General features: G+C 58.5%; 47 protein-coding genes (2 of these 47 running past the window's edge). 17 read left to right on the forward strand and 30 right to left on the reverse strand.

Going from position 1 to position 57,671, the window contains the following annotated elements; all coding sequences use genetic code 11:
• Window positions 1–1,425, forward strand: partial view of an alpha-amylase family glycosyl hydrolase gene (locus AC2CF9_RS14555; protein WP_484557317.1) — the 3' portion only. Its footprint begins 261 nt before the window's first position; the window shows 1,425 of its 1,686 coding nt (coding positions 262–1,686); its start codon lies beyond the left edge, outside the window; it ends in the stop codon at window positions 1,423–1,425.
• Here AC2CF9_RS14555 and bioH read toward each other — a convergent pair.
• Entirely contained in the window at window positions 1,406–2,179 is a 774-nt protein-coding gene (gene bioH, locus AC2CF9_RS14560) for a pimeloyl-ACP methyl ester esterase BioH (protein WP_484557318.1), read from the reverse strand. The genes AC2CF9_RS14555 and bioH overlap by 20 nt on opposite strands.
• Before the next feature lie 35 nt (window positions 2,180–2,214).
• On the opposite strand from bioH, the gene gntX reads away from it, so the two are divergent.
• On the forward strand, window positions 2,215–2,892 hold the full coding sequence (gene gntX / locus AC2CF9_RS14565) for a DNA utilization protein GntX (protein ID WP_484557319.1): 678 nt from the start codon (window positions 2,215–2,217) through the stop codon (window positions 2,890–2,892).
• 58 nt (window positions 2,893–2,950) lie between these two features.
• Complete coding sequence (nfuA, locus tag AC2CF9_RS14570; RefSeq protein WP_039380973.1) at window positions 2,951–3,526, forward strand: Fe-S biogenesis protein NfuA; 576 nt, start codon at window positions 2,951–2,953, stop codon at window positions 3,524–3,526.
• A 38-nt stretch (window positions 3,527–3,564) separates the two neighbouring features.
• Here the strand turns inward: nfuA and malQ are convergent, their stop codons facing one another.
• The 4 genes from malQ to glpE form a co-directional block, all read right to left on the reverse strand.
• A complete protein-coding gene (gene malQ / locus AC2CF9_RS14575) occupies window positions 3,565–5,619 on the reverse strand; it encodes a 4-alpha-glucanotransferase (RefSeq protein WP_484557320.1) in 2,055 nt (684 codons plus the stop codon).
• 132 nt (window positions 5,620–5,751) lie between these two features.
• Window positions 5,752–6,510, reverse strand: a complete 759-nt coding sequence (locus tag AC2CF9_RS14580; RefSeq protein WP_150018460.1) for a DeoR/GlpR family transcriptional regulator — start codon at window positions 6,508–6,510, stop codon at window positions 5,752–5,754.
• Between the two features lie 32 nt (window positions 6,511–6,542).
• Window positions 6,543–7,373, reverse strand: coding sequence for a rhomboid family intramembrane serine protease GlpG (gene glpG, locus AC2CF9_RS14585; protein ID WP_484557348.1), 831 nt, complete (start codon window positions 7,371–7,373; stop codon window positions 6,543–6,545).
• A 15-nt stretch (window positions 7,374–7,388) separates the two neighbouring features.
• Window positions 7,389–7,724: a thiosulfate sulfurtransferase GlpE gene (gene glpE, locus AC2CF9_RS14590; protein ID WP_484557321.1), complete on the reverse strand. Its 336-nt coding sequence runs from the start codon at window positions 7,722–7,724 to the stop codon at window positions 7,389–7,391.
• Between the two features lie 228 nt (window positions 7,725–7,952).
• Between glpE and glpD the strand changes: the two genes are divergently transcribed.
• Complete coding sequence (gene glpD, locus AC2CF9_RS14595) at window positions 7,953–9,461, forward strand: glycerol-3-phosphate dehydrogenase (protein ID WP_150018458.1); 1,509 nt, start codon at window positions 7,953–7,955, stop codon at window positions 9,459–9,461.
• A gap of 144 nt (window positions 9,462–9,605) precedes the next feature.
• On the opposite strand, the gene iolE is transcribed toward glpD, so the two are convergent.
• Genes iolE through iolD form a run of 3 tightly spaced genes read right to left on the reverse strand, consistent with a single transcriptional unit; the run spans window position 9,606 to window position 13,570 of the window.
• The gene (iolE, locus tag AC2CF9_RS14600; protein ID WP_094111187.1) at window positions 9,606–10,502 is read right to left on the reverse strand and encodes a myo-inosose-2 dehydratase; all 897 of its coding nucleotides are present in this window, start codon (window positions 10,500–10,502) and stop codon (window positions 9,606–9,608) included.
• A gap of 60 nt (window positions 10,503–10,562) precedes the next feature.
• A complete protein-coding gene (iolG, locus tag AC2CF9_RS14605) occupies window positions 10,563–11,576 on the reverse strand; it encodes a bifunctional inositol 2-dehydrogenase/D-chiro-inositol 1-dehydrogenase (RefSeq protein ID WP_039380988.1) in 1,014 nt (337 codons plus the stop codon).
• 59 nt (window positions 11,577–11,635) lie between these two features.
• Entirely contained in the window at window positions 11,636–13,570 is a 1,935-nt protein-coding gene (gene iolD, locus AC2CF9_RS14610) for a 3D-(3,5/4)-trihydroxycyclohexane-1,2-dione acylhydrolase (decyclizing) (protein ID WP_484557322.1), read from the reverse strand.
• Window positions 13,571–14,107: 537 nt separating this feature from the next.
• On the opposite strand from iolD, the gene AC2CF9_RS14615 reads away from it, so the two are divergent.
• Both AC2CF9_RS14615 and AC2CF9_RS14620 read left to right on the forward strand, forming a co-directional pair.
• Window positions 14,108–16,021, forward strand: a complete 1,914-nt coding sequence (locus AC2CF9_RS14615) for a bifunctional 5-dehydro-2-deoxygluconokinase/5-dehydro-2-deoxyphosphogluconate aldolase (protein WP_150018456.1) — start codon at window positions 14,108–14,110, stop codon at window positions 16,019–16,021.
• Between the two features lie 263 nt (window positions 16,022–16,284).
• Entirely contained in the window at window positions 16,285–17,130 is an 846-nt protein-coding gene (locus AC2CF9_RS14620; RefSeq protein WP_150018455.1) for a MurR/RpiR family transcriptional regulator, read from the forward strand.
• A 57-nt stretch (window positions 17,131–17,187) separates the two neighbouring features.
• Here the strand turns inward: AC2CF9_RS14620 and iolB are convergent, their stop codons facing one another.
• The 3 genes from iolB to AC2CF9_RS14635 all read right to left on the reverse strand — a co-directional run bounded on the left by iolB (window position 17,188) and on the right by AC2CF9_RS14635 (window position 21,147).
• Window positions 17,188–18,006, reverse strand: coding sequence for a 5-deoxy-glucuronate isomerase (gene iolB, locus AC2CF9_RS14625; protein WP_150018454.1), 819 nt, complete (start codon window positions 18,004–18,006; stop codon window positions 17,188–17,190).
• A gap of 21 nt (window positions 18,007–18,027) precedes the next feature.
• Complete coding sequence (locus AC2CF9_RS14630) at window positions 18,028–19,533, reverse strand: CoA-acylating methylmalonate-semialdehyde dehydrogenase (RefSeq protein WP_150018453.1); 1,506 nt, start codon at window positions 19,531–19,533, stop codon at window positions 18,028–18,030.
• A gap of 405 nt (window positions 19,534–19,938) precedes the next feature.
• On the reverse strand, window positions 19,939–21,147 hold the full coding sequence (locus AC2CF9_RS14635; protein ID WP_150018452.1) for an MFS transporter: 1,209 nt from the start codon (window positions 21,145–21,147) through the stop codon (window positions 19,939–19,941).
• Window positions 21,148–21,351: 204 nt separating this feature from the next.
• Here AC2CF9_RS14635 and AC2CF9_RS14640 point away from each other — a divergent pair, with 204 nt between their 5' ends.
• The 5 genes from AC2CF9_RS14640 to AC2CF9_RS14660 all read left to right on the forward strand — a co-directional run bounded on the left by AC2CF9_RS14640 (window position 21,352) and on the right by AC2CF9_RS14660 (window position 27,901).
• Complete coding sequence (locus AC2CF9_RS14640; RefSeq protein ID WP_039381005.1) at window positions 21,352–22,419, forward strand: AI-2E family transporter; 1,068 nt, start codon at window positions 21,352–21,354, stop codon at window positions 22,417–22,419.
• 251 nt (window positions 22,420–22,670) lie between these two features.
• The gene (locus tag AC2CF9_RS14645; protein ID WP_484557349.1) at window positions 22,671–24,260 is read left to right on the forward strand and encodes an EAL domain-containing protein; all 1,590 of its coding nucleotides are present in this window, start codon (window positions 22,671–22,673) and stop codon (window positions 24,258–24,260) included.
• A 314-nt stretch (window positions 24,261–24,574) separates the two neighbouring features.
• Window positions 24,575–26,080 (forward strand): glycine betaine/L-proline transporter ProP, encoded by a 1,506-nt coding sequence (gene proP, locus AC2CF9_RS14650; RefSeq protein WP_150018450.1) that lies wholly within the window; start codon window positions 24,575–24,577, stop codon window positions 26,078–26,080.
• Window positions 26,081–26,215: 135 nt separating this feature from the next.
• The gene (hemB, locus tag AC2CF9_RS14655; RefSeq protein WP_150018449.1) at window positions 26,216–27,193 is read left to right on the forward strand and encodes a porphobilinogen synthase; all 978 of its coding nucleotides are present in this window, start codon (window positions 26,216–26,218) and stop codon (window positions 27,191–27,193) included.
• Window positions 27,194–27,466: 273 nt separating this feature from the next.
• Complete coding sequence (locus AC2CF9_RS14660) at window positions 27,467–27,901, forward strand: helix-turn-helix domain-containing protein (protein ID WP_150018448.1); 435 nt, start codon at window positions 27,467–27,469, stop codon at window positions 27,899–27,901.
• Between the two features lie 48 nt (window positions 27,902–27,949).
• On the opposite strand, the gene AC2CF9_RS14665 is transcribed toward AC2CF9_RS14660, so the two are convergent.
• On the reverse strand, window positions 27,950–28,297 hold the full coding sequence (locus tag AC2CF9_RS14665) for a hypothetical protein (protein WP_150018447.1): 348 nt from the start codon (window positions 28,295–28,297) through the stop codon (window positions 27,950–27,952).
• Window positions 28,298–28,566: 269 nt separating this feature from the next.
• Between AC2CF9_RS14665 and AC2CF9_RS14670 the strand changes: the two genes are divergently transcribed.
• The gene (locus AC2CF9_RS14670) at window positions 28,567–29,511 is read left to right on the forward strand and encodes a glycosyltransferase family 32 protein (protein WP_484557323.1); all 945 of its coding nucleotides are present in this window, start codon (window positions 28,567–28,569) and stop codon (window positions 29,509–29,511) included.
• Window positions 29,512–29,514: 3 nt separating this feature from the next.
• On the opposite strand, the gene AC2CF9_RS14675 is transcribed toward AC2CF9_RS14670, so the two are convergent.
• Window positions 29,515–30,699, reverse strand: a complete 1,185-nt coding sequence (locus AC2CF9_RS14675; RefSeq protein WP_484557324.1) for a BaiN/RdsA family NAD(P)/FAD-dependent oxidoreductase — start codon at window positions 30,697–30,699, stop codon at window positions 29,515–29,517.
• A gap of 241 nt (window positions 30,700–30,940) precedes the next feature.
• On the opposite strand from AC2CF9_RS14675, the gene pitA reads away from it, so the two are divergent.
• Window positions 30,941–32,440 (forward strand): inorganic phosphate transporter PitA, encoded by a 1,500-nt coding sequence (gene pitA / locus AC2CF9_RS14680; protein ID WP_150018444.1) that lies wholly within the window; start codon window positions 30,941–30,943, stop codon window positions 32,438–32,440.
• Between the two features lie 77 nt (window positions 32,441–32,517).
• Here the strand turns inward: pitA and uspB are convergent, their stop codons facing one another.
• Entirely contained in the window at window positions 32,518–32,853 is a 336-nt protein-coding gene (gene uspB / locus AC2CF9_RS14685) for a universal stress protein UspB (RefSeq protein ID WP_039381017.1), read from the reverse strand.
• A 416-nt stretch (window positions 32,854–33,269) separates the two neighbouring features.
• Here uspB and uspA point away from each other — a divergent pair, with 416 nt between their 5' ends.
• Window positions 33,270–33,707, forward strand: a complete 438-nt coding sequence (gene uspA / locus AC2CF9_RS14690; protein WP_039381019.1) for a universal stress protein UspA — start codon at window positions 33,270–33,272, stop codon at window positions 33,705–33,707.
• 56 nt (window positions 33,708–33,763) lie between these two features.
• On the opposite strand, the gene rsmJ is transcribed toward uspA, so the two are convergent.
• Together rsmJ and prlC are read right to left on the reverse strand one after the other, a co-directional pair.
• Window positions 33,764–34,513, reverse strand: a complete 750-nt coding sequence (gene rsmJ, locus AC2CF9_RS14695) for a 16S rRNA (guanine(1516)-N(2))-methyltransferase RsmJ (RefSeq protein ID WP_484557325.1) — start codon at window positions 34,511–34,513, stop codon at window positions 33,764–33,766.
• An 8-nt stretch (window positions 34,514–34,521) separates the two neighbouring features.
• Window positions 34,522–36,564 (reverse strand): oligopeptidase A, encoded by a 2,043-nt coding sequence (gene prlC / locus AC2CF9_RS14700; RefSeq protein ID WP_150018442.1) that lies wholly within the window; start codon window positions 36,562–36,564, stop codon window positions 34,522–34,524.
• Window positions 36,565–36,921: 357 nt separating this feature from the next.
• On the opposite strand from prlC, the gene AC2CF9_RS14705 reads away from it, so the two are divergent.
• The gene (locus AC2CF9_RS14705; protein WP_150018441.1) at window positions 36,922–37,764 is read left to right on the forward strand and encodes a 23S rRNA (adenine(2030)-N(6))-methyltransferase RlmJ; all 843 of its coding nucleotides are present in this window, start codon (window positions 36,922–36,924) and stop codon (window positions 37,762–37,764) included.
• A gap of 12 nt (window positions 37,765–37,776) precedes the next feature.
• On the opposite strand, the gene rnz is transcribed toward AC2CF9_RS14705, so the two are convergent.
• The gene (gene rnz / locus AC2CF9_RS14710; RefSeq protein WP_484557326.1) at window positions 37,777–38,688 is read right to left on the reverse strand and encodes a ribonuclease Z; all 912 of its coding nucleotides are present in this window, start codon (window positions 38,686–38,688) and stop codon (window positions 37,777–37,779) included.
• Between the two features lie 125 nt (window positions 38,689–38,813).
• Between rnz and gorA the strand changes: the two genes are divergently transcribed.
• Window positions 38,814–40,166 (forward strand): glutathione-disulfide reductase, encoded by a 1,353-nt coding sequence (gene gorA / locus AC2CF9_RS14715; protein WP_484557327.1) that lies wholly within the window; start codon window positions 38,814–38,816, stop codon window positions 40,164–40,166.
• A 45-nt stretch (window positions 40,167–40,211) separates the two neighbouring features.
• Here the strand turns inward: gorA and AC2CF9_RS14720 are convergent, their stop codons facing one another.
• The 5 genes from AC2CF9_RS14720 to AC2CF9_RS14740 all read right to left on the reverse strand — a co-directional run bounded on the left by AC2CF9_RS14720 (window position 40,212) and on the right by AC2CF9_RS14740 (window position 45,393).
• The gene (locus AC2CF9_RS14720) at window positions 40,212–41,228 is read right to left on the reverse strand and encodes a zinc-dependent alcohol dehydrogenase family protein (protein WP_150018438.1); all 1,017 of its coding nucleotides are present in this window, start codon (window positions 41,226–41,228) and stop codon (window positions 40,212–40,214) included.
• Window positions 41,229–41,333: 105 nt separating this feature from the next.
• On the reverse strand, window positions 41,334–42,230 hold the full coding sequence (locus AC2CF9_RS14725) for an alpha/beta hydrolase (RefSeq protein ID WP_039381033.1): 897 nt from the start codon (window positions 42,228–42,230) through the stop codon (window positions 41,334–41,336).
• A 186-nt stretch (window positions 42,231–42,416) separates the two neighbouring features.
• Window positions 42,417–42,758 carry a hypothetical protein gene (locus tag AC2CF9_RS14730; RefSeq protein WP_108570170.1) on the reverse strand — a complete coding sequence of 114 codons (342 nt, stop codon included), beginning with the start codon at window positions 42,756–42,758 and terminating at the stop codon, window positions 42,417–42,419.
• A 25-nt stretch (window positions 42,759–42,783) separates the two neighbouring features.
• Window positions 42,784–44,133, reverse strand: coding sequence for a cation:proton antiporter (locus AC2CF9_RS14735; RefSeq protein WP_484557328.1), 1,350 nt, complete (start codon window positions 44,131–44,133; stop codon window positions 42,784–42,786).
• A gap of 54 nt (window positions 44,134–44,187) precedes the next feature.
• Complete coding sequence (locus tag AC2CF9_RS14740) at window positions 44,188–45,393, reverse strand: MFS transporter (RefSeq protein WP_484557329.1); 1,206 nt, start codon at window positions 45,391–45,393, stop codon at window positions 44,188–44,190.
• A 92-nt stretch (window positions 45,394–45,485) separates the two neighbouring features.
• On the opposite strand from AC2CF9_RS14740, the gene AC2CF9_RS14745 reads away from it, so the two are divergent.
• Window positions 45,486–46,418, forward strand: coding sequence for a LysR family transcriptional regulator (locus AC2CF9_RS14745; RefSeq protein WP_150018435.1), 933 nt, complete (start codon window positions 45,486–45,488; stop codon window positions 46,416–46,418).
• A 5-nt stretch (window positions 46,419–46,423) separates the two neighbouring features.
• Here the strand turns inward: AC2CF9_RS14745 and AC2CF9_RS14750 are convergent, their stop codons facing one another.
• The 8 genes from AC2CF9_RS14750 to AC2CF9_RS14785 form a co-directional block, all read right to left on the reverse strand.
• On the reverse strand, window positions 46,424–46,930 hold the full coding sequence (locus AC2CF9_RS14750) for a TIGR00645 family protein (protein WP_039381043.1): 507 nt from the start codon (window positions 46,928–46,930) through the stop codon (window positions 46,424–46,426).
• 54 nt (window positions 46,931–46,984) lie between these two features.
• Window positions 46,985–49,660, reverse strand: coding sequence for a two-component system sensor histidine kinase KdpD (kdpD, locus tag AC2CF9_RS14755; RefSeq protein ID WP_484557350.1), 2,676 nt, complete (start codon window positions 49,658–49,660; stop codon window positions 46,985–46,987).
• Between the two features lie 1,070 nt (window positions 49,661–50,730).
• On the reverse strand, window positions 50,731–51,303 hold the full coding sequence (gene kdpC / locus AC2CF9_RS14760) for a potassium-transporting ATPase subunit KdpC (protein ID WP_484557330.1): 573 nt from the start codon (window positions 51,301–51,303) through the stop codon (window positions 50,731–50,733).
• A gap of 11 nt (window positions 51,304–51,314) precedes the next feature.
• Window positions 51,315–53,363: a potassium-transporting ATPase subunit KdpB gene (gene kdpB, locus AC2CF9_RS14765; protein ID WP_484557331.1), complete on the reverse strand. Its 2,049-nt coding sequence runs from the start codon at window positions 53,361–53,363 to the stop codon at window positions 51,315–51,317.
• A gap of 7 nt (window positions 53,364–53,370) precedes the next feature.
• Window positions 53,371–55,050, reverse strand: coding sequence for a potassium-transporting ATPase subunit KdpA (gene kdpA, locus AC2CF9_RS14770; protein WP_484557332.1), 1,680 nt, complete (start codon window positions 55,048–55,050; stop codon window positions 53,371–53,373).
• On the reverse strand, window positions 55,050–55,139 hold the full coding sequence (gene kdpF / locus AC2CF9_RS14775) for a K(+)-transporting ATPase subunit F (protein WP_071669265.1): 90 nt from the start codon (window positions 55,137–55,139) through the stop codon (window positions 55,050–55,052). The genes kdpA and kdpF overlap by 1 nt, the downstream gene beginning before the upstream one ends.
• A gap of 108 nt (window positions 55,140–55,247) precedes the next feature.
• Window positions 55,248–56,411, reverse strand: a complete 1,164-nt coding sequence (locus AC2CF9_RS14780) for an HD-GYP domain-containing protein (protein WP_150018677.1) — start codon at window positions 56,409–56,411, stop codon at window positions 55,248–55,250.
• 146 nt (window positions 56,412–56,557) lie between these two features.
• Window positions 56,558–57,671: the 3' portion of an MFS transporter gene (locus AC2CF9_RS14785; protein ID WP_484557333.1), read on the reverse strand. The gene runs 281 nt beyond the window's last position; 1,114 of the gene's 1,395 nt are visible here — the last part of the coding sequence; the start codon falls outside the window, past its right edge; the stop codon is at window positions 56,558–56,560.

The following is a 57,671-nucleotide window of genomic DNA, read 5'->3' on the forward strand; positions in this document are numbered from 1 at the left end:
TTCTTTCCCTACTCGTCCGATGATGGCTTTTCGGTTATCGACTACCACAAAGTCAATCCGATCTGCGGTGACTGGCAGCAGATTGCGGCACTGCACAGTCAGACGCGACTGATGTTCGACTTTGTCTGCAACCATATTTCGGCACACAGCGCCTGGTTTCGTCACTATCTGGCGCAGGACCCGGGCTGGGATGATTTTTTTATCAGTATGCCACCGGCCACCGATCTCAGCGCCGTAACCCGCCCGCGCACTTCGCCGCTGCTCACGCCTTTTACCCTGGCCGACGGCAGCACGCGCTATATCTGGACCACCTTCAGCGCCGATCAGATCGATCTTAACTTCGCCAGCCCGGATGTGCTGATCCGTATGATCGGCGTGCTGCTCGACTACCTGAAAAAAGGTGCGGATTATGTGCGGCTGGATGCGGTGGGCTATATGTGGAAAACGCCGGGCACGCGCTGCATTCACCTGCATAAAACCCATTTGCTGGTGAAGCTGTTCCGCGCCGTCGCCGATGTTGTTGCGCCGGGCACGGTGATCATCACGGAAACCAACGTGCCGCACCAGGATAACATCAGCTACTTTGGCCGCGGGGATGATGAAGCGCAGATGGTGTATCAGTTTTCTCTGCCGCCGCTGGTGCTGCAGGCGATCCACGCCGGTTCAGCGCGCGCGCTGCGTCAGTGGGCCGCCTCGCTGACGCCTGGCAGCGGCAGCACCACCTTTTTTAACTTTCTCGCCTCGCACGACGGTATCGGCCTGAATCCGGCGCGTGGCATTCTGTCAGAGCCTGAAATTGTTGCCCTGGTGCGTGAGCTGGCGCTGGAAGGCGCGCTGGTGTCATATAAAAATAACCCCGACGGCACCACCAGCCCCTATGAAATCAACGTGACCTATCTCGATGCGCTCAACCATCAGACCGATGATGATGAGACGCGCCTGCGCCGTTTCCTGCTGGCGCACGCCATTCTGCTGGCATTTCCGGGCGTGCCCGCGATTTATATTCAGAGCATCCTCGGCTCGCGTAACGATAACGAAGGGGTGCGCGCTGCCGGCCACAACCGCGCCATCAATCGCGAAAAATATAGCCTGCGCGAAATGGAGCAGTGGATCAGCGGCGGCGACTGGCTGCGTCAGCAGGTGTTTGAACGGCTGAGTGCGCTGATCCAGCTGCGCACCCGTCAGCCCGCATTTCATCCCGATAACGCCATGACTCTGCTGGAGAGCGACAATGCCATCCTGCTGTTTCGCCGCCACGCGCCAGATGAAGAGGGGCTGCTGTGCCTGTTTAACCTGAGCAGCCGTGAAATTACCGCCACGCTGCCGCAGGCACGACACTACCAGGATATCGTCAGCGGGCAAAAGGTGGAGGGCAGCGCGCCGGTGACGCTCGCTGCCTGGCAGTTTATGTGGCTGCGTGGATAAACTGCGTCACGTGCCCGCAGAACGCCTCAGGGTGTGAGATAAACGGCGCATGCGCCGCCTTTTCCATGATCACTGACGGAGAGCCGGGCCAGCGCGCATCCAGTTCGCCGGCAATACGTCGCGGTACCAGCCCATCCAGCGCCCCATACAGGCGCAGAAACGGCACGCTGAGAGCGTCCAGCGCCGGGCGCAAATCGCTCTGCCGCAGGATCTCCAGCCCGCTCTGCAGCGCCGCTACTGACGGCATCGGCTGCGACAGCACCACCTCTTTCAGCTGACGCGCATCCTGACGCGCATTTTCTGTCCCCATGGTCTGTAGTGCCAGAAAGCGCTCAACGGTGCGCCGGAAATCGTCACTGAGCTGCTGCTGAAAACCGGTCAGGGTGTCGGGCTTAATCCCCGGCCACTCCGCCTGCGCGGTAAAACAGGGCGAGGAGGCTACGCTGATCAATGCAGAAACGCGCGCCGGCTGCAGCAGCGCCAGCTGGCTGGCAACCAGCCCGCCCAGTGACCAGCCCAGCAGCGTGGCGCGCTCAGGCAGCTGCGGCAGCAGCTGTTGCGCCATCTGCATCAGCGTCAGCGGGCCGGCCGCTGCGCTGCGGCCAAACCCGGGCAGATCCACCAGATGCAGGCGAAAATGGGGGCTGAGTCGCGGAACAATGTGTTGCCACACTTCGGCATTCAGCCCCCAGCCGTGCAGCAGCACAAGATCGCGATCGCCCGCGCCCGTGGTGTGCCAGTAAAGCGAACTCATCGGTTACACTCCCGAAAAGTGAAAAAGAGGTCGCTATGCTATCAACCCCGGCCCGCTGCTGGCTATGCCATCTTCCGCTGCAGATTGCACACCACGGGCTGTGCAGCCTCTGCCTGCATCAGCTGCCGCTCCTGCCGGCACTCTGCCCCTGCTGCGGCCTGCCAGCCACTACAGCGCAGCGCTGCGGCCGCTGCCTGAAAAAGCCGCCGCCGTGGCACCGCTTAACCTGCGTCAGCGATTACACCCCGCCGCTGAGTAACTGGGTACAGCAGCTGAAATTTTCCGGCGCGATCGCACTCAGGGTGATGCTGGCGCGGCTGCTTTTGTTAAAATTGTTAACAACGCGCCGGAATGAACCCGCTACGGCGTTCGATCTGGTGCTGAGCGTGCCGCTGCATCATCAGCGCGCCTGGCAGCGCGGCTTTAATCAGTCAGCGCTGCTTGCGCAGCCGCTGGCACGCTGGCTGCGGTGTGAGTATCGTGAAGGTGTCAGCCGGATACGTCGCGGCAGCACCCAGCATCAGCTTAACGCCCGCGCGCGTCGTCATAATCTGCGCAGCGCGTTCCGCCTTGAAATGCCGGTGCAGGATCGCCATATCCTGCTGATTGATGATGTGGTCACCACCGGCAGCACCGTAGCGGAAATCAGCCGCCTGCTGCAGGCGGAGGGCGCCGCCAGCATCCATATTGGCTGCCTGTGCCGTACCTTGTAGAGCGTCGGTGTTGGGCGTATTATAACCAGGTAATTTAGTCAACTATTGAGCAATCGCCATGATCCGTATTACTGATACTGCGCAAGAGCATTTCGCAAAACTGCTGTCAAAACAGGAAGATGGCACCCAGATCCGCGTATTCGTTATTAACCCGGGTACGCCAACCGCCGAGTGCGGCGTCTCCTACTGCCCGCCTGATGCGGTAGAAGCAACGGATACCGAACTGAAGTTCGATAAACTCTCTGCCTATGTGGATGAGCTGAGCGCACCCTATCTTGAAGATGCAGAGATTGACTTCGTTACGGATAATCTCGGCTCTCAGCTGACCCTGAAAGCGCCAAACGCGAAAATGCGTAAAGTTTCTGACGATGCGCCGATGGCAGAGCGGGTTGAATATCTGCTGCAGGCGCAGATCAATCCGCAGCTGGCCAGCCACGGCGGCCGCGTGTCGCTGATGGAGATCACCGATGATGGCATCGCCGTGCTGCAGTTTGGCGGCGGCTGTAACGGCTGCTCGATGATTGATGTCACGCTGAAAGATGGCATTGAGAAAGAGCTGCTGGCTGCTTTCCCGGAGCTGAAAGGGGTTCGCGATCTCACTGAACACCAGCGCGGCGAACACTCCTACTACTGATAGTTTATGCGGCAGCGCCCTGCGCTGCCGCGCTTTAACTACGCTTTACGCGCCTCGCTTACCGTTTTCAGCAGTTTCTTCACGCTCTTATCCGCAAACGCCTCTTCCAGCGTAAAGCTCCACTTACGTCGCCAGTTAGGATACTCGTCTGTTGTGCCCGGCACATTAACCGGCGTTGTCATGCCCATCCAGTCCTCCGGCTGCAGGCCGAGCAGCGCGCTGCGGGTAAGCGCCAGAAAGCGATGGATGGCCTGATTAAACGCCGGCGTCAGCGCCTGTTTTTCCGCCTGCTTTGCACTACGCGGCGGCATGGCCCCGGCCTGATGCAGCGCATCCAGCAGCGCCTGTTTCTGTTCCACGCGCTGCGCCTGCAGCGACTGCAGCGTGCTGCCTTTATACATACCCAGCTTCTCGCCCAGCGCCAGATCGTCCGCCTGCCAGAAACCGCTCAGCGTCGGCAGATCGTGCGTGCTGGCACTGGCGATGGACTGCGGCGGATAGCTGTCGGGCAGGCGATAGCGCCCCTCTTTTTCCTGCTCGAAGAACAGCACCTTCCAGGAGAAAACCCCGCTGTCGCGCAGCAGTTTGACAATTTCCTGCGGCACGGTGCCGAGATCTTCGCCAATCACCATGCAGCGCATCCGCTGGCTCTCCAGCGCCAGCACCGCCAGCAGATCCTCTACCGGATAGGAGACGTAGGCGCCTTTATCCGCGCCTTCCCCGTGCGGGATCCACCACAGTCGCAGCAGCGACATCACATGGTCGATGCGCAGCGCGCCGCAGTCGCGCATATTCGCGCGCAGCAGGTCGATAAACGGCTGATAGCCACGCGCGCGCAGCACGTGCGGATCGAGCGGCGGCAGCCCCCAGTTTTGTCCCAGCGGTCCCAGCGGATCGGGCGGCGCGCCGACCGAGGCGCCAAGTTTATACAGCTGCGGATCCTGCCAGGTTTCGGCACTATGTTCAGCCACACCTACCGCCAGGTCGCGGTAAAGGCCCACCGCCATACCCAGCTCCTGACTGCGCTGCCAGCAGTCACTGAACTGCTGATGCGCCAGCCACTGCAGCCAGCTCCAGAAGCCAATCTCCTCTTCATGCTGCGTACACCAGGCCTGGACTTCCGGCTGCGCGGCACTGCGCAAGCCCTCCGGCCAGGTTTCCCAGCCCCACCCCTGCTCATCCTGCCCGCTGCGCTCAGTCAGGATGCCATCAAACGCAGCCTGGTAACGCAGCGCGTCACCGCCCGCCGTCAGAAACGCCTGGTAATCCGCTTCCTCTGCCGCCTGCGGCTGATACTGCTGCCAGGCCAGACGCAGCGCCTCCAGCTTGAGTGCCGCCACCGCCGCATAGTCAACCGCCTCCACCGCGCGCGCCTTCTCCAGCGCCTTGCGGGTTTTCGCACTTTTCCACCAGCGCTGTGCCGCGGCGCTCTGCTGAAACGCTGCCACCTGGCTGACATCAATATAGAGAATATTCAGCCAGCGGCGCGACGCCGGGCTATAGGGGCTGGCGAGGTCGGGCTGAGCCGGATAGAGCGCATGCAGCGGGTTAAGACCAATAAAGTCGCCGCCGTGCGCCGCCACCTGCTCCAGCATCCGTTTTAAATCGCCAAAGTCACCGATACCCCAGTTCTGCTCTGAGCGCAGCGTATAGAGCTGCACCAGCGCACCCCAGCGTTTTTCTCCCTGTGCCAGCGGTTCAGGCAGGTAGCAGCGACGCGGCGCAATAATCAGGCGCGACTGCCACTCCTGACGCCCTTTACGCAGGCTGAGCTGATGATAGCCCTGCGTCAGACGCGGCGGCAGCGTCAGCACCTCACCGCCCTGTACCGTACCGCTGTGGCTTTTACCCTGCTCAGTGGTCAGCTGCCAGGCAAATTCACCTTTGCCACCCACCGCAAGCTCGCGCCGGGCGCGTGCCACAAAGACCTGCACCGGCGGCACCGGCGGCGCTTTACCTGCCGGCGCCTCCATCACCGCCAGCAGCGCCTCTTTGGTCTCATCGCTGATGGTTTCCTTTTCCCCTCTGGCATTCACAAAACGCAAGGCAATTCCCGCCGCTTCTGCGGCCTGATCCAGTTTATTGAGAGACATCAACGCTCCTTTCGCGTCCGGGCTGGCGGATAGAGATCAAAAGGATAAGTAAAGTCGCGCCTGGTGAAAAAAGCGACCGGATCGGAAGGGAGAGGCAAAAAATAGCTGCCGGGCGCGTGGCCCGGCGCAGGATCAGCAGAGTTCGAGATGGACCTCATGCTGCTCAATCACTTTAAGCACGCTGGCGGGAGGCTTCTGATCGGTAAATATGTAATCAATCAGTCCCATATTGCCCAGATTGACCATAGCGTTACGCCCGAACTTTGAGTGATCCACGACCAGCATTACGCAGCGCGAATTGTCGATGATGGCCCGTTTGGTCCGGACTTCATGGTAGTCAAACTCCAGCAGCGAGCCATCCATATCAATGCCGCTGATACCGAGAATGCCGTAGTCGAGGCGGAACTGCGAGATAAAGTCGAGCGTGGCTTCGCCCATGATCCCGCCGTCACGCGTGCGCACTTCTCCGCCAGCGATGATCACCCGGAAATCGGGCTTGCCCATCAGCAGAATGGCAACGTTCAGGTTGTTCGTGACAATCCGCAGATCGTTATGGTTCAGCAGCGCATGGGCAACCGCTTCGGGTGTAGTACCGATATCAATAAACAGCGTTGCGCCATCCGGGATCTGACTGGCCACGCGCGCGGCGATGCGTGCCTTTTCTGCCGACCACATCATTTTACGATCCTGCCAGGCGGTATTTTCCGAACTGGAGGGGAGCGCCGCGCCGCCATGATGGCGCTGAATTTTATTCTGATCGGCCAGATCGTTTAAATCCCGGCGGATGGTCTGCGGACTGACCGCAAAATGCTCAACCAGCTCTTCCGTACTGACATACCCCTGACGCCGGACCAGATCGATAATGGCGTCATGACGTTGCGTCTGCTTCACATCTCTCTCCTCGGCTTGCAGCCGTGTTCTTTTTATCTCTGATGACGGGCAGCGTGGCGCGTATCCACAAACGCCATAGCCAGCCCGACCAGCAGGCCGGTCACGTGCGCGGCATTAGCAATTGCCAGACCAAATGCGCCGTACCAGCCAATCACCAGCCATACAATAGCGAAACCAATCAGTCCGCGCTCCAGATAAATACCGCTTTCGGGATCGCGCTCGCCGCGCAGCCAGCAATAACCCATCAGCGCATAGACCACACCCGAGAGACCGCCAAACAGCACGCCGCTGAATTTGGCCTGCATCCAGCCGCTGAGCAGCGCAGAGATCAGCATAATCACAAACAGCTTGCCGCTGCCGAGTCGCTTCTCGACCGCTCCGCCGAGATACCACCACCACATCAGGTTGAACAGGATATGCAGCAGCGAAAAGTGCAGCAGCGCATGGCTGAACCAGCGCCAGACCTGAAAATATTGTGAGGCGTCAGCCGGCCAGCCCAGCCAGGCCAGCGCGACATCATCACCCGCAATCTGCATCAGAATAAACACCGCGACGCAGAGCGCCATCACCGAAAGCGTCAGCGGTCCGGCGCGTTCGCGAATCGTGGCCCAGACGTTGCTGCGCTCATAGTGCAGCCCGCTGCGGGTGCTGCCGCTGCGCCAGCTGGCCGCCTGATAGCGCGGGTGATTAGGGTCGCGAACGAATTGCGCAAGTTCGTTTTCGACCATCTGCAGCTGGCTCTCATCATCCAGCACGATCACGAAGTGACTTTCCTGCTCTATGCGCAGCGTCACACCGCGCGTCGCCATATAATCCACAAACGCCTGCGCGATGCGGGCGTGGCTGAACCGGGTAATACGCATCATGCTGCGCTCTCCTTAAGATAGCGGGTCAGAGGCTACCGCGGTCTGCGCAGGAAACGCTGCACGCCAGGCGTCAAACCCGCCATCAATGCTGTACACCTCACTGAAACCCTGCCCCAGCAGAAACTGTGCGGCGCCTTTGCTGCTGTTGCCGTGATAACACATCACCAGCACCGGCAGATCGCGGCGCGCCTGCGCGATAAAGTCCGCCAGGTTGTCACTGGAAAGATGCTGCGCGCTAGCGGCATGCCCCAGGGCGAAACTCTGTGGATCGCGAATATCGACTAACTGCGCGCCCTGCGCCAGCTGCGCGTTTGCCTGCTGAACGTTAATACACTCGAAGGTTTCCATCGTTATCTCTCATTTCGCTGTTCTGTTTGCGCCTAGTTTACCCTGAGAAACAGGTGCCATAACCTGATAAAGAAAAGGGTTATCTGTTTTTTTTCCTGCCGGAATGTTAGCTGCATCACGCAGGAATGTTTTTATTGCGTTAAAGACTGGCGAAAATGTTGGTTTCCGATTATTATTACGCTCGAAAACGAACATTTTAGAACTATTCCGAACATCGGAGGAGATGACGTGGAAACCAAAGACCTGATCGTGATCGGCGGCGGCATCAACGGAGCCGGCATTGCAGTGGACGCTGCAGGACGCGGACTGTCTGTGCTGATGCTGGAGGCGCGGGATCTGGCGTGTGCCACCTCCTCCGCCAGTTCCAAACTGATTCACGGCGGCCTGCGCTACCTTGAGCACTACGAGTTTCGTCTGGTTGGCGAAGCGCTGGCTGAGCGTGAAGTGCTGTTAAAAATGGCGCCGCATATCGCTTTCCCGATGCGCTTCCGCCTGCCGCACCGCCCGCACCTGCGTCCGGCGTGGATGATCCGTATGGGCCTGTTTATGTATGACCGCCTCGGCAAACGCACTACGCTGCCGGGCAGTAAAGGTCTGCGCTTTGGCGCGGAGTCGGCGCTGAAGCCGGAAATTACGCGCGGTTTTGAATATTCCGACTGCTGGGTAGATGATGCCCGCATGGTGGTGCTGAACGCGCAGGAAGTTGAGCGTAAAGGTGGCGAAGTGCGCACCCGCACCCGCGTTAACCGCGCATGGCGTGAAGGCGGCATGTGGATGGTTGAGGCAGAAGAGGTCGATACCGGCAAAATTCTGACCTGGCGCGCTAAAGGCCTGGTTAATGCAGCCGGTCCATGGGTTAAACAGCTGTTTGACGACGGTCTGAAGCTGAAATCTCCGTATGGCATTCGCCTTATTAAAGGCAGCCATATCGTGGTGCCGCGCGTGCACACTGAAAAGCAGGCTTATATTCTGCAGAACGAAGATAACCGTATCGTGTTTGTTATTCCGTGGATGGATGAGTTCTCTATCATCGGTACCACCGACGTTGAGTACAAAGGCGATCCGAAAAACGTCAAGATTGATGAGGAAGAGACGCGCTATCTGCTGAAGGTGTTTAACGCGCACTTCAAAAAGCAGCTGACCTCAGATGATATCGTCTGGAGCTACTCCGGCGTGCGTCCGCTGTGTGATGATGAGTCAGATTCACCGCAGGCGATCACCCGCGACTATACGCTGGACGTGCGTGATGATAACGGCGAGGCGCCGCTGCTGTCGGTGTTTGGCGGCAAGCTGACTACCTATCGCAAGCTGGCAGAGCATGCGATGGAGAAACTGGCGAAATACTATCCGAACGCCGGCCCGGCCTGGACAAAAAACGCCGTGCTGCCGGGTGGTGATTTCTCCGGTACGCGTGAGGACTACGCTGCCGGCCTGCGTCGCCGCTATCCGTTTATCAGCGAAAACATGGCGCGGCACTATGCCCGCACCTACGGCAGCCGTACCGAAATGCTGCTTGAGGGTGCCACCAGCCTGACCGATCTGGGCGAGAATTTTGGCCATGAGTTCTATGAAGCTGAACTGCGTTATCTGGTCAAAAACGAGTGGGTACGTGAACTGGATGATGCTATCTGGCGCCGTACCAAGCAGGGTATGTGGCTGAACACGGCCCAGCAGGCGCGCATCAGCGAGTGGCTGGCGCGCAACAGCCAGAAGCCGGCGCTTTCGCTCGCATCGTAAGGTCTGTATCCCGCATTACCGGCCCCGCACTTGCTGCGGGGCTTTTTATGTCGCCGGATAACAGAATCAGGAAGAGAGTACGGGAATAACAGGACAGCGCCGCTGCCCTACAGAAGCGGCAGCGGCGCTGGCACAGAGCAGCGGTCAGAGTCCGGCGTGTTCGCGGATATATTTGCGCGCTTTTACCGCATATTCAAACGGGTTGGCGATAGCCGGATCCTGCTCCGCCTCTACCACCATCCAGCCTTTATAGCCCGCCTCGTCGAGAATTTTAAACACCGGCGCGAAATCGATCGCACCATCTCCCGGCACGGTGAAGGTGCCTTTCTTCACGCCATCAAGAAACGACAGGGATTTCCCGCGCACTTCAGCCACCACTTCGTCGCGGACATCTTTCAGATGCACGTGGAAAATACGCGGCAGATGCGTGGTCAGTACGTCCAGCATCGCCTGCTGCGATCCTTCAGAGTAGTAAATATGGCCGGTATCATAGAGCAGGCCTACGCTGTCATGAGTCAGCGCCATAAAACGGTCAATCTCTTCCGGCGTCTGGATCCCGGTTCCCATATGGTGGTGCAGCGTCACGCGCATGCCCTTTTCTGCGGCAAGCTGCGCCAGTTCGTTATAGCCTTCTGCCGTCAGACGCCACTCTTCATCGCTGAACACCGGTTTCTGCTCAAACACGGCCAGGGTGGTGCCCTGAATACTTTTGCTCTGCTCTGAACAGCCGATAACGCGCGCGCCCATCGCATGCAGGAAGTTCATATGGTTGATGAACTCATCGATGGTCTTCGCCTTATCGCCGTTAGCAAAAAAGGTGCTGAACCATGCGTTGCAGATCTCAATACCGCGGATATCGAGCATCGGCTTCAGAATCGCCGGATCGCGCGGGTATTTACTGCCGACTTCGCTGCCGGTAAAACCGGCCAGCGCCATTTCACTCACCGTCTGCTGGAACGTATTCTCTTTGCCCAGATCGGGCATGTCGTCATTGGTCCAGCCGATCGGCGCTATCGCCAGCTTTACATTCTCTTTGTTCATCTTCAGATCCCGGAATCAGGGCAGCGGAGCAGCCGCGCCGCCGCAAAAAAAAGTAGCAGGTTATTTGCTGTAAAATGCCGGACGCGGTGGCATTTCAACCGGCTCAATCGCGCCGCTGTTCTGCGCTTTCAGGCAGGCGTCAGCTGCTACGGAAGCGGCAAAGCCATCCCATGCGGAAGGTCCGGTAAGCTCACCGGCTTTAACATCGTTGATAAACGCCTGCAGCTCGACGTCATAGGCGTCGATAAAGCGATCTTTCCAGTCGGTCAGCAGCGGCGTACCGAGGCGTGCGTTCTTACGCGTCTGGATCGCCGACGGCTCCGGCAGACGGGCGATGCCCTCTTCTCCCACCACTTCACACTGGATATCGTAGCCATAGGCGCAGTTCACGAAGATCTCCACATCGATGCGGATCCCTTTCTGCGTTTCAAACAGCACAATCTGCGGATCCTTCAGCTGCGCATGCGATTTTGACGTGACGCGCGGAAAGACCACCTGCACCGATTTATAGTCATCTTCCGTCAGCCAGCGCAGCACATCCAGCTCGTGGATCAGCGTGTTGGTAATAGCCATGTCGGTGGTGTAGTTCTCACCCACGCTCTGATTACGGTGCGCACAGTGCAGCATCAGCGGTTCGCCAATCTCACCTTCAGTAATCACTTTTTTCAGGGCGCGGTAGCCCGCGTCATACGGGCGCATAAAGCCCACCTGCACCAGCCTTTTGCCGTGCTGAATTTCCGCATCCACAATACGACGGCAGCCTTCCGCACTCATTGCCAGCGGCTTTTCACAGAATACCGGCTTGCCTGCGGCGATAGCCGCCAGCGTAAACTCTTCATGCGTCGGGTCCCAGGAGGTCACCAGAATGGCGTCAACCTCTGGCGAGGCGATCACCTGATGACCATCCTGATAAACCTCCGCGCTGATATTCAGCCGCTGCAGCGCCGCACGGGCTCCCTCAACGTTGATGTCGGAAACCGCCACCACTTTTGCGCCCTGCAGTACGTTGTTACAGCGACGGATATGCTCCTGACCAATTGCACCGGTCCCGATTACCCCGAGTTTGAGCGTCATGATTACACCTGTAGAGTCAGATAAGAGATAAGACGGCCGATCTGCGCCGGCCAGAAGCGTTAATATTTACGTGCCTGCTGAATGTGCTGATTCAGCTTGTCAGCGACCTGCTGCGTACGCTCAGATTCAGAGGTTTGCGCTACGCCGACGTTCCACCAGCTGAAATATTTGTGCACCATGGTTTTTGGCAGCACTTTGATATCAATCAGGGTGGAGACGCTTTGCTGCTGTGCGTCGGCCAGCGCCGCCTTCAGCTGCTCAAGCGTGGTGACGCGGTAGGTTTTGCAGCCGTATCCGGCAGCAATGGCTGCAAAATCCACCGGCACAAAGCCGCCATCGAGCCGCCCCCCTTCCGGATTACGGAAGCGGAATTCGGTCGTAAAGCTGTCCATACCGTGTTCCATCTGCAGGTTGTTAATGCAGCCGTTGGTCATGTTATCCAGCAGGATGACGTTGATCTTCGCGCCCTCCTGAATCGACGTCACCAGCTCTGAGTGCAGCATCATGAAAGAGCCATCACCCACCATGGCATAGACCTCACGCTGCGGCTGGGCCAGCTTTGCTCCCAGCGCGGCGTTGACTTCATAGCCCATGCAGGAGTAGCCATACTCCACGTGATAGTCGTTGTAACTGCGGGTGCGCCAGACGCGCTGCAGATCGCCCGGCAGGCTGCCCGCTGCGGCCACAATAACCGCGTCGTCCGGCAGCTGCTCGTTCAGCGTACCGAGCACGCTGCTCTGCGTCAGCACGGATTGAGTCAGACGCTGAAATTCGGCAAACAGCGCGTCGCGATCGATATGGTCGGCAATTTCCGGAACGAAATCATCGCTGTTCCAGGTGGCAGCATAGACGCGCTGCGTCTCCTGCCGCAGCTGACGCTGCGCCTCTGCTATCTGATCGCCCCAGTGGCTTTCAAAGCCCTGCAGCTGGTGCGTCAGCGCGGTCAGCCCTTCGCGCGCATCGGCGAGCAGCTGCACGCCATCGAGCTTGTAGCTGTCGAAGTTGCTGACGTTAAGATTAAGGAAGCTGACCTCCGGATGCCGGAAAATCCACTTTGACGCGGTGGTGAAGTCGGTGTAGCGGGTGCCGATACCGATAACCAGATCGGCCTCTTTCGCCAGCAGGTTAGCGGCCAGAGAGCCGGTTTCCCCCACGCCTCCCAGGTTCAGCGGATGTTCGGAACTCAGCGTACCCTTGCCCGCCTGCGTTTCCGCAAACGGAATCGCGAAGCGCTCAGCAAACTTCAGCAGCGCCTCACCCGCTCCCGAGTATTTGACGCCACCGCCCACCACAATCAGCGGTTTGCGCTTGCGCGCAATCAGCGCCAGCGCTGCCTCAAGCTGCGCTGGAGAAGGAAGACGGCGATCGAGCCGATGCACGCGCTTCTGAAAGAAGTAGTCCGGGAAATCCCACGCTTCGCCCTGTACATCCTGCGGCAACGCGAGCGTCACTGCACCGGTTTCGGCGGGATCGGTCAGCACGCGCATGGCGTTAATACAGGCGGACATCAGCTGCTCCGGGCGGCTGATGCGGTCCCAGTATTTGCTGACGGCGCGGAAAGCATCATTGGTACTGATACTTAAATCGTGGCTCTGCTCAATCTGCTGCAGCACCGGATCGGGCTGGCGGGTCGCAAACACATCTCCGGGGAGCAGCAGCAGCGGAATACGGTTGGCCGTGGCGGTTGCCGCAGCGGTAATCATGTTGGCCGCGCCCGGGCCTACCGACGAGGTACAGGCGATAATTTGACGGCGCAGCGACTGTTTGGCAAAGCCGGTCGCGGCATGCGCCATACCCTGCTCGTTGCGTCCCTGATACACAATCAGATCGCCGCTATCCTGCTCCAGCGCCTGACCCATGCCGAGTACGTTACCGTGGCCGAAAATGGCGAACACGCCTTTCACAAACTTGCTCTCTGCGCCATCGACATTCAGATACTGATTATCGAGAAACTTCACCAGCGCCTGTGCCGTTGTCAGTCTGATCGTGCCCATATCTTTTTTCCTTTACTTGCCGGCATCCGCAGAGGAGCCTCGCGACCCGGAGCAGGCTCTCTGGCTGCCCCGCGCATAAGTGAAACATGCGGCGATTATAAACAAATATTTTTTCCATAAAATACAATTACAGAAGAAACATTTCATTTTGCGATGGAGATCAAATTCAGCAGAGTAAAGTGGCTGAGCAGCCGTTTCTGCGTGGCTAAAGTGGAACGAAGCCAGAAAGCGTGACGCCGATGTGAACTTTTGTTTCACCCGAAAAGCTTCTGCTATTTACCTGATATTTCCTGCGATCGGCTTCACAGCCCGGAGATGCCGCACCTGTTTATGACGTTACCCCTGCTCTGTTGCGTAAAGCGGTAATTTTACCTGGCTCACAAAATAAAGATGTATGTTTCATTTTATGTTGTTTATGAAATATTCATTCCTCATACTGACTTTCCAGCCAGTCAGGCATTCTGAGAACCCGACAGCAGCGTACCCGAAATGGGTGATGATGTTCGTGCCTGCTTATCACAGAAGGAAACTATAGGTATGAGTACACAACAGAAGCGGCTTGATGTGATTTGTATCGGACGCATCGCCGTTGATCTCTATGGTCAGCAAATCGGCTCGCGCTTAGAGGATATGACCAGCTTTAATAAATATCTGGGGGGATCCTCAGGCAACGTGGCGTATGGCACAGCTATTCAGGGGCTGAAATCTGCGATGCTGGCGCGCGTCGGCGATGAACATAACGGCCGTTTTTTACGTGAAGAGCTGCAGCGCGTCGGCTGTAATACTGACGGCCTGATCACCGATAAAACGCGTCTGACCGGACTGGTGATCCTCGGCATTAAAGATGAAGAGACCTTTCCGCTGATTTTCTATCGCGATAACTGCGCGGATATGGGACTGGTGCCGGATGATATTCAGGAGGCGTTCATTACCTCTTCACGCGCGGTCGCGATTACCGGCACGCACCTTTCCCATCCGGATACCCGCGCCGCCGTGCTGAAAGCGCTGGATATTGCCCGCCGCAACGGGCTGCGTACCGCGCTGGATATCGACTATCGGCCGGTATTGTGGGGCCTGACCTCATTGGGCGACGGTGAGACGCGCTTTATTGAATCGGGCCAGGTAACCCGCCAGCTGCAGGAAGTGCTGCACTATTTTGACCTTATCGTCGGCACTGAAGAGGAGTTTCACATTGCCGGCGGCAGTACCGATACGCTGACGGCGCTGAAAAATGTGCGTCAGGCAAGCCAGGCCACGCTGGTGTGCAAGCGTGGTCCGCTGGGCTGCGTGGTATTTGAGGGCGATATTCCGGACAGCTGGGAACAGACCCGGCTGCAGAGCGGCGTGCAGGTTGAAGTGCTGAACGTGCTGGGTGCGGGCGACGCATTTATGTCTGGTCTGCTGCGCGGCTGGCTGAACGATGAGAGCTGGGAGCAGGCGTGTCGCTACGCGAATGCCTGTGGCGCACTGGTGGTGTCGCGGCACGGCTGCGCGCCGGCAATGCCCACCAAAGCGGAGCTGGATGATTTCCTCAGCCGCGACCGTGAGGTCAAACGACCGGATCGCGATACGCGCCTTACTCACCTGCACCGGGTCACCACGCGTCGGCAGCAGTGGCCGGAGCTGAATGTATTCGCCTTTGACCATCGCAAACAGCTGGCTGATATGGCGCAGGAAGCGGGCGTCAGCGAGGCGCGCATTCCGCAGTTGAAACTGCTGCTGCTGCAGGCGGCGCAGGAGGCGGCGGCAGAAGCGGGCCTGAATGAAAAGAGCGGCATTCTGGCCGATACCACCTACGGGCAGAAGGCGCTGAACGCAATTACCGGCAAAAAGTGGTGGATTGGTCGTCCGATTGAGCAGCCCGGATCGCGACCGCTGCGCCTGGAGCATGGCAATATCGGTTCGCAGCTGATCGACTGGCCGGCGGAGCACGTGGTGAAGTGTCTGGTGTTTTACCATCCGCACGACAGCGCTGAGCTGCGCGATGAGCAGGATGCACTGCTGCTGGATGTCTGGCGCGGCTGTAACAAGAGCGGGCATGAGCTGCTGGTAGAGGTGATCCTGCCGGAGAGCAATCCGGATCATAACGAGTCTTACTATCATGAGATGCTGAGCCACTTCTACAGCCTCGGTATTCAGCCCGACTGGTGGAAACTGCCGCCGCTCTCTGCAGAGAGCTGGCAGGCAATAGGTGCGCTGATTGAACAGCAGGATCCGTATTGTCGCGGCATACTGCTGCTTGGCCTGGACGCGCCGGAAGATAAGCTCAAGGCGGGCTTTGCCGCGGCGGCGCAGGCGGAGTGGGTAAAAGGATTTGCCGTCGGACGCACCATCTTTGGTCAGCCGTCACGTCAGTGGCTGAAAGGCGAGCTGGATGACCAGACGCTGATTGAGACGGTAAAAGGCAACTATCTGCGGCTGATCGGCTACTGGCGCGCGGCGCGCGGGTAGGTCCGGCGGGCGCGGTTTCCGTACACCCTCTCCCCTGGCGGAGAGGGTGCAACCCTCTGCTTCAGCTGTTTCCCCCCTGCATCTCTCTTTCCGGATCCGATAACCTCACCGCAAACCGCACCGCCACCACGCGGTTTTGTGAGGTATTGCATAATCCAATGAAATAGATGCGCTGCTGATGACAATTGAATGAAATTTTCCATCCATCTGGTACTATAGCGCTCATTATCCAGCCATTTTTCTTTTGTAAGCGGGCCGAAGCAATGACCAATAATCCAACCCAGCTCACTCTGCTACAGGACGATATTCGTCGTCGCTACGAGACGCTGAGCAAGCGTCTGAAGCAGGTGGCTCGTTATATTCTCGATAACAGCAACAGCATTGCCTTTGATACCGTCGCCTCTATCGCTCAGCAGGCTGATGTACCACCCTCCACGCTGATCCGTTTTGCCAACGCTTTTGGCTTCAGCGGCTTCAATGAAATGAAACAGGTATTTCGTCAGCATCTGATGGAAGAGACCGTTAATTATACCGAGCGCGCGCGCCTGTTTCGCCAGACGGCTACCGACGATAGCGCCAGTTCGCCGGAAAGCCCGATGGAGATCCTCAACGTCTTCACCATGGTTAACAGCCAGGCCCTGCAGCAGCTGGCGATGCAGATTAACCCTGAACAGCTCAACAAAGCGGTACAGATGCTGAATGAGGCGGAGAATATCTACATTATTGGCCTGCGCCGCTCCTTCAGCGTGGCTTCCTATCTGGTGTATGCGCTGCGGCACCTTGAGCGCCGCGCGTTCCTGATTGACGGTCTCGGCGGCATGTTTACCGAGCAGCTGAGCATGGTGAATCCTAAAGATGTGGTTATCGCTATCAGCTACTCGCCCTACGCCCGCGAAGCTGTTGAGCTGGTCGAGCTGGGTGCCCGGCGCGGCGCGCATCAGATTGCCATCACCGACAGTCAGGTCAGCCCGCTGGCCGCCTTCAGCGACGTCTGCTTTGTGGTACGTGAAGCGCAGGTTGATGGATTCCGTTCTCAGGTTGCCTCACTCTGCCTGGCGCAGACGCTGGCCGTGTCGCTGGCGCTGACTAACAGCAGCGAGCCGGAATAACTGCACCCGTAAAAAAGGGCAGCGCGCTGGCTGCCCTCTTATCCTCCATACCGCGACTCAGCGGCTGCGTGGATAGCTATCGCTGTTTACCCAGGCGTGATCTTTCTCCCAGGTAAATTTCCACTGCCGTACCGGTCCCGCCATCACGTTGAGATAGTAGTTGTCATAGCCCGCCAGCGTGGCGACCGGGTGGTAACCGCGTGGCACCATGACCACATCGCGGTTGCCGGGTGCCATACAGACATCCAGCGAGCGATCGTCGGTATAGACCCGCTGCATAGCAAAACCGGGCTCCGGATCAAAGCGATGATAGTAGGTCTCCTCCAGATAGGTCTCATCCGGGCTCGCTTTATCATCATGCTTATGGCTTGGCCAGGAGCTGGTCGCCCCTTCACCGGTATAAACCTCCACCACCAGCAGGCTGTCCGCCGCTTTGTTATCCGGCAAAATATTGTGCACCAGGCGCTGATTACGCCCTTTGCCGCGATGCTCTATCCCTACCTCTTCTGGCGGAATAAGCCGGGCCGGCAGATCGCCATGCCCCGGTGCGCTGCATACGGCCAGTTCGAGATCGGTTTCTGCGGTGATCTCCGCCTGATCGTGGTGCGGCACATAGACTGACCAGGGGGGAGTCCGCTCAAACGGCGACATGCGCTTGCCGATACCGGCAAAAGCAGCGTGACGGGTTTTAACCGACGCCCGCCCGGCAACCAGCACCAGGCAGAGCTCTTTCTCATCACTCTGCAGCGTCAGCGTCTCGCCCTGCTTTAACAGGTAAGCCGCAAAGCCAACGTATTCCCAGCCCGCGCTCTGCGGCGTGACGTGCTGAATACGACCGCTGCTGTCAGGCTGCTGTGCTTTTGAAATCAGGGACATGCTTTCCTCCTGTCAACTGCCTTAACCCAGCGTCGGCATACTGAATTCCGATACGGTCTGCTGACCGCTGGGCCAGCGTACGGTGGCGGTTTTCATCCGCGTATAAAAGCGTACGCCATCCGGGCCATGCACATTCAGCGCACCAAACACGGAACGTTTCCAGCCGCCAAAGCTGTGGAAAGCCATAGGAACCGGCACCGGAACGTTTACGCCCACCATGCCTGCCTCAACGTTCTGAATAAACTCGCGCGCGGTGTGGCCGTTGCTGGTAAAGATGGCGCTGCCATTGCCAAACTCATGGCTGTTAACCAGCTGCAGTGCGCTGCTGTAGTCGCTGGCGCGCATGATGCTCAGCACCGGACCAAAGATCTCCTCGCGCCAGATCACCATATCGGAGGTGACGTTATCGAACAGCGTGCCGCCTACATAGTAGCCCTCTTCATGACCCGCGACCCGGAGAGTCCGGCCATCGACCACCAGCTTCGCCCCCTCCTGCTCACCTTTATCGATGTAGCCGAGCACTTTTTTCTGATGGGCGGCAGAGACCACCGGACCCATCTCATTTTCTTCTGCGCCCTGCTGCATGCCGGGCCCTACGCGCAGCGCTTTGATCAGCGGCGTCAGGCGGGCAATCAGTTTGTCCGCGGTATCATCGCCGACGGCAACCACCACCGGCAGCGCCATGCAGCGCTCGCCCGCTGAGCCAAACGCACCGCCCATAATGGCATTAACGGTGGCATCCAGATCGGCATCCGGCATGACGATAGCGTGGTTTTTGGCTGCGCCAAACGCCTGTACGCGTTTGCCGTGCGCGCTGGCCGTTTTATAGATGTGCTCCGCAACGCCGGACGAGCCGACAAAACTGACGGCCGCGATGCGCGGATCTTTATACAGCTGCTCTGCATCATCATTAGATGAGTGCACAACGTTGAATACGCCATCTGGCAGGCCCGCTTCTTTCAGCAGCTCCGCCATACGCACCGATGCGGACGGATCCAGAGCCGGTGGTTTGAGAATAAAGGTATTTCCGCACGCCAGCGCAATCGGGAACATCCAGAGTGGCACCATCGCCGGGAAGTTAAATGGCGTAATGCCTGCCACCACGCCCACCGGTTGCATCAGTGAATAGCTGTCAACGCCGGTGCCAACGGCCGGTGAGTTTTCGCCTTTCAGCAGGTGCGGAATGCCGCAGGCAAACTCAATCACCTCAATACCGCGCGTCAGCTCACCGAGCGCATCTGACCAGACCTTGCCATGTTCTGAGACAATCAGGGCTGCCAGCTCATCACGGTGCTTTTCCATCAGCGCTTTGAAATTGAACATGACGCGTGCACGACGCAGCGGCGCGGTTTTCGACCATTCCGGAAAGGCAGCGTGCGCTACCGCAATCGCCTGCTCAACTTCTGCAGCGGTGCTTTGCGTCAGCTCACGCACCACTTTGCCGGTTGCCGGATCGTAAACCGGAATGGTTTCATTACTGGCGCTGTGCGTGATGCTGCCACCGATAAAGTTTCCAATAATAGTCATGTCGATGCCTCATTGATGTAAAGGGCCCTGCAGGCAGCAAAGGGTTAGCGCCAGGCTACCCGGGCAGGTGAAATGAAAAGCGTGCTATGAAGCTATTACAATGAAATAAATTTTTCAAATAATCTTTTTTGGAAGATTTTCTTTTAGCGGGCTGGATCGCATTTTTTCTGGCTGGCGGGGCGTTTCTCAGTTATCTCAGGCAAAAGATCTGATACTGCAGATAGCATTGCCGGCGTATTTTTGCGAAGCGGATCTACTCTTTTACATTTCATTATTTACTTATTTTGAAACAAATGTTCTCCTGCTTTTCATCAGTATCTCTGCCTGCACGAGGTGCTCAGCGATCCTTATCTGTGTCCCTTCGGGATACTTTTGCCGTTGCTGGCCCCGGTCGGGGCCTTTTTTTTATGGCGTCTCCGCGCTCTCCGGCTGGCGGGATTTCAGCATATAGAGCGTGTAGCCCAGCGCGACGCAGACCAGCAGCGCCGTCAGCAGATAGACCTGCGACACGCCGGCATAGCTCATGATCAGGCCAGCAAGGGGTCCCGTAATGCCCAGCGCCAGATCCATAAAGGCGGTATAGGTTGCCAGCGCGCTGCCCTGATTCTGCTGCGGCACCGCTTTGACCGCGACGACGCCGATAGCCGGAAATACCAGAGAAAAGCCTGCGCCGGTCAGAAAGGCCCCCAGCTTCGCCATCCACGGATCGACCGCGCCTGCGACCAGAAAGAGGCCCGCCGCTTCGATGGCAAAGCAGACGCTGGCAACGCGCAGCCCGCCCCATTTGTTAATCGCATCCGGAAACAGCAGGCGCATGCCCACGAACGCGCTGCTGAACAGCGTCAGGGCAAACGCCGCCCCTTCCCAGCCACGTTCGCGGTAGAACAGGGTAATAAAGGTCGCAATCACGCCAAATCCGGCCGATCCCATCGCCAGCAGCACGCCATAGCCATATATTTTTCCCAGCACCGCACGGAACGGCAGCGGGCGCGCTTTACTGCCTTTAACCGCCGCACGCGGCAGCGCCAGCACCATCGCCAGCAGGCTGATGGCCACAATGACTACCGAGAGCTGCAGCAGCCCGCCGCTGCGAAACAGCGCAACCCCCAGCGGCGCACCCAGCGCCATGGCGCCGTAGGTGACAATGCCGTTCCAGGAGATGACGCGCCCGATATGCAGAGAACCCGCTTTCGCCACGCCCCACAGCGACGTCCCGGTGCCGCAAAAGCTCTGACCGACGCCGAGAATAATGCGCCCCAGGCAGAGCAGCGTCAGGCTGAGCAGCGCCTGCTCCTGTGCCAGGGCGGAGAAGAGCATACAGAGTCCGCTCAGCAGGCTACCTGCCAGACCCAGCACCACCACGCGCTTGGGGCCCCAGCTGTCGGCAAAGCGTCCGGCATACGGCCGGCTGAGCAGCGTAGCGATATACTGCAGGCTGATCACTACCCCGGCCCAGAACGCGCTATATCCCAGATTGTCATGGACGAACCCAGGCAGCACCGCCAGCGGCAGCCCGATAGTCAGATAGGTGGCGAAATTAAATTTCACAATAGAAAGAATCTGCAGATTCAGCCGGAGACGGCTCTGTTCCGCAGCAGCAGGCAGGTCAGGCATAGATAATCGCGCTCACGACAGGCATTTGATAACAGAAAATTAACTATACGCCTTTTCAGAGGGTATGCATCTGCTGAACGCCCTGGATCGTAGCTCTGTTTCTGGCGCTGTGCCCTGGCGTCTTCCCTGCCTGCACGTGTATAAACAATCTCTTACCCGCCTTCAGCTACACTTGGATCAGAAAAATTCCCCGCAGGAGCAGCAATGAACGAAAAGCCGCAGGAGAGAATTGGCCAGAACATTCTGGTCAAGCTGGCGATGTTAGTGATTATTCTGGCAGGCATCCGCGCCGCATCAGACATACTCGTCCCCTTTCTGCTCGCCAGTTTTCTGGCCATCGTGCTCAACCCGCTGGTCAGCTCGCTGATGCGTCGTGGGCTACGCCGCGGCGTCGCTATCTCACTGGTGATTACCGTGATCTTTATTATGATGCTGCTGCTGGTCGCCGTGCTGGCAAGCTCAGTCGGTGAATTCAGCGATACCTATCCGCAGATCCGCACCATGCTGGAGCAAAAGCTGACGGTCATCCAGCATCTGGCGGCAGGTTTTCATATTAATATTTCAACCGAAACGCTGGCGCAGCACTTTGACCCGAATCTGATCATGAACATGGCGACCACGGTACTGGCACAGTTTTCCGGCGCGATGACCAATATTGTGCTGCTGATCCTGACGGTGGTGTTTATGCTATTTGAAGTGCACCACCTGCCTTATAAAATGCGTAATGCCCTCACTAATCCGCAGATCCGTATTGCCGGCCTGCACAAAGCGCTAAAAGGCGTCACCCACTATCTGGCTCTGAAAACGCTGGTAAGCCTGATAACCGGATTTTCGGTATGGCTGGTTCTGCTGCTGCTGGACGTGAAGTTTGCGCTCTTCTGGGGGGTGGTCGCTTTTATACTCAATTTTATTCCCAATATCGGCCCGATTATCGCCGGTATCCCGCCGTTTATTCAGGCGCTGGTGCTGAATGATATTTACGATGCGATGCTGGTCGCATTTTTGTTCAGCGCAATCCATATGGTATTTGGCAACATGCTGGAACCGCGTCTTATGGGGCGCGGGCTGGGCCTCTCTACGCTGGTGGTTTTTCTGTCGCTGATTTTCTGGGGCTGGCTACTGGGGCCGGTCGGCATGCTGCTGTCGGTGCCGCTGACCAGCGTCACAAAAATTCTGATGGAAACCACGCCGGGCGGCAGCCGGCTGGCGATCATGCTTGGCACCGGCAGGCCGCGCCTGAAACGACGCGAGCCGCAGCGGCAGATCAAATAGCATCCGGCCCCGCCACCGTTTTGCGTTTAGCGATCAATCCCTCTTTATCGCTGCTTTTAACCGTAAAAACACGATTTATCCGCTGGATAAACGCAAATTGAGCGGAAAAAAGTGGGCGATAAGCGCAACGGGCAGCGATCGTTAGCGCCGGCTGCTGGCATCACGGACGATTCGCAGCCCTGCAGAGCGTAAAGAAGATGCTATGCTGCTGGCGCGGCTGATGAATGCCTAACCCCACCGAGGAGAGTCTGGTGCCTCTGCGTAAAAAACGTCGTGATTTTGGCTGGCTCTATATTGTCTGCGCCGGACTGCTGCCGCTGGTGCTGGGCATCGTCTGTACGGCGATTGAAGCGCGCCATATGGTCAGGCAGCAGCAGGTGGCAACAGCCAATATTCTGCTGGCTCAGGCGGAGAAAATGAGCGACAACGCCTGGGGTATGATCGCCGAACTGCAGCAATACCAGCATCAGAGCTGCAGCGATATCGAAAAACACCTGCAGCGTATCGGCACGCTTAACGCCTACTTTCGTTCGGTGGGGATGCTGCAGGGCGATAACATCACCTGCTCCTCCGCTTACGGCGTTAATCACGGCGCGCTTGAATCAATGATAATGCGTCCGCTGCCGGTAACGGGTAAAGCCGGCTGGAGCCTCTCACTGCCGGGCACCTCAGGCGTACCACATCGTCCGGCGGTGATTTTCGTGCGTCAGCTACCGGACAGCAGCGGCTTCTGGGCCGTTATTGATGGCCAGTATCTGATGGACTTTATGCATGCCATGGGAGAGTCCCGCGGCTATCAGATGAGCCTGCAGTTCAGCGAAGGCGCGATTATCGCCAGCGGCAACCCTAAAATGCCCGCTGAACACTATATGCAAAGCACCCAGTTTCAGAGTGCCTCGCAGCATTACCCTATTCGCGTCAGCGTAACCGTGCCACCGGCAGAGCTGATCGCCGCCTGGCGGCAGGCGCTGTTTATCTTCCTGCCGATGGCCTCAATCTTCTCAATCATGCTGATGATACTGACGGCAAACTGGCTGCGCCGGCGTATCTCCTGGGCCGATGAAATCCGCCGCGCTATGCGTAACCGTCAGTTTTCGGTTTACTATCAGCCGGTGTACAGCAACACCCTGGCGCGCTGCTCAGGCGCCGAAGCGCTGCTGCGCTGGCAGCTTCCCGATGGGGAGATGGTGCGGCCCGATATTTTCATTACGCATGCGGAGTCGGAGGGGATGATTGTCGATCTCACCCGCCACCTGCTGGAACTGATGAGTGAAGATATCGCCCGCTGGCCGGTGATGCCAGGTTTTCACCTCGGATTTAATCTGGCGGCAGATCATCTGCAGCATGCAGAATTTACTGAGGATATCATGCAATTTGCGCACGCTATCCGCGACAAGCAGATGCTGCTCACGCTTGAACTTACCGAGCGCAGCCTGATTCAGGATGGCGAAGCGGTGGCGCACAAGCTGCGCTTTCTGCAGGCGCAGGGCATGAAAGTTGCTATCGACGATTTTGGCACCGGACACTGCTCCCTCTCCTATCTGATGACCTTCCCGCTCGACTACCTGAAGATCGATCGCGGCTTTATCAATGCCATTGAAGGGCTGGAGATCGAAACGCCGGTGCTGGATGCGATTATCAATCTCTGCCACAAGCTGAAACTGGAGGTGCTGGGCGAAGGAGTGGAAACCGCGCTGCAGCTCGCCTATCTGCAGCAGCGTCAGGTCACGTTTATTCAGGGCTATTTTTATGCCCGCCCTGTCGCCAGTCAGACCTTTCTGCGCTGGCTGAAGGAGCATGGCAGTCAGCCGCTGACCGATGTCGTCTCTGCACCGCACTGACCTCGCCACAGCCCGCGTAACATGCGGGTTATGTCAAAAAAAGTAAAATATTTTTTACCCCTCTGACACCGCTTTACGACCACATAATTAGCTAAAAAGTAACCACTTAATGGCTAAAACATGACAAATATCACATAAAAACGGTATACTCTGTCGCGGTTCGCAATAATTACCTGGGTAATAATTGCTATGGCTGGCCAGGGAAAAACCCGTTTTCACGGCTATGCTTTAATTTTCTCAACGCCGCGGACTGAGTTGATAGCAGACAGCCGGCGGCGTTGAGGATTTTTCGAATTCCAATACAGGGTAACATCATGAAATTACGTAGGAAGCGTGTAAAACCTATCGGGCTGGATGACGTCACCATTATTGATGACGCCCGCTTACGCAAGGCTATTACTGCGGCATCGCTGGGTAATGCGATGGAGTGGTTCGATTTTGGTGTCTATGGCTTCGTTGCCTATGCGCTGGGTAAAGTCTTTTTCCCTGATGCATCTCCGGGCGTGCAGATGATCGCAGCGCTGGGTACTTTTTCTGTTCCGTTCCTGATCCGTCCGCTGGGTGGTCTGTTCTTCGGCATGCTGGGCGATAAGTATGGCCGCCAGAAAATTCTCTCTATCACCATTGTTATTATGTCGATCAGTACCTTCTGTATCGGCCTGATCCCCTCCTACGCCTCAATTGGCATCTGGGCACCGATTCTGCTGCTGCTGGCCAAAATGGCCCAGGGCTTTTCAGTCGGCGGTGAGTATACCGGGGCATCGATTTTTGTTGCAGAGTACTCCCCGGACCGTAAACGCGGCTTTATGGGCAGCTGGCTCGACTTCGGCTCTATCGCCGGTTTCGTGCTGGGTGCAGGCGTTGTGGTGCTGCTCTCGACCATCATCGGCGAAGCTAACTTCCTTGAGTGGGGCTGGCGCGTGCCGTTCTTCCTGGCGCTGCCGCTGGGCCTGATTGGCCTCTATCTGCGCCATGCGCTGGAAGAGACCCCGGCTTTCCAGCAGCACGTTGATGGTCTGGAGCAGGGTGACCGTGACGGCCTGCGCGATGGCCCGAAAGTGTCGTTCAAAGAGATCGCCACCAAACACTGGAAAAGCCTGCTGGCCTGTATCGGTCTGGTGCTTGCCACCAACGTGACCTACTACATGCTGCTGACCTACATGCCGAGCTACCTGTCGCACAACCTGCACTACTCGGAAGATCATGGGGTGCTGATTATCATCGCCATCATGATGGGTATGCTGTTTGTACAGCCGATCATGGGCATGCTGAGTGACCGCTTCGGTCGTCGTCCATTTGTTATCCTCGGCAGTATTGCGCTGTTCTTCTGTGCGATCCCGGCGTTTACGCTGATTAACAGTAACGTGTTGGGCCTGATTTTTGCCGGCCTGCTGCTGCTGGCGGTGATCCTCAACGCCTTTACCGGCGTGATGGCCTCGTCGCTGCCGGCGATGTTCCCGACGCATATTCGCTATAGCGCGCTGGCCAGCGCATTCAACATTTCGATTCTGGTTGCTGGTCTGACGCCGACCGTGACTGCCTGGGCAGTAGAAGCCAGCAACAACCTTTATATGCCTGCCTACTATCTGATGGTGGTTGCTGTCGTGGGTCTGATCACTGGTCTCTATATGAAAGAGACGGCGAACAAACCGCTGCGTGGCGCCACGCCTGCGGCATCTGACCTGGATGAAGCCCGTGAGATCCTGCAGGAGCATCACGACAATATCGAACAGAAGATTGAAGATATTGATGCCGAGATCGCACGCCTTGAGGCTAAACGCCGCAACCTGGTCGATCAGCATCCGGTTATTAAAGAGTAATATTCACCCGTCCCGCCGCCCGGCGGGACTTTTTTATCTCCCGTCTCCGCCTCTCAGCAGCACACATTCTTCATTACCCGACGTGAAAAAGAGTAAACTGTAGTCACTATTTTCATCCAAATAAGTTGTGTGAACATGTCTGAATTTAATCTGATCCAGCGCCCGAGAAGGCTGCGTAAAAGCGCTTCCATGCGCGCAATGTTCCAGGAATCTGGCCTTAGCATCAACGATCTGGCGCTGCCGATCTTTGTTGAAGAAGAAGTGGATGACTATGTGCCGATTAACGCTATGCCAGGCGTAATGCGTATTCCGGAAAAACGTCTTGCGTATGAAATTGAGCGTATTGCCAAAGCGGGTATCCGCTCGGTGATGACCTTCGGTATTTCGCATCATACCGACGCCACCGGCAGCGATGCGTGGCAGGAGAATGGTCTGGTCGCGCGTATGGCGCGTATCTGTAAAGATACCGTGCCGGAGATGATCGTGATGTCCGACACCTGCTTCTGTGAATACACCAGCCACGGCCACTGCGGTGTGCTGTGCGATCACGGCGTGGATAATGACCAGACGCTGATCAATCTGGGCAGGCAGGCGGTAGTAGCCGCGCAGGCGGGTGCTGACTTCATCGCCCCTTCAGCGGCAATGGATGGTCAGGTTAAGGCAATTCGTCAGGCGCTGGATGGGGCGGGCTTTACGGATACGGCCATTATGTCCTACTCCACTAAGTTTGCCTCTTCGTTTTACGGTCCGTTCCGTGAGGCCGCTGGCACGGCGCTGAAAGGCGATCGCAAGACCTACCAGATGAACCCGATGAACCGGCGTGAAGCCATCCGCGAATCCCTGCTGGATGAAGCCGAAGGAGCGGATTCACTGATGGTTAAACCTGCCGGCGCCTATCTCGACATTCTGCGCGATATTCGCGAACGCACCACGCTGCCGCTGGCTGCCTATCAGGTGAGCGGTGAATATGCGATGATCAAGTTTGCCGCGCAGGCGGGTGCAATTGACGAGCGTAATGTCGTGCTGGAAAGCCTGGGTGCCATTAAGCGCGCCGGCGCCGACCTGATATTCAGCTACTTTGCGCTGGATCTCGCCGAGCAGAAACTGCTCTGATACGCACTCTTCAGCCTGGCGGTCGCTATCGCCGGGCTGCTGATTTACACAATAATCGTGAGCACGCGAACCGCCTTTTCTGATCGAAAATTAAATAAATAACGCTGCTTTTATTCGGTTATTCCCAGAAATAACGGTAAAGCATTTATATAAAAACAAGACCATTCTTGATATGGAAACACATCAGTTAAAATAAGAAAAATAATTTAGCACACCGCTCTTTTATGCCGTTTAATTAACCTTCATAGTGACGAGTGAAGGGAAAATATCGGCATGAAGCAGAAATATAATCAGCAGGTTATCGCCATAATAAAAGAGTGGATCACTAATAATCTGGAGCAGCGCCTGAGCATCGACGATATTGCACAGAAATCAGGATATTCGAAATGGTATCTGCAGAAATTATTTGCCCGCTATTATAGTGAAACGCTGGCGCGCTATATTCGCCGGAAAAAACTGACACACTGTATTGCCGATCTTAAATACAGCGACACGCCAATTATTCGCCTGGCGCTAAAATATCATTTTGAAAGCCAGCAGTCGCTGACCCGTTCGTTTAAGCAGACGCTGGGCTGCACGCCGCTGCAGTGCCGCAGGCGCAGGTTGAGTCACGAAGCGGAAGCGCATATCCGCAACAGTGACGACCCCTGTGCAATTTGCCGGCGTATGGAGGGTAAACCGGGCTCTCCGGATGAAGACCCGCTGTGATCGGCCGGCGACACGCTTCGCGCCGGCCGCAGAGAAGCGCAATTGCTGTTATGCCACTGGCTTACCCGGCAGCATCACGGCTGACATGATCTGCCGGCAGCGCAGCGCCTCCTGACGTGCCTGCTGCTGCTGCGGCAAGGCCAGATCCTGCCACACCTGCTGCAGATGTGTTGCCAGGCCGGGCTGGAAGCGGATTTTCTGCAGCGCGTAATCAGAGTTACTACCTTCAATAATCTGCTGCATCGCCTGCGGGCTGTTATCGCGCCCGTCATGGGTCAGCGTACAGAATACGGCAATATAATAAGCTTTATCTTCATCATCATAATGTGGCATCAGCCACCATACGGCTGCGCTCAGCAAAATCAGCACCGGCAGCAGAAATTTCATTTTTAACATAGTGTCACAGGATCGGCGGAGTAAAAAACCTGGCGATAATAGCAGATTAGCGGCCCGGCTACCCGCCCGCGTGACCCATCCGCGCCGGTTTCTGCGGATTCTCTTAAAGTTGTTGTTTTGCGGTTTATTGATTGAGCAACTTCCCGCCCTTTGTTAATTTTAAAACTTCATTTCGCGCCGCTCAGGGTGCATTCAGGACGTTGCCACAGGGCCAGTTTTTTTGCCTGCATTAAAACTGCGATAGCTGACGGCCTGCGACAGGAAAAAGCATGAACAAAAATAACGTTAAAACCCATCTGGTCTCGCTGGGTCTGCGGGCAGAGAAGATGCTGACGCGGCGTAAACAGCTGGCCAGCTATAATCCGCGCGATGAGCAGGATATCGATATGTGCAGCCAGCCCGCCACCGGCACGCCGATCCCGCAGCAGATCTGGATGTACTGGGAGAGCGAAACGCTGCCCGCTGAAGTGCAGATTTTTGTGGATAAAATTGTCCGGGAAAACCCGGGTTACCAGATGACGGTGATTAACAATCGCAATCTCGCGCACTATCTGCCGGATCTGCAGTTTACGCATCCCGATATGCGTCCGTCGCACAAAAGCGATGTTATCCGCCTGGAGCTGCTTTACCGCTATGGCGGCATCTGGATGGATGCCACCATTATCCTCAACCGTACGCTGGATGCGCTGCTGGCCGTTAACGCCGACCCGCGTTATGACCTGATTGCGTTTTATCGTGCCGGTTCAACGCACGATATGGCTTATCCGGTAATTGAGTCGTGGTTCCTTGCGGCCCCGGCGAACAATGCCTTTATTGGCCGCTGGCTGCACTATTTCCGCCCGATTGTAACGCTGGGAGCGGAAGCTTTCTTCCGGCAGCTGCTGGCGCAGCCTGACTATGACACCCTGGTGCAGGGCATTACGCCCCCCGATTATCTGGTGGTCTATCTGGCGCAGCAGCAGGCGCTGCGCGAAAGCAATCATTACAATCTTTATCTGCGCAAGTGCGAAGCCAGCGCGCTGCTTTATCAAAGCCTGAGCGAGTGGCGTCCGGTGCGGCTGAGCCGCATGCTGATGGTCGATCGTCTGCCGGAGGTGCTGCCGCCGTTAACCAAACTCACCGGTTTCGACCGCAAATATCTCGCCACCAACCTGAAATATGGTGTGGTCAACCGCGACAGCCTGCTGGGACAGCTGCTGCTGAGCCGCGGGTAATGCTCAGAGCGCCTGGGCGCAGGCCCAGGCGGAACTCCACGCCCACTGGAAATTGTAGCCCCCCAGCCAGCCGGTCACGTCCGCAACCTCACCAATGAAATAGAGGCCCGGCACATCGCGCGCTTCCATGGTTTTTGAAGAGAGCTGGCTGGTATCAACGCCCCCCAGCGTGACCTCTGCGGTGCGATAACCTTCGGTGCCGTTTGGCTGTACCCGCCATTGATGCAGCAACTGCGCCAGCTCAGCCTGCTGTTTGCTGTTGAGCTGCTTCAGGGTGACATCCGGGATCTGGTTCATCGCCTGCAGCACTTCCACCAGCCGCTTCGGCAGGATCTTCGCCAGGCTGTTTTTCAGGCTGAGGTTGGGATGCGCGCTGCGCTGCTCATCAAGGTAATCGGTCAGCGCCAGCGCCGGCAGCAGGTTGACGCTGATAAACTCGCCTGGCTGCCAGTAGCTGGAGATCTGCAGCACTGCCGGACCAGAGAGACCGCGATGGGTAAACAGCATCGCCTCCTTAAACAGCGTGCCATCCTGCGCTTCGATGGTAGCCGGCAGCGCAACGCCCGACAGGGTGCTGAGCTGCTCCAGCAGCGGTTTATGCAGCGTAAACGGCACCAGCCCGGCGCGGGTCGGATAGACGCGCAGACCAAACTGTTCCGCCACTTTGTAACCAAACGGCGACGCGCCCAGTCCCGGCATCGACAGCCCGCCGCTGGCGATCACCAGCTTCTCTGCCCATACCTCTGCGCCATTAAGCTGCAGCCGGTATCCCCCGTCGTCACGCTCCGTACTCAGCACTTCGCTGCGCAGCCGCAGCGTCACCGCACCCGCTTCACACTCTTTCAGCAGCATATCGACAATCTGCTGCGCGGAGTCATCGCAGAACAGCTGACCCAGCGTTTTTTCATGCCATGCGATGCCGTGCCGGCTGACCAGATCGATAAAATCCCACTGGGTGTAACGCGCCAGCGCAGATTTGCAGAAGTGCGGGTTGTGCGACAGGTAGGCCGCCGGCTCGGTATACAGATTGGTAAAGTTGCAGCGGCCGCCGCCTGACATCAGAATCTTACGGCCCGCTTTTTTGCCGTTATCCAGCAGCAGTACGCGGCGCCCGCGCTGTCCCGCCTGCGCTGCACAGAACATCCCGGCAGCACCTGCCCCTATTACGATAACGTCAAACTTTTCCACTGCGATGTCCACCCGATTACGAAAGGCGCTGATTGTAGTGATCTGCGGCTTTTTACGCCACCTTCAAAAAAATGCCGTAAATATGTCATAATGTAACTGTTTCATTTTTCGGCTCTTTTACCTTGTTTTGTCCTCTGAGTTACCAATTTAAGACAAAAAAAGGCTATATTTCTCTTTCCCATACAGTGCGTTGTCGCAGATAATGCGCCGCGTTCATGTCCTCCAAAATGGCGTAACGTTTATGCTACATCTGTTTGCTGGTCTTGACCTGAGTACCGGCCTGTTATTGGTTCTTGCCCTGCTGTTTGTATTGTTTTATGAGGCAATCAACGGCTTCCACGATACCGCCAACGCGGTCGCTACCGTTATCTACACCCGTGCGATGCGGGCGCAGCTGGCAGTGGTGATGGCAGGTGTGTTCAACTTTTTTGGCGTGCTGCTCGGCGGTCTGAGCGTGGCCTACGCCATCGTACATATGCTTCCTACCGACCTGCTCCTGAATGTCGGTTCGGCGCACGGCCTCGCCATGGTCTTTTCCATGCTGCTGGCTGCCATTATCTGGAACCTCGGCACCTGGTATCTGGGCCTGCCGGCCTCCAGCTCCCATACGCTGATTGGCGCCATTATCGGTATTGGTCTCACCAATGCGCTGATGACCGGCACCTCTGTAGTGGATGCGCTCAATCTGCCAAAAGTGATCAATATCTTCCTGTCGCTGATCCTGTCACCGATTATCGGATTGATCATCGCCGGCGGCCTGATTTTCCTGCTGCGCCGCTACTGGAGCAGTACGAAGAAACGCGCGCGTATTCATATGACTCCCGCTGACCGTGAAAAGATCGATGGCAAGAAAAAGCCGCCGTTCTGGACGCGCATCGCGCTGATTGTTTCGGCCATCGGTGTCAGCTATTCACACGGCGCTAACGACGGGCAGAAAGGCATTGGTCTGATCATGCTGGTGCTGATTGGCGTGGCTCCGGCGGGTTTTGTCGTGAATATGAACGCTTCCGGTTATGACATCACCCGCACGCGCGATGCCGTTAACCATCTGGAGCAGTATTACCGCCAGCATGGCGATTCGCTGACGCACATTGTGCAGATGGCACCGCCTGCGCTGCCGACGCCGGAAGAAGTGCCGAGCGGCCCGCAGGAGTTTCACTGTGACAGCGCCCGTGCGCTGCAGGCTATCGGCCGGGCTCAGGGCCTGCTGAACAATCTGCAGAGCTACGATCAGCTCTCTGTCGATCAGCGCAGCCAGATGCGTCGTCTGCTGCTGTGCATCTCTGACACTGCGGATAAGGCGGCCAAGCTGCCGGAAACCAGTGCGGACGACAAGCGCTTCCTCAGTAAGCTGAAGGGCGATCTGCTTGGCACCATTGAGTATGCCCCGGTCTGGATTATCGTGGCCGTAGCGCTGGCGCTGGGTATCGGCACCATGATTGGCTGGCGTCGTGTGGCGACCACCATCGGTGAAAAAATCGGTAAGAAAGGCATGACCTATGCGCAGGGTATGTCAGCGCAGGTGACCGCCGCCGTATCGATTGGCGTGGCAAGCTATACCGGTATGCCGGTTTCAACCACGCATATCCTCTCCTCCTCTGTGGCCGGCACCATGCTGGTTGACGGCGGCGGACTGCAGAGTCGCACCATCAAAAATATCGCCATGGCGTGGATCTTCACGCTGCCGGTCTGTATTTTGCTCTCAGGCGGACTCTACTGGATTGCGTTGCATCTGATCTGATACCGCACTATTCCGGCAAAAGGGCGACAGCAGTGTCGCCCTTTTTTATTGCCTGCGCGTGGTATGACCGTGTTGTTTCACTGCCAGATTGCCATCGCCACCAGGCTCACCACGACCAGAAAACAGAGCCCGCTGGTCAGTACAAACTGACTGCGCACCCGCTCACAGCGGCGAATAAACTCATCGTCATGATGGTCGAGATAGCGCTTTAGCCAGATATAGCGCACCAGCCGCACCTGCTTACCCGGCTGGCCGTGAGAGGTAAAAAAGCCGGCACCGTCAACATACTGGTACAACAGCGGATCGCAGCCGCGCAATACGTAGAGCAGCGCACGCAGGGATGAGAAGTAGCGCGCCATATTCACCAGACAAACCACACAAAGAGCCCAAAAAAGCGCGATAGTGCTGATCATATTTCCCCCTTCTGGCTGGTACCGCAATGACGTGATATGCAGCGGGGAAGTGCTGCAGACGTCCTGTGGAAAATAAGCCAGCCATCGATAAGCAGATTGGCATTGTTGTTTTACAGGTCTGCGCCTCGCCACCAGAGAAAAGTGGCACGCAATTTCAGTGTAGAATATCTGCTCAAATTTTTTCCAGCGGCGCGCTTCGTCAATATATGCATAACCCGCTGCTCTGCGGATCGTTATCACGCTCAGGCGCAGCGGTGCAGCATTTGCCGGTGACACTGGCTATACTCAGCAGATAACAACAGATCCTGCAGTTTCATTGAGTCACCGGCGCTTCATCGCCGCTTCGCGCTAAGGAAAACGCCCGCCGTGGTTTGCGGGAGGGTAGCCCCCCAGAATATTGAGAAAGGAGTTTTATCATGGCCTATAAACATATCCTGATTGCAGTCGATCTCTCTCCGGAAAGCCAGCTGCTGGTGGATAAAGCAGTCTCGCTGGCGCGCCCTTATGATGCCAAAATCTCGCTGATCCACGTTGACGTTAACTATTCCGATCTCTATACCGGCCTGATTGACGTAAATCTCGGCGATATGCAGAAGCGCATTTCCGAGGAGACGCACAGCGCCCTGAAAGCCCTCTCCGTCAGCGCAGGCTATCCGGTTGGCGAAACGCTGAGCGGCAGCGGCGATCTGGGCCAGGTGCTGGTGGATGCTATCCGGAAATATGATGTGGATCTGGTGGTCTGCGGACATCACCAGGATTTCTGGAGCAAGCTGATGTCATCCGCGCGTCAGCTGATCAACACCGTGCATATCGATATGCTGATTGTGCCGCTGCGCGACGCAGAAGAAGAATAAAAAAAACAGGCCGGGATAACCGGCCTGTTTTGTGTCTGACGCCCTGCTCTGCCGCTTCAGGTTAGCGGCGGATAGATATCAAAGCGGTGACTTTTGGTTACCACGGCAGACTGTGTTACCACGCCTGCCAGCGGCGGTGCGTAATCAGGACGCTTGACCACGATACGCTTTTTCGCCAGACGCCGGGCCGGCTCCAGCAGCGCATCGGCATCCTCATCTGCTCCCACCAGCGACTGAAATACGCGCATCTCTTTTTTGACCATCGCACTTTTCTGCCGGTGCGGATACATGGGGTCGAGATAGACCACATCCGGCGCGGGCGTGATATCGCTCAGCGCCTGCTGACTCGCCACGTACAGCAGCGTCAGCCGCTCGCGCAGCCAGCCACCGATTTCGCTGTCGGCGTAGCCACGCTGCAGGCCATCCTCAAGCAGCGCGGCGACTACCGGATGACGCTCCAGCATCCGCACCCGGCATCCCAGCGCAGCAAGCACAAACGCATCGCGTCCGAGCCCGGCTGTTGCGTCAACCACATCCGGCAGATAGCCGCCTTTGATGCCCACGGCTTTGGCCACCGCTTCGCCGCGTCCGCCGCCAAATTTACGCCGGTGTGCCATGGCGCCGGAGACAAAATCGACGAAAATACCGCCCAGCTTAGGCTCATCGCGCTTGCGCAGCTCAAGATGCGCAGACGTGAGCACCAGCGCCAGCGGCGCGGTCTCATCCTGCTCCAGACCCCAGCGCGTTGCCAGCTGTGATAAGGCGCCGTTTCCGGCGCCTGTTTCATCCACTAAACCAATTTTCACAAGCCGGTTTATCCCTGGATCCCGTAGCTCTTCAGCATGGCATCCAGCTGCGGCTCGCGGCCGCGGAAGCGTTTGAACAGCTCCATTGGCTCTTCAGCACCGCCGCGCGTCAGGATATTGTCAAGGAAAGCCTGGCCGGTTTCGCGATTGAAAATGCCCTCATCGCTGAGGCGCGCCCACGCATCTGCTGCCAGCACATCAGCCCATAAATAGCTGTAGTAGCCGGCGGCATATCCGCCTGCGAAGATATGGCTGAACGCATGCGGGAAACGTCCCCACTGCGGCGCCTCCACAACGGCAACCTGTTTCTTAACGGCATGCAGGGTGTCCATAACCTTCGGTCCCTGCTCCGGATCAAAACCGGTATGAAGCCGCAGATCGAACAGTCCGAACTCAAGCTGGCGCAGGATAAACATCGCCGCATGGTAATTCTTCGCCTTCAGCATTTTTTCCAGCAGTTCGTCCGGCAGGGATGCACCGGTTTCGTAATGGCCAGAGATGAAATCCAGCGCATCCGGTTCCCAGCACCAGTTTTCCATAAACTGGCTCGGCAGTTCGACCGCATCCCACGGTACGCCGTTGATGCCCGATATTCCCGGGACCTCAACCTGCGTCAGCATATGATGCAGGCCATGGCCAAACTCATGGAACAGCGTGATCACTTCGTCATGCGTAAACAGGGCAGGCTTGCCCGCCAGCGGCTGGCTGAAATTACAGGTCAGATAGGCGATAGGCTTCTGCAGGCTGCCGTCCGATTTGCGCATTTTATCAACGCAATTATCCATCCAGGCCCCACCGCGCTTATGCTCGCGCGCGTAAAGATCCAGATAGAAACTGCCGCGCAGTTCACCGCTTTCATCAAACAGGTCGAAAAAGCGGACATCATGATGGTAGATCTCAACGCCCTTGCGCTCTTTAACGTTGATGCCGTAGATACGTTTTACGACTTCAAACAGGCCTTTTAACACGCGGGCTTCCGGGAAATAGGGACGCAGCTGTTCATCACTGATCGCGAAGAGATGCTGCTTCTGCTTTTCACTAAAATAGGTGATATCCCAGGGCTGCATGTTATCAACCCCGTAGACCTCTTTAGCGAACTCACGCAGCTGCGCCAGCTCCTGCTCAGCCTGCGGACGGGCGCGTTTTGCCAGATCGCCCAGGAAGTCGATGACCTGAGACGGGCTGTCGGCCATTTTGGTTACCAGCGACTTATCCGCGTAGGAGTCGTAGCCAAGCAGCTGGGCCAGCTCGTGGCGCAGCGCCAGCTGCTCTTCCATTATCGGGCCATTGTCCCATTTGCCTGCGTTGGGTCCCTGATCGGAAGCGCGTGTAGCGTACGCGCGGTACATCTCTTCACGCAGGGCGGCGTTGTCGCAATAGGTGATAACCGGCAGATAGCTCGGGATATCCAGCGTCAGCAGCCAGCCTTCCTGCTTACGCAGCTTAGCCTGCGCCTCGGCGGCGGCAAGCGCATCTTCAGGTATGCCCGCCAGCTCCGCTTTATCGGTGACAAGTTTGGTCCAGCCCATGGTCGCATCCAGCACATTGTTGCTGTAGGCTGAGCCCAGCTCTGACAGGCGCGCCATAATTTTGCCATAGCGCCGCTGTTTGTCTCTTTCCAGCCCGATACCTGACAGCTCGAAATCACGCAGGCTGTTATCAATAGCGCGCTGCTGCTCCGGGCTGAGTGCAGCAAAGCCTTCACTTTGCTTCAGGCTGCGATACGCCTTGTAGAGGCCCTCATGCTGTCCAACCCAGGTAGAATATTCAGAAAGCAGCGGCAGCACTTTGTCGAAGGCGTCGCGCAGATCGGGGTTATTTTTTACTGCATTCAGATGGCTGACAGGTGAAAATACGCGACTCAGACGATCGTCTGCTTCTGCAATAGGCTGAACCAGGCTCTCCCAGGTATAAGGCGCTCCCCGCGTTACCGCACGATCTACCGTATCACGGCACTCTTCAAGAACCTGAGTCACGGCAGGCACCACATGCTCGGGTTTAATGGCGGTAAAAGGGGGCAGGGTAAAAGGGGTAAGTAATGGGTTAGTCATAAGCGCGATCCTTTCATCATGGAATTATGGGCGCGAATACTCGCGCTACGCAATTTTACTAAAATGCGGGCGCCGGACATTAAAATCAATGCCGTAAAATGGAATAGAAGTAGGAAAAAACGCTCAAAATTGCATTTCCAGGCGCGATCTGGCAGCAAATCAAGCGTGAGTTTGAATCGTCCCATCACTATTTTGCCGTGCCCTGCCCGCTTTCCCGCGGCTGGCCCGATGCGTACTGCGCTGCCGCAGCCCCAGGGCGAAGGCCGCAAAAGCCCAGCAATTTCTGTACGGTCCGGCTATAATCGCGCCATATCCAATCGTCAACTCCTTTGATCCAACTGCGGACCCCCATCTTTTATGCTGAGTTATCGCCACAGTTTTCACGCCGGCAACCACGCCGACGTGCTGAAACACACCGTTGAAAGCCTGATCCTCACCGCACTCATGGAGAAGGATAAGCCCTTTCTCTATCTGGATACGCACGCGGGTGCCGGACGCTATCAGCTGAGCGGCGCGCACGCCGAGCGTACAGGTGAATATCTGGAAGGCATCGCCCGCATCTGGCAGCAGCCTGACGCGCCAGCGCTGCTGAAACCCTATCTGAACGCGGTGCGTAACCTGAATCCCGGCGGCACCCTGCGCTACTATCCAGGTTCACCGCTGATCGCCCGTTACCTGCTGCGCGAAGAGGATAAGCTGCAGCTGACCGAACTGCATCCCAGCGACTATCCGCTGCTACGCACCGAGTTCAGCAAAGATGCGCGCGCGCGCGTGGAACGCGGCGATGGCTATCAGCAGCTGAAGGCAAAACTGCCACCGCCGGCGCGGCGCGGCCTGATCCTGATCGATCCCCCTTATGAGATGAAAAGCGACTACCAGGATGTGGTGAAAGGGATTCAGGAAGGCTATAAGCGCTTTGCTACCGGTATCTATGCGCTCTGGTATCCGGTGGTGATGCGTCAGCAAATCAAACATATGCTCCGCGATCTGGAAGCTACCGGTATCCGCAATATTCTGCAGATTGAGCTGGCGGTGCGCCCGGACAGCGACCAGCGCGGCATGACCGCCTCCGGCATGATCGTCATTAATCCGCCGTGGAAACTCAAAGCGCAGATGGAAGAGCTGTTGCCGTGGCTGCATAAAACGCTGGTGCCCGCCGGCACCGGGCACTATAGCGTGACGCAGGTAGTACCCGAGTAACCGCCCGGCGCGTTAAATCGCCATAACAGCAAAGTCGTGTGCCAGCTCGGTTGCCGCAAACACCGACTGGCACTCCGCCAGTAGCTTTTCCCGATCCGCAGAGAGATAGCGCGAGCTGAAGTGCGTCGCGATCATGCGCTTAACGCCCGCCTGCTGCGCGACGGCCGCCGCCTGCACCGTCGTTGAGTGACCACGCCCGTTAGCTTTCTCCGCCATTGCTGCCTCAAGCGTGGTTTCATGCACCATGACATCAGCATTGGCCGCCAGCGCCAGCGCGACCTCAGTCGGCGCGGTATCGCCAAATATTGCCAGCACCTTACCTGGCGTCGCGGGCCCCAGATAGTCTGCGCCGTTGATTTCGCGCCCATCCTCCAGCCGGATAACTTTTCCCTGCTTTAGATCCTGATACCAGGGGCCGCGCGGCACGCCCTCTGCTTTCAGCCGCGCGGCATCCAGAAATCCGGGCTTATCATGCTGCTCAATGCGGTAGCCGTAGCACTCTACCACGTGATTCATCGGATAAGCGGTCACCCGGAACTCACCGTTATCCAGCACCAGACCCGCCTCAATCTCCACGATTTCCAGCGGATAAGTGGTCCATGAGCTGCTCAGGCTCAGCGCGTTTTCCACAAACGCCTTCAGCCCCTTCGGTCCGTAGAGCGTCAGCGGATCGAGCATGCCCGCCATCGAGCGGCTGGTAAGCAGGCCCGGCAGACCAAAGATGTGATCGCCATGCAGGTGCGTAATGAAGATCTTCTCCAGTTTGCCGGGGCGAAGCGCCGAGCGCATAAACTGATGCTGCGTCGCCTCTCCGCAGTCAAACAGCCAGGTGTCGCCACGCTTCGAGAGCGTCAGGGCGATCGCGCTGACATTGCGCTGTAAACTGGGCGCGCCCGCGCCGGTGCCTAAAAAAGTCAGATGCATAATAGCCTTACCTGTAAGCGAAACCTGGATTTCACTCTATCATAATCATAGGCGGAACCTTTGCGCCGCTCCGCCAGGTAGCGGTAAACTTTACGCCATATTTTCTCAACAGACGGAAACAACGGATGACCAGACATTTTGACTACCTCGCTATCGGCGGCGGCAGCGGCGGCATCGCCTCCATTAATCGTGCAGCCATGCACGGCCAGACGTGTGCGCTGATCGAAGCGAAAGAGCTGGGTGGCACCTGCGTTAACGTCGGTTGCGTGCCCAAAAAAGTGATGTGGCATGCGGCACAGATCGCCGAAGCCATTCATCTGTATGGACCCGATTACGGCTTTGATACTACGGTGAACCGCTTTGACTGGGCTACGCTGGTCAGGAACCGCAGCGCCTATATCGATCGTATTCACGCCTCCTATGACAATGTGCTGGGCAAAAACAAGGTCGAAGTCATCAAAGGCTTTGCCCGCTTTGTGGATGCGCACACGGTAGAAGTAAATGGTGAAACGATCACCGCCGATCATATTCTGATCGCCACCGGCGGACGCCCGGTTCGCCCTGCTGTGCCGGGAGCAGAATATGGTATCGATTCTGACGGTTTCTTTGAGCTGGAATCTCTGCCGCAGCGCGTGGCCGTAGTGGGTGCAGGCTATATCGCCGTTGAGCTGGCAGGCGTGGTCAACGCGCTGGGCGCGGAAACGCATCTGTTCGTACGTAAACACGCTCCGCTGCGCAGTTTCGATCCGCTCCTGAGCGAAACGCTGGTAGAGGTGATGCAGGCGGAAGGCCCACAGCTGCATACTGAAGCGACGCCTAAAGCCGTAGTTAAAAATGCTGACGGCAGCCTGACGCTGCAGCTGGAAAATGGCAGCGAACAGACGGTGGATTGCCTGGTCTGGGCAGTGGGTCGCGAACCGGAGACCGATAATCTCAATCTTGACGTCACCGGCGTTAAGCTCGATGAGAAAGGTTATATCCGCGTTGATAAATTTCAGAATACCAGCGTCGCAGGCATTTATGCGGTAGGGGATAACACCGGTGCCGTTGAGCTGACGCCGGTGGCGGTAGCGGCAGGCCGTCGTCTCTCTGAGCGTCTGTTTAACAACAAACCGGATGAGCATCTCGACTACAGCAATATTCCGACAGTGGTGTTCAGCCATCCGCCGATTGGCACGGTGGGCCTGACCGAACCGCAGGCGCGCGAGCAGTATGGTGATGACCAGGTGAAAGTCTATAAATCCTCTTTTACCGCCATGTATACCGCGGTCACGCAGCATCGCCAGCCGTGTCGCATGAAGCTGGTCTGCGTCGGCCCGGAAGAGAAGATTGTCGGTATTCACGGCATCGGCAGCGGCATGGATGAGATGCTGCAGGGCTTTGCCGTGGCGCTGAAGATGGGTGCCACGAAAAAAGATTTCGACAACACTGTGGCGATTCACCCCACCGCAGCGGAAGAGTTTGTGACGATGCGTTAACAAAAAGGCGCCCGGACGGGCGCCTTTTTTGATCGCCGTAGCGGGTTACCAGGAGAGGGTAATTTTGCCAAAGTGGCTGGCGCCCTGCTGATGGCGGAACGCCGCCGGCAAATCGCCAAGCGCCGTAAAATGCTCACCAATTACCGGCCGGACCGCAATCTGCTCCAGCGCACGCACAAACTCCTGCTGCTGCCGGCGGTGGCCTACAATCAGCCCCTGGATCCGCGCCTGCTTCGCCATTAACAGCGAAGTCGGGATCACACCTTCATGGCCGGTCAGCACGCCAATCAGCGCGATATGTCCGCCGATGCGCACCGCTTTGATCGACTCTGCCATAGTGCCCGGCCCGCCCAGCTCAATCACCACGTCCGCACCGATTCCCTCCGTTAGCTGCTGTACTTCGCTGCCCCATCCGGGCGTGGTGCGGTAGTTAATACCGGCATCGGCGCCCAGCTCGCGCGCGCGCGCCAGCTTCTCATCAGAGGAGGAGGTGACAATCACCCGCGCGCCCATCGCTTTAGCGATCTGCAGTGCGGTAATGGAGACACCGCCGGTGCCGAGCGTAACGATGGTATCGCCCGCCTTGATCTGCGCATCGCCCACCAGCGCCCGCCACGCCGTCAGCCCGGAGGTGGTGATAGTGGCCGCTTCAGCATGGCTCCAGCCGCGCGGTGCCAGGGTAAAGTGATGCGCCGGGCGCACCACGGTTTCCGCGGCAAAGCCCTGCGCGCCATCCCCCGGCGTGCGGGTAAAGTCGCCCACGCGGGCGTAAGGCAGGCCATCCTGCCACTGCGGAAAAAAGCAGGACACCACGTGGTCGCCGGGGCGGAATTCGCTGACGCGGCTGCCCACCTCTTCCACGACGCCGGCGCCGTCCGCCATCATAATGCGCCCCGCTTCGGTCGGGATCGATCCGTCGGCGACCAGCAGATCGTGATAATTAAGTGAGGTGGCGTGGATACGGACGCGGATCTCGTCAGCGGCGGGCTTGCCGGGGTCGGGAAGATCCACCAGCTGCAGATTATCCAGCCCGCCGGGCTGGTTAAGAATCATCGCTTTCATTCGCTTTTCTCCTGTCAGAACACAATAACGCGTTATCGGTTACTGAGTGTGGCAGTGCAGCAGCATTCCCGCCTGGTAAGGTGTGCGGCGGGTGCGCCGCAGCGATCAGCTTAGTTTGTCGAGCCAGCGCACATACGCCTGGTCCCAGAGCGCAGCAGGCGTGCCCGCTTTACCCAGGCCAAATCCGTGCCCGCCGCTGCTGAGTTCAATCAGCTCAACCGGTACGCGCATGCGCCGGCAGACGTCGCGCATCAGTTCCGTGTTGTAAGGATTAGAGGTGCGATCGTCCTCCGCCTGGGCGAGAAACGTCGGCGGATAGGCGCGGGTCACATAGTTTTGCACGGACCAGTTCGCCGCCTGGGTCGCGGTGGCGTGTGCTCCCACCATCATCAGGCGGGTCTGCGTATGCTGAAACGGCGCTTCCAGCGTAATCACCGGATAGATAAGCCCCACGCTGCTGGCCGAAGGCACGATCTCATCCAGCGCGTCCTGCTGCGGATAAGTGCGAAAGTCAGGTCGTGCGGCGGCCATGCCCAGCAGGTGGCCGCCGGCCGAAAAGCCGAGCAGGTGCACTTTCGACTCCATCGCGCGCACCATGCGAATGGCGCGCTGTGCATCCTGCAGCGGTGCCAGGTTGCCCGCCTGCCACTTTTCACCGGGCAGGCGATAGCTCAGCACATAGGCGGTATAGCCATTGGCATTCAGCCAGCGCGCCACCGGCCACGCCTCCCGGCCCATGCCGATAAAGCGATAGCCACCGCCCGCGGCAATCAGTACCGCCTCGCCGTTGGGGTTTTCCGGACGAAAGCGCTGGATAGCGGGTGAAACGATATTGGTCCATGAGCCTTTGGTATTGACCCTTAACAGGCCCGACGGACCACCCCCACCCGGCGGCTCATCCGGCCAGAGCGGAATGATGTCGTCACGGGCAAACAGCTTGCCGGTGGTCATCGCGAGAACGGTTGCCCCGCTCGCCTGTAAAAAACGACGACGTGTCATCATGTTGCGTGCCAGCCACTCTCAGGAAACACCCGGCCACGGGTCAGATTATTGGTGTGACGAAAGTCTGATTTCTATCCGGCGATAATGTACGCATTCCGCACCAAAAAGCCATAAAAAAACGCGCCATAAAAGGCGCGTAAAACGTGATGGCTGCCGCTGCGGCGGCATACACAGCAAAGCGGCGGCTTAATCCTGCTGCTGAAACTGCGTCATGACGGTCTGCTCGCACTGCTGCTGATCGTGACGCAGCTTACCGCGCTCCTCTTCACCGAGTTCCAGCCAGCCATTAATCACTTCCTGCGCGATCTCTTCATCAAATTCAGTCTTGTTCATCGCAGAAGGTGACTGACTGGCGGCCATTTGCGCTTTCAGCTTCGCGGTATAGCTCTCCATGTCACCGGTTTTCTGTTCACTGCTGACCAGATGGCAGAGCTGGCCGGCGTAAATATTTTCCTGCGCATCCGCATCTGCCGCCAGCGCGCTGGCAGAAAGGGTTAAGCCCGTCAGGGCAATCAATAAGCGTTTCATAAAGGCTCCTGTTGTTTCCGGAAACTCAGGTTTCATCCTGTTGCGTGCGTGCCGCCTGGCGGGCAGCACGCCAGTTTAAAAGCGGTGTCACCGTGATACCGTGCAGCACCACGCTGCATACTACAATGGTCAGGGCCATATCCACCATCTGCTGCGCTTCTGCGCCCTGCAGGCCGTGCACCCAGGCAAAAGCGATATAGTTGATACTGCCAATTCCGCGAATGCCGAGCCAGCCAATCAGCAGCCGGCGCGCGCGCGGCATTTCACAGCGCCAGGTGGTGAGCCAGACCGCCAGCGGCCGCACCACGACAAACAGCAGCAGCGCCAGGCCAATGCCCATCGGATTCCAGTGGTGCGCCAGCGTAATGCCCAGCACAACCATCAGCGCGGCGGCCAGCAGACGCTCTACCGTATCGCCAAATGAGAGCGCATCGCCAATAACCAGACCCACGGACTTAACCATACCGCCGCCGCTCTGCCGCACGCGCTGGTTAGGATTCACCATGACTTCGGCCGGCAGATGTCGTTTCTCCTCCGGCAGATCTTCCAGCGGAAAGCAGCGCGTGACGCGCAGTTCAGCGCGCCGCAGGCCGACGCCTGCGGCAAAGGTTGCCAGAAAGCCGGAGGCATCCAGCGCCTGCGAGGCAGCATAGCTGAACGCAATAAGCGCCAGCGCAAGAAAATCGTTTGGCGCCACATCGTCGTGCGCGCTGCGCAGTCGCGCTGCGAGCTGGCCGATAACGCGCCCCAGCAGATAGCCAATTGCAATACCACCGCCAATAGACCAGAGCACATCCAGCGTTGCCCACTCCCCCAGACTGGCGAGATCAAAGCCTTCCTGGCGCATCAGCAGCAGCGCCAGGATCAGCAGCGGCAGCGCCGAGCCATCGTTCATCCCCGCCTCGCTGGAGAGCGCAACGCGCAGCGCATCATCATCGCGCGCATCGTTGACTGAAATCAGGCTGGCCAGCACCGGATCGGTTGGCGCAACGATGGCACCAAACGCCAGCGATAGCGGCCAGTTAAAGCCAGTGATCCAGTGCACCAGGCACGCCATGCCGCCTACCGTCAGCAGCATTGCCGGAAACGCCAGCCGCAGTCCGACCCGCCATGCGTGCGCTTTCAGCGGCAGGCGCAGCTTCAGACCGGTGATAAACAGCGACGCGGCCATAGTGATTTCAGTGATATGCGCCACCAGCTCAGAGTGGCCAACAATATCGATACGCAGCAGATCCAGCACCCAGGGACCGCAGATAATCCCGGCGATAAGATAGAGGCCAAATGAGGTCACCGGTCCGCGATGGATCCAGCCGGAGGCCAGTGACATGATCAGTAACAGACCGCCGACAACGGCGGTCCAGGCAAGAAAATTCATAACGCTTCGCTTTTCAAAAACATAACTCCCTTAAGCCTGGCACAGGATTGAAGATTAGTGTCTGAGATGCGCACTGCTCAGGCGCACCAGCAGCGCCAGCAGCGCCGCCGCCGTTGCCAGCGTGACCACGCCGTTCCAGCCAAAATGCGCCAGCGCCAGGCTGCCGAGGGCCGCGCCGGCGGCCATGCCGACAAATATCACGGTAAACATCAGGGCATTCAGGCGGCTGCGCGCCTCAGGTGCCAGGCTGTAGACCAGCGTCTGATGCGCCACCAGCGTCGCCTGCACCCCCAGATCAAACCCCACCGTACTCAGGATAATCACGCCCGGCTGCGCCGGCAGCGGCAGCAGCGGCAGCAGAAACATCAGCGCGAATGACACCATTACCAGCGCAGAGCCATACTGTGTCACCCGCGCCGGACCGATGCGATCGGCTACGCCGCCGGCCAGAGGGGCAGCCAGCGCCCCTGCCGCGCCCGCCAGGCCAAACGCACCCGCAATGGCACTGTCGAAGTGAAAGCGCTCGCTCAGCATCAGCGCCAGCGTTGACCAGAAGGCGCTGAATCCCACGGATAGCAGTCCCTGTGCCAGCGCGGCGCGGCGCAGCGTCTGATGCTGACGCCACAGCTGCGCCAGCGACAGCAGCAGGCGCGGATAGCTGACGGTGGTACCGGGAGTGAAGCGCGGCAGCACGCGCCAGAGCGCCAGCGTCATCAGCAGCATGGCACCCGCAGCGATAAAATAGAGCGTACGCCAGCCGGCATACTCCGCCACCAGGCCGCTTATCACGCGCGACAGCAGAATGCCCGCCAGCAGCCCGGTCATTACCACGCCAACCGTCTTGCCCCGGCGATGCTCCGGGGCCAGCACGGCAGAGGCGGGCACAATATCCTGCGCCACGGTAGCGGTCAGCCCGGTGACAAAGCTGGCGATCAGCAGCGCGCCCATCCCGCCGGCAAAGCCACACAGCAGCAGCGAGGCCACCAGCAGTAGCCCCTTAATCAGAATAATGGTCCGCCGGTCGTGGCGATCGCCCTGCGGGGCCAGCAGCAGGATCCCCAGCGCATAGCCCGCCTGCGTCAGCATCGGCACCATACCGGTGCTGCTGATGCCGGTATTAAACGTTTTACTGATGATATCCAGCATGGGCTGACTGTAGTAGATAGAGGCGACGCTCAGGCCGGCACCGGCGGCAAGCGTAAACAGCAGCGGAGCGGGAAGCGTTTCTGCGCGGCGGGCAGATGACGATAAAACAGACATAGGCGGCTCTCCTGAAAAGTTACGCCTATTAAAGCGCGCGGCAGCCATACGCGGTAGAGTGTGACAAGACACAACCGTTATGCGTGGTACGTATGAACAACCTGACCAGCACCGATCGTATTGCCCTGATGCAGACCTTTATCCGTATCGTTGAGAGTGGATCCCTCTCCGCCGCCGCGCGGCAGCTTAATACCACTCAGCCTACCGTCAGTCGCCGGCTGCAGGCGCTGGAGCACTATCTCGGCCTGAAGCTGATACTGCGCACCACCCATGCGCTCAAGCTGACCGATGACGGGGAGCGCTGCTATACGCAGGCGCGCCAGCTGCTGGCAACGTGGTATGCGCTGGAGGATGAGCTGACCGGCTCGCATGACGAACCGGCGGGCACGCTGCGGGTGCGCGCACCGCACGCTTTCGGGCAGGATCAGCTGATTACGCCGCTGGTGGCCTGGCTGGAGCGCTATCCGCGTCTGAATGTAGAGTGGATGCTTAACGATCGCACGCCGGACTTTATCAGTGAAAACGTGGACTGTGCGATTCAGGTTGGTGCACCGGACGATCCGGGCATTGTCGCCGTGCTGCTGGCGGAAGTGCCGCGTATTGTGGTGGCGGCGCCGGCGCTGCTGGCCGCCCATCCGCCCGTGACGCAGGCAGAAGAACTGACACAGCTGCCGTGGCTGGCGCTGACCAGCTTTTATCGCAACGAGATTGCGCTGCAGCGCGTCAGCGATAGCGCAATGCTGAACCTGGCGATCGCGCCGCGGCTCGCCAGCGACAGCCTCTATGCGGTACGTAAGGCCGCGCTGGCCGGAATGGGCGCGGCGCTGGTTTCATCGTGGGTGGTACAGGACGATCTGGAGAGCGGCGCGCTGGTGCAGCTGCTGCCGGCGTGGCAGGCGCCGCCGCTGCCGGTCTGGCTGACCTATCCGTGGGCCAGCTACTATCCGGCAAGGCTGCGCCATTTTTTTACGCTGATTAAAATGGTCATGCCGCAGCTGCTGGGCACCCGCCCCCCGGCACGCTGAGCAGATCAGCCAGCGTGCTTTTTCTCCATTTTTGACATGTTATCCAGCCAGCCCATAACAAACGCGGAGAGCACAAAGGTCAGATGGATGATCACGTACCACATCAGCTTGTCATTGGCGACGTTGCGCGCATCCATAAAGATGCGCAGCAGATGGATAGAGGAGATCGCCACAATGGAGGCGGCGACTTTATTCTTAAGCGAGCCGGAGTCCATTTTTCCCAGCCAGCTCAGCTTCTCTTTGTGTTCGGCGATATCGAGTTTCGAGACAAAGTTTTCATAGCCGGAGAGCATCACCATCACCAGCAGCCCTCCGACCAGCGTCATGTCAACCAGCGACAGCAGCAGCAGGATCAGATCGTTTTCCGCAATGCTGAGAATGTTCGGCAGCAGATGGAAAATTTCCTGAAAAAATTTAACGGTCAGCGCCAGCAGGCCCAGCGAAAGTCCAATGTAAACCGGTGCCAGCAGCCAGCGGGATGAATACATCAGGTTTTCGGTAAAACGTTCCATAAGTTTCCATAAGTTAGCAGTGAAGCTGCCGAGTATACCCGAACTTGTGTGAAGTTATTTAAGTGCGGCCTCGGAAATTTCCGGCAGTGCCGGGAGCGGGAGCGACAGGCGAAACTCAGCGCCGCCGCTGGCACGGTTTTCCGCCCAGATGCGTCCGCGATGCGCTTCAGTGATGGTCTTGCTGATCGCCAGCCCCAGCCCGACCCCCGGTACGGCAGACTCTTTATCACCCCGGGCAAACTTTTCAAAAATCTGCGTCAGGCTGTCGTCCGCGATGCCCGGCCCGCTGTCCCAGACGCCAATCTCCAGCCGGCTGCCGTCGCGCCAGGCGCGAATACCGTGCTGCGCCGCGTTACCGGCATACTTCAGGCTGTTCTCAATCAGATTGGAAAATACCCGCTCCAGCATTGCGCTGTCGCCTTTAATCAGTACCAGCTCTGACGGCAGCGCCAGCTCAAACGCGTGGCCTTTAAGCATCGGCCCCATGCTGCGCAGCGCGCCATCGATCACCTCATCCAGCGCCACCCACTCTTCGCGCAGCTGCAGGCCGCCGGACTGAATGCGCGCCATATCCAGCATATTGCTGACCAGACGAATCGTGCTCAGCGTCTGCTCACGGATCTGGCCAGCCTGCGCGACAAACGGCGACTGCGCATGCGCCAGATCGAGCATCAGCATCTCCGCCTGCCCAAACAGTACCGTCAGCGGCGTGCGTAAATCGTGTGACAGTGCCGATAGCAGCGCATTGCGCAGCTGCTCCCGCTCTGCTGCCAGGCGCGAGGCTGCCTCGCTCTGCGTCAGCGCCATGCGCTCCAGCGCGTTGGCGATCAGCACGGTAAACGTCTCCACCAGCCGCTGCTGCTCCGGGATCATTAGCTGGCGCAGATTCTCCGGCTCCACCACCAGCAGACCCCGGCACTGCTGGCCGCTCTTCAGCGGAACAATCTGGTAGGGCACGGCCGGCAGCGTATCGGTGCCGGCGCCGGCAGGCTGACCTTTGCTGTAGCTCCATTTTGCGATCCCGGCATCGGGCGGCGTGCCGCGTAAGTCCGGCCCGGTTGCCTGCAGCTCCCCCTGCTCATCGGGCAGCAGCAGCTGACTGCGCGCCTGTAGCGTCACCTCAATCACCCGCTGTGCAGTAGCGGCAATATCCTGCGGCGTCAGCGCACTGCCGAGCGATTTCGCCATTTCATAGAGGTAGCGGGCGCGCTGCTCGCGATAGCGCGCCACCCTGGCCTGGTAGCGCACCCCGGCGGTGAGATTCCCCACAATCACGCCGACCGCCAGCATCACGCCAAAGGTGACCAGATACTGCAGGTCAGAGACGGCAACGGTGCCGGTGGGCGCGACAAACATCAGATCAAACGCGACGATATTGATCACGGTGGCAAACACCGAGGGCCAGCGCCCGTAGCGCAGCGCCACCAGCACGACTGACAGCAGATAGATCATGACGGCGTTGGCGCTGTCGAACTCTGCAAGCAGGCCGCGTCCGATAAACGTCACCGCGAGACAGAGCAGCAGCGCCATGATGCAGCCGCGCAGCCGCAGCCGCCACTTATCGCTGCTGGCCGGTTTGCTGCTGGCCGCATGCAGTGCCGGGCGCAGCGGCTCATCCAGCGCCACAACCAGCAGATCGAGATCCGGCCCCAGCTCGCCGAGACGCTGGGCGAAGCTGTCGCGGCGGAAGCGCCGGTGCGGCTGGCGCCCGGCGACAATTTTGCCCAGATTATGCTCGCGTGCGTAGCGCAGCACCGCGCGTACTTCATCAGGATCGGCGAGCGTGGCCGTTTCCGCGCCCAGCTCCTGCGCCAGCTGCAGCGTCCGTAAGATCGCCCGTCGCTGCGCCTCCGGCAGGCGATGCAGGCGCGGGGTTTCCACATAAACAGCGTGCCAGACGCTGCCGAGCCGCGCGGCCAGACGTGCGGCGGTTCGCACCAGCTTTTCACTGCCGGTATCATCACCAATACAGAGCAGAATCGCATCCCGCGTATGCCAGACGCGATCGCGTCCCTGCTGGTCACGCCAGGCGCGCATCTGATCGTCCACGCGATCGGCGGTGCGGCGCAGCGCCAGTTCACGCAGCGCAAACAGATTGCCTTTGCGGAAAAAGTTTTCAATCGCGCGCTCGGCCCGGTCGCCGACGTAGACTTTGCCCTCTTTCAGCCGCTGACGCAGATCGTCCGGCGGCAGGTCCACCAGCACCACCTCATCCGCGCTGTCAAAAAAGGGGTCGGGCACGGTTTCGCGCACCTGAATTCCGGTGATACCGGCCACTACGTCATTCAGGCTTTCGAGGTGCTGCACGTTAACCGTAGTGATGACATCAATGCCGGCATCAAGCAGCTCGTCAATATCCTGCCAGCGTTTGGGATGGCGCGCGCCCTGAACGTTGGTATGCGCCAGCTCATCCATCAGGATCACCGCCGGATGACGCGCCAGCGCCGCATCCAGATCGAACTCCGTATGGTGCGAGCGACCGGTGGCACGACGCGGCAGCAGCGTCAGGCCATGCAGCAGCGCGGCGGTTTCTGCGCGATTGTGGGTTTCCACGATACCAGCCAGCACATCCAGCCCCTGCGCGCGCAGCCGCTGTGCCTCCTGCAGCATCGCAAAGGTTTTACCCACGCCGGCACAGGCACCAAAATAGATTTTCAGCTTGCCGCGGTGGCTGTCGCTGTGGCTGAGCAGCAGCGCATCGGGGTCCGGACGGGGCTGTTCGTCATTCATGTCGTTCAAATAGTGAGTTCCGTACGATCGGTGAAACGGTCGCCATACGTGGCGTTACGCGGTGGTCCGCACATTGAAACGGTCGCCATAAATGGCGTTACGCCGTGTTCCGCGCATCAAAACGGCCGCCATACGTGGCGTTACGCGGTGATCCGCACATTCAAATGGTCGCCATAAATGGCGTTACGCTGTGTTCCGCGCATCGAAACGGTCGCCATAAATGGCGACCCTACAACGTAGGGGGCGCATTTATGCGCACCGGATGCACCTCATCACTGCAAATCATTCAGCGCCATATTGAGCCGCAGCACGCGCATCAAAACGGTCGCCATACGTGGCGTTACGCGGTGATCCGCACATTGAAACGGTCGCCATACGTGGCGTTACGCCGTGTTCCGCGCATCAAAACGGTCGCCATAAATGGCGACCCTACAACGTAGGGGGCGCATTTATGCGCACCGGATGCGCCTCATCCCTGCAAATCATCCAGCGCCATATTGAGCCGCAGCACGTGCATCAAAACGGTCGCCATACGTGGCGTTACGCTGTGATCCGCACATCGAAACGGTCGCCATAAATGGCGTTACGCCGTGTTCCGCGCATCGAAACGGTCGCCATAAATGGCGACCCTACGTTGCAGGGGGGCGCATTTATGCGCACCGGATGCACCTCATCCCTGCAAATTATCCAGCGCCATATTGAGCCGCAGCACGCGCATCAAAACGGCCGCCATAAATGGCGTTACGCTGCGATCCGCACATTCAAATGGTCGCCATAAATGGCGTTACGCTGCGATCCGCGCATTGAAACGGTCGCCATAAATGGCGACCCTACGTTGTAGGGGGCGCATTTATGCGCACCGGATGCACCTCAGCCCTGCAAATCATCCAGCGCCATATTGAGCCGCAGCACGCGCATCAAAACGGCCGCCATACGTGGCGTTACGCTATGATCCGCACATCCAAATGGTCGCCATAAATGGCGTTACGCCGTGTTCCGCGCATCGAAACGGTCGCCATAAATGGCGACCCTACGTTGCAGGGGGCGCATTTATGCGCACCGGATGCACCTCATCCCTGCAAATTATCCAGCGCGATATTGAGCCGCAGCACGTTTACCGTCTCTTCACCGATAAACGGCAGCAGCGGACGCACGGTGTTGCGCGCAATCAGCGCCTCAACGTCTTTCAGCGTCATGTTGCGCGCTGCCGCAATGCGCGGCGCCTGCCAGCGCGCTGCCGCAGGTGAGATATCGGGGTCGAGCCCGCTGCCTGAAGCGGTGACCAGCTCAACCGGCACTGCCGCCGGCGCCTGCGGATTCGCCGCCCGCAGCGCGGCCACGCGTGCGGCGACGGCGCTGTCCAGCGCCGGGTTACTCCCGGCCAGGTTGCTGCCGCCGGAGGCCTGTGCGTTATAAGGCCGCTCCGCCGTGGCCGATGGCCGACCCTGAAAATAGCCAGGCTGAGTGAACAGTTGCCCAATCAGCGCCGAGCCGCGCACGCTGCCCGCCTGCCCCAGCAGCGAACCGCTCGCCTGCTGCGGAAACCACCACTGTGCCAGCCCGGTGGCCAGCAGCGGATAGAGAGCACCGGTAAACAGCATCAGCACTATAAACAATACAACAGCCGGACGTAACTGACTCATCTCTCTTCTCCTTAGACCAGGCCTGACAGCGTGAGCAGCAGGTCAATCGCTTTAATACCGATAAAAGGCACCACCAGCCCGCCCGCACCGTAAATCCACAGATTGCGCCGCAGCAGCGCTGCCGCGCTCACCGGCCGGTAGCTCACCCCTTTCAGCGCCAGCGGAATAAGAAACACAATTACCAGTGCGTTGAAGATCACCGCCGACAGGATCGCCGAGGCGGGAGAGTGCAGCGCCATGATATTAAGCATGCTGAGCTGCGGGTAGGTCACGGCAAACGCCGCCGGAATGATGGCAAAATATTTCGCCACGTCGTTGGCGATGCTGAAGGTGGTCAGCGACCCCCGCGTCATCAGCATCTGTTTACCAATATGCACCACCTCCAGCAGCTTGGTTGGATTTGAGTCGAGATCGACCATGTTCCCCGCCTCTTTCGCCGCCTGGGTGCCGGAATTCATCGCCACCGCGACATCCGCCTGCGCCAGCGCAGGCGCATCGTTGGTGCCGTCGCCGGTCATCGCGACCAGCCGGCCTTCTGACTGATACTGACGGATCAGCGCCAGCTTAGCCTCCGGTGTCGCCTCTGACAGAAAGTCATCCACGCCCGCCTCCGCGGCGATAGCCGCTGCGGTCAGCGGGTTGTCGCCGGTGATCATCACGGTTTTAATGCCCATCCGGCGCAGTTCAGCAAAACGCTCTTTGATGCCGCCTTTGACAATATCTTTCAGCGCCACCACGCCCAGAACCTGCGCGCCTTCCGCCACCACCAGCGGCGTGCCGCCCGCGCGCGCGACCTCCTCAACCCGGGCGTTGACCTCCGCCGGAAAGCGTCCATTGCCGGCGTCGATATAGCGGCGTACGGCGTCCACGGCGCCTTTGCGGATCAGCCGATCCTGTACGTTCACGCCGCTCATGCGGGTCTGAGCGGAAAAAGGGATAAAGCTGGCGCCCATTGCGCTGAGATCGCGTTCGCGCAGGTTAAACCGCTGCTTCGCCAGCACCACAATACTGCGTCCTTCCGGTGTTTCATCTGCCAGTGACGCGAGCTGTGCCGCATCCGCCAGCTGCTCTTCGCTGACGCCCGGCGCGGGCAGAAACTGCGTCGCCTGGCGATTGCCAAGCGTGATGGTGCCGGTTTTATCCAGCAGCAGCACGTCAACGTCCCCTGCCGCCTCCACCGCGCGTCCGCTGGTGGCGATTACGTTTGCTCCCAGCATGCGGCTCATGCCCGCCACGCCAATGGCCGACAGCAGGCCACCAATCGTGGTGGGAATGAGGCAGACCAGCAGCGCCACCAGCACCGTAACGCTCACCGGCGTACCGCCGTACGCGGAAAATGGCCACAGCGTGGCGGTCGCCAGCAGAAATACGATGGTCAGTGAAACCAGCAGAATGGTCAGCGCGACCTCATTCGGGGTTTTACGACGTTTTGCGCCCTCCACCATGGCGATCATCCGATCGAGAAAGGTTTCACCCGGATTGACGCTGCACCGGATCACCAGCCAGTCAGAGAGAATGCGCGTGCCGCCGGTAACAGAAGCAAAATCGCCGCCGGACTCGCGTATCACCGGCGCCGATTCGCCGGTAATGGCGCTCTCATCCACCGACGCGCCGCCCTCCAGTACATCGCCGTCGCACGGGATCACATCGCCCGCCTCAACCAGGACCACGTCACCTCTGCGCAGCGTATCCGCAGAGACTGGCTGCCATGCAGCACCATAGTGCGGCGCCGCAAGCTTCTTCGCCTCGCTGGTTTTCTTAATGCCTTTCAGGCTGTTGGCCTGTGCCTTGCTGCGCCCTTCCGCCAGCGCTTCCGCAAAGCTGGCGAACAGCACGGTTATCCAGAGCCAGAAAGCAATGGCACCGGTAAAGCCGGCGCTGCCGCTCAGCCAGCCCGCCAGCATGCCACCGGCCAGCAGCGACGTCAGCACGCTGCCCAGCCATACCAGAAACATCACCGGGTTGCGAAACTGCACGCGCGGATCGAGTTTTTTTACCGCATCCAGCAGCGCGGTGCGGGTCAGCTGCGCATCAAACAGCGCCAGTTGTTGACGACTCATGATTGCGTTATTCCTGAATCAGTTGCAGATGTTCCGCGACCGGCCCAAGCGCCAGTGCGGGAATAAAGGTCAGCGCACCCACCAGCAGCACGGTGCCTGTAAGCAGGCCGATAAACAGCGGGCCGTGCGTCGGCAGCGTACCGTTACCCGCGGGCTGAACGTTTTTCGCCGCCAGCGATCCGGCAATCGCCATCACCGGAATAATGATGCCGAAGCGGCCAGCCAGCATGCAGACGCCGAGCAGCAGGTTCCAGAACGGCGTGCTGGCGCTGAGTCCGGCAAAAGCGCTGCCGTTGTTATTTGCCGCAGATGAGACCGCATAGAGTATTTCGCTGAATCCGTGAATGCCGGGGTTGGCCATCGCCGCGCGACCGGCATCGGTCATCAGCGCCAGTGCGGTACCCAGCAGCACCAGCGCGGGCGTGACCAGAATCGCCAGCGCGGTCATTTTCATCTCCCATACGTCGATTTTTTTACCGCGATACTCCGGCGTGCGTCCGATCATCAGCCCGGCGATAAACACCGCCAGCAGAACGAACAGCAGCATGCCGTACAGTCCTGCGCCCACGCCGCCGAATACCACTTCGCCCAGCTGCATCAGCCACATCGGCACCATGCCGCCCAGCGCGGTAAAGGAGTCATGCATCGCATTGACCGCGCCGCAGGAGGCTGCCGTAGTGACCACCGCGAACAGGGCCGAGTTGAGTATGCCGAAGCGCGTCTCCTTGCCCTCCATGTTAAGCGCGCTGTCAGCGCCCAGCGCCAGGAAATGCGGGTTGCCCCGTACCTCTGCCCACATCACCGCTGAGGCCGCGAGGACAAACAGAATGCTCATGCTCCACAGCAGCATATGGCCCTGGCGGCGATCGTTCAGGTGCTGCCCGAACGTAAAGCAGAGCGCCGCCGGGATCAGGAAAATGCTCAGCATCTGAACAAAGTTGGTCAGGGCGGTCGGATTCTCAAACGGGTGGGCAGAGTTCGCGTTAAAGAACCCGCCGCCGTTGGTGCCGAGCATCTTGATAGCTTCCTGTGAGGCTACCGGACCGAGCGGCAGCGTCTGCTGTGCGCCCTCCAGCGTGGTGAGGGTGTGATACGCCGCAAAGCTCTGGATGGTGCCCTGGCTGACATAAAACAGCGCAATCACCAGACTGAGCGGCAGCAGGACGTAGAGCGTGATGCGCGTCAGGTCACGCCAGGCGTTGCCGAGTGTCGCCAGCGAACGGTTAGCAAACCCGCGCATCAGGGCAAACGCCACGGCGATACCGGTTGCCGCAGAGAGAAAGTTTTGTACCGTCAGCCCCGCCATCTGGCTGAAGTAGCTCAGGCTGCTCTCACCGCCATACGCCTGCCAGTTGGTATTGGTGACAAAGCTTACCGCGGTGTTAAACGCCAGATCCCAGCTCAGGCCCGGCATCTGCTGCGGATTAAGCGGCAGCGTCCCCTGCAGCATCAGTATCGCCAGCAGCACCACGAAGCCCACGGCGTTAAACAGCAGCAGCGCCAGCAGATAGTGCTGCCAGCGCATCGCCGTTGCGCCGTTGCCCGTCAGCTGCCACAGCAGATGCTCGGTGCGCGGCAGCAGCGGTTTATCCGCCACCAGCCGCGCCAGAAACCGACCCAGCGGCTGCGCCAGCGCCATCAGCACCAGCAGAAACAGCGCGATCAGTAAGAATGCATTCGCCGCCATCAGAATGCCTCCGCATTAAGCAGGGCATAAACCAGATAGCCCAGCAACAAAATCAGCAGCACAATGCCCGCTATTACGCCCACGCTCACAGCAACCTCCGGAGTAGTCAGTAGTGCGACAAGCATGCGCGGCGCAGCATAAAGAAGAGATAAAAAGGCGGAGGGCGGGCGTAAAGAAAGTATAAATATGGCGTAAAGTTAAGCGCTTTCCAGCGCCCAGACGCGGTTAAGATCGATGTTCTGCCACAGCGAACCCTCTTCAGCACCGGTAATGCTGTCGGTACAGAAGCTGTCGCCTAAATCGACAATTTCTGGTTTGACTTCGCGCCGGGCATGCAGCGACCAGAAGACGTGCAGTTTAGGCTTCAGCAGCGATTTTTCGCCCGCCTGCACCACCAGCGCGACCCGCCCCGACGCCAGACGCACCAGCGATCCGACCGGATAGATGCCAATCGACCGTACAAAACTGTGCAGCAGCGCAGGATCGAAATGGCCGCGCCAGCTCAGCATGTTGTGCATCGCTTCTGCAGGCGTCCAGCCTTTACGGTAGGGACGATGTGAGGTGAGTGCGTCATAGACATCGCAGACGGAGGCCATGCGGGCATAGAGCGTGATCTCCTCGCCGCGCAGGCCGTGCGGATAGCCGCTGCCGTCAAATTTTTCGTGATGGTGCAGCGCCACATCCAGCAGATCGTAGCCGGCGTCCGCTTCCATCAGCATCTGCGCGCCAACAATCGGGTGTTCACGCATGACCGCGAACTCATCGTCGCTCAGCTTGCCCGGTTTATTGAGGATCGCCAGCGGCACCGCCGCTTTGCCGACGTCGTGCAGCAGGCCAGCCATGCCTGCGCGACGCAGCTGGTCGGCCTCCAGGCCCAGTTTCTTACCGAGCGAGATCATCAGCCCGCACACCGCCATGGAGTGCAGATAGGTGTAGTCATCGTGATTTTTCAGGCGCGCCACGCTAAGCAGCGCTGAAGGCTCACGCGCAATCGATCCCGCTATCTGATCAACCAGATCGAGCGTGAAGCTGAGATCGAGGCGCTGCCCCATACGGGCCTCATTAAACATCGCCAGCACGCGCGGCTTGCCCTGGGCGAAAATCTGCTGCGCCTGATCCAGCTCGCGGAAAAAGGCACTCTCCGCAACCGGCGCTCTGACGGGCTGGCTGCGCGGGATCGGCACCGACTTATCAAGATCGATCCAGACCTGGCGGATCCCTTCACTGCGGATCATGGCGATCTGGCGGCGATCGGTGATCAGCATAAGGTTGCGAATGCGCCGATCTTTCAGCCACCAGACCTCAAGTTTGTGGATAAACATGCCCTCTTGCAGTTCGTCCACGGAAATCAGCTTTATCACACATACTCTCCTGACTCGCTGTGGATGGTCAGGAGGGGTATCGGCAGCTGATCAAAAAATCTTCAGAGGCGTTTTGTGCGGCTGTGAGCCCGCCGGTAAAGCGCACATTTTCCCGCTGGTGCCCTTTACCGGTGGCGGTGAACAGACTACCGGCTCAGAGCACCTTCGCCCTGCTCACGGTGCGGCGTGCGCGTCTGGCTCGCAGGCGTCTGGCTCTCTGCGCGCTGAATCGGTCCCATTACCAGCAGAAACAGCAGGGCCGCGATAATACAGTGCGCGCCAACAAACAGCAGGCCGACGCTGTAGCTGCCGGTCAGGCCAACGATAATGCCAAACAGCAGCGGCGTAATGAAGCCAGCCATATTACCGATACCGTTGAAGATAGCACCCGCCAGCCCCACCGCCTCTTTTGGCGCGGTGTCGCTGACAATGGTCCAGGTGCCCGCCCCCGCCGCCACGCCCTTGCCGAAGAACGCGAAAGACATGATAGCGATAATACCGGCGTTGCTCGGGATCACCGCGGCCAGCGTCAGCGAAGCCGCCATCACCATACCGGCGATAAACGGCCCCTTACGCGCCCAGGAGAGGCTCCAGCCGCGCGCCAGCAGCTTGTCAGAGAGAAAACCGCCGCTGATGCCGCCAAGAAATCCAAACAGCGCCGGCGCAATGGTGGCAAAACCGGCATCCATGATATTCATGCCGCGCGCCTGAACCAGATAGATAGGGAACCAGGTAATGAAGAAGTAGCTGAGTGCAATCGTGCAGTACTGCCCCAGATAGGCGCACCACAGCATGCGGCTGCTGAGCAGGAGTTTAAACATGCGTTTATCGACCGGAGGACGGGCTTTCAGCGTCTCTGCGGCGTCGATATCCACCAGCGCACCGCCCTGCTCAATATACTCCAGCTCGCTTTGTGTCACGCGCGGATGCTGACGCGGCGTGTGCATCCACGCCATCCAGCCAAACACGGCCAGAATGCCGATGGTGCCCAGTACAAAGAACGGCCACTCCCAGCCAAACCGCATGACCAGCCAGCCTGAGATGGGCGAAAAAATGGCGACGGCAAAATATTGCGCCGAAGCAAACAGCGATGAGGCACGGCCGCGTTCGGCTCCGGGAAACCACATAATGACCGCGCGGGCGTTAGCGGGAAAGCTTGGTGCTTCGATCAGCCCCAGCGCAAAACGCAGCGCGAACATCAGCGTCAGCGTCATGGTGACGCCGGTGGAGAACTCACCGACAAAGCCCATCAGCAGCGTG

The organism is Pantoea sp. SYBGC1 (genome assembly GCF_057197005.1).

Coding starts and splice junctions, on each gene's coding strand:
- bioH (WP_484557318.1), bottom strand. CDS start 2,179: ATGAGTTCGCTTTACTGGCACACCACGGGCGCGGGCGATCGCGATCTT.
- gntX (WP_484557319.1), top strand. CDS start 2,215: ATGCTATCAACCCCGGCCCGCTGCTGGCTATGCCATCTTCCGCTGCAG.
- nfuA (WP_039380973.1), top strand. CDS start 2,951: ATGATCCGTATTACTGATACTGCGCAAGAGCATTTCGCAAAACTGCTG.
- malQ (WP_484557320.1), bottom strand. CDS start 5,619: ATGTCTCTCAATAAACTGGATCAGGCCGCAGAAGCGGCGGGAATTGCC.
- glpG (WP_484557348.1), bottom strand. CDS start 7,373: ATGCGTATTACCCGGTTCAGCCACGCCCGCATCGCGCAGGCGTTTGTG.
- glpE (WP_484557321.1), bottom strand. CDS start 7,724: ATGGAAACCTTCGAGTGTATTAACGTTCAGCAGGCAAACGCGCAGCTG.
- iolE (WP_094111187.1), bottom strand. CDS start 10,502: ATGAACAAAGAGAATGTAAAGCTGGCGATAGCGCCGATCGGCTGGACC.
- iolG (WP_039380988.1), bottom strand. CDS start 11,576: ATGACGCTCAAACTCGGGGTAATCGGGACCGGTGCAATTGGTCAGGAG.
- iolD (WP_484557322.1), bottom strand. CDS start 13,570: ATGGGCACGATCAGACTGACAACGGCACAGGCGCTGGTGAAGTTTCTC.
- AC2CF9_RS14615 (WP_150018456.1), top strand. CDS start 14,108: ATGAGTACACAACAGAAGCGGCTTGATGTGATTTGTATCGGACGCATC.
- AC2CF9_RS14620 (WP_150018455.1), top strand. CDS start 16,285: ATGACCAATAATCCAACCCAGCTCACTCTGCTACAGGACGATATTCGT.
- iolB (WP_150018454.1), bottom strand. CDS start 18,006: ATGTCCCTGATTTCAAAAGCACAGCAGCCTGACAGCAGCGGTCGTATT.
- AC2CF9_RS14630 (WP_150018453.1), bottom strand. CDS start 19,533: ATGACTATTATTGGAAACTTTATCGGTGGCAGCATCACGCACAGCGCC.
- AC2CF9_RS14635 (WP_150018452.1), bottom strand. CDS start 21,147: ATGCCTGACCTGCCTGCTGCTGCGGAACAGAGCCGTCTCCGGCTGAAT.
- AC2CF9_RS14640 (WP_039381005.1), top strand. CDS start 21,352: ATGAACGAAAAGCCGCAGGAGAGAATTGGCCAGAACATTCTGGTCAAG.
- proP (WP_150018450.1), top strand. CDS start 24,575: ATGAAATTACGTAGGAAGCGTGTAAAACCTATCGGGCTGGATGACGTC.
- hemB (WP_150018449.1), top strand. CDS start 26,216: ATGTCTGAATTTAATCTGATCCAGCGCCCGAGAAGGCTGCGTAAAAGC.
- AC2CF9_RS14660 (WP_150018448.1), top strand. CDS start 27,467: ATGAAGCAGAAATATAATCAGCAGGTTATCGCCATAATAAAAGAGTGG.
- AC2CF9_RS14665 (WP_150018447.1), bottom strand. CDS start 28,297: ATGTTAAAAATGAAATTTCTGCTGCCGGTGCTGATTTTGCTGAGCGCA.
- AC2CF9_RS14670 (WP_484557323.1), top strand. CDS start 28,567: ATGAACAAAAATAACGTTAAAACCCATCTGGTCTCGCTGGGTCTGCGG.
- pitA (WP_150018444.1), top strand. CDS start 30,941: ATGCTACATCTGTTTGCTGGTCTTGACCTGAGTACCGGCCTGTTATTG.
- uspB (WP_039381017.1), bottom strand. CDS start 32,853: ATGATCAGCACTATCGCGCTTTTTTGGGCTCTTTGTGTGGTTTGTCTG.
- uspA (WP_039381019.1), top strand. CDS start 33,270: ATGGCCTATAAACATATCCTGATTGCAGTCGATCTCTCTCCGGAAAGC.
- prlC (WP_150018442.1), bottom strand. CDS start 36,564: ATGACTAACCCATTACTTACCCCTTTTACCCTGCCCCCTTTTACCGCC.
- AC2CF9_RS14705 (WP_150018441.1), top strand. CDS start 36,922: ATGCTGAGTTATCGCCACAGTTTTCACGCCGGCAACCACGCCGACGTG.
- rnz (WP_484557326.1), bottom strand. CDS start 38,688: ATGCATCTGACTTTTTTAGGCACCGGCGCGGGCGCGCCCAGTTTACAG.
- gorA (WP_484557327.1), top strand. CDS start 38,814: ATGACCAGACATTTTGACTACCTCGCTATCGGCGGCGGCAGCGGCGGC.
- AC2CF9_RS14720 (WP_150018438.1), bottom strand. CDS start 41,228: ATGAAAGCGATGATTCTTAACCAGCCCGGCGGGCTGGATAATCTGCAG.
- AC2CF9_RS14725 (WP_039381033.1), bottom strand. CDS start 42,230: ATGATGACACGTCGTCGTTTTTTACAGGCGAGCGGGGCAACCGTTCTC.
- AC2CF9_RS14730 (WP_108570170.1), bottom strand. CDS start 42,758: ATGAAACGCTTATTGATTGCCCTGACGGGCTTAACCCTTTCTGCCAGC.
- AC2CF9_RS14735 (WP_484557328.1), bottom strand. CDS start 44,133: ATGAATTTTCTTGCCTGGACCGCCGTTGTCGGCGGTCTGTTACTGATC.
- AC2CF9_RS14740 (WP_484557329.1), bottom strand. CDS start 45,393: ATGTCTGTTTTATCGTCATCTGCCCGCCGCGCAGAAACGCTTCCCGCT.
- AC2CF9_RS14745 (WP_150018435.1), top strand. CDS start 45,486: ATGAACAACCTGACCAGCACCGATCGTATTGCCCTGATGCAGACCTTT.
- AC2CF9_RS14750 (WP_039381043.1), bottom strand. CDS start 46,930: ATGGAACGTTTTACCGAAAACCTGATGTATTCATCCCGCTGGCTGCTG.
- kdpD (WP_484557350.1), bottom strand. CDS start 49,660: ATGAATGACGAACAGCCCCGTCCGGACCCCGATGCGCTGCTGCTCAGC.
- kdpC (WP_484557330.1), bottom strand. CDS start 51,303: ATGAGTCAGTTACGTCCGGCTGTTGTATTGTTTATAGTGCTGATGCTG.
- kdpB (WP_484557331.1), bottom strand. CDS start 53,363: ATGAGTCGTCAACAACTGGCGCTGTTTGATGCGCAGCTGACCCGCACC.
- kdpA (WP_484557332.1), bottom strand. CDS start 55,050: ATGGCGGCGAATGCATTCTTACTGATCGCGCTGTTTCTGCTGGTGCTG.